General features: G+C 74.6%; 39 protein-coding genes (1 of these 39 running past the window's edge). 15 read left to right on the top strand and 24 right to left on the bottom strand.

All coding sequences use genetic code 11. From position 1 onward, the window contains the following. Positions 1 to 127: 127 nt before the first annotated feature. The gene (locus AB0E67_RS21420) at positions 128 to 3,577 is read right to left on the bottom strand and encodes a phosphodiester glycosidase family protein (RefSeq protein WP_362029060.1); all 3,450 of its coding nucleotides are present in this window, start codon (positions 3,575 to 3,577) and stop codon (positions 128 to 130) included. A gap of 293 nt (positions 3,578 to 3,870) precedes the next feature. Between AB0E67_RS21420 and AB0E67_RS21415 the strand changes: the two genes are divergently transcribed. After that, positions 3,871 to 4,404, top strand: coding sequence for an NUDIX domain-containing protein (locus AB0E67_RS21415; RefSeq protein WP_362029052.1), 534 nt, complete (start codon positions 3,871 to 3,873; stop codon positions 4,402 to 4,404). Between the two features lie 112 nt (positions 4,405 to 4,516). On the opposite strand, the gene abc-f is transcribed toward AB0E67_RS21415, so the two are convergent. The 4 genes from abc-f to AB0E67_RS21395 all read right to left on the bottom strand — a co-directional run bounded on the left by abc-f (position 4,517) and on the right by AB0E67_RS21395 (position 9,393). Then, the gene (abc-f, locus tag AB0E67_RS21410) at positions 4,517 to 6,205 is read right to left on the bottom strand and encodes a ribosomal protection-like ABC-F family protein (protein WP_362029049.1); all 1,689 of its coding nucleotides are present in this window, start codon (positions 6,203 to 6,205) and stop codon (positions 4,517 to 4,519) included. A gap of 384 nt (positions 6,206 to 6,589) precedes the next feature. Further along, complete coding sequence (locus AB0E67_RS21405) at positions 6,590 to 7,804, bottom strand: cytochrome P450 (RefSeq protein WP_362029046.1); 1,215 nt, start codon at positions 7,802 to 7,804, stop codon at positions 6,590 to 6,592. Positions 7,805 to 8,122: 318 nt separating this feature from the next. Then, positions 8,123 to 9,064: a M56 family metallopeptidase gene (locus AB0E67_RS21400; protein ID WP_362029043.1), complete on the bottom strand. Its 942-nt coding sequence runs from the start codon at positions 9,062 to 9,064 to the stop codon at positions 8,123 to 8,125. Then, a complete protein-coding gene (locus AB0E67_RS21395; protein WP_351521833.1) occupies positions 9,061 to 9,393 on the bottom strand; it encodes a BlaI/MecI/CopY family transcriptional regulator in 333 nt (110 codons plus the stop codon). The genes AB0E67_RS21400 and AB0E67_RS21395 overlap by 4 nt, the downstream gene beginning before the upstream one ends. Positions 9,394 to 9,890: 497 nt before the next feature. Between AB0E67_RS21395 and AB0E67_RS21390 the strand changes: the two genes are divergently transcribed. Further along, positions 9,891 to 10,493 (top strand): phosphatase PAP2 family protein, encoded by a 603-nt coding sequence (locus tag AB0E67_RS21390; protein ID WP_362029041.1) that lies wholly within the window; start codon positions 9,891 to 9,893, stop codon positions 10,491 to 10,493. 147 nt (positions 10,494 to 10,640) lie between these two features. Here the strand turns inward: AB0E67_RS21390 and AB0E67_RS21385 are convergent, their stop codons facing one another. The 8 genes from AB0E67_RS21385 to AB0E67_RS21350 form a co-directional block, all read right to left on the bottom strand. Further along, the gene (locus tag AB0E67_RS21385; protein WP_362029038.1) at positions 10,641 to 10,961 is read right to left on the bottom strand and encodes a DUF6191 domain-containing protein; all 321 of its coding nucleotides are present in this window, start codon (positions 10,959 to 10,961) and stop codon (positions 10,641 to 10,643) included. Between the two features lie 116 nt (positions 10,962 to 11,077). Further along, entirely contained in the window at positions 11,078 to 12,118 is a 1,041-nt protein-coding gene (locus AB0E67_RS21380; RefSeq protein ID WP_362029035.1) for an NAD(P)-dependent alcohol dehydrogenase, read from the bottom strand. A gap of 69 nt (positions 12,119 to 12,187) precedes the next feature. Beyond that, entirely contained in the window at positions 12,188 to 12,961 is a 774-nt protein-coding gene (locus tag AB0E67_RS21375; protein ID WP_362029032.1) for an SDR family NAD(P)-dependent oxidoreductase, read from the bottom strand. Then, the gene (locus tag AB0E67_RS21370) at positions 12,958 to 13,614 is read right to left on the bottom strand and encodes a TetR family transcriptional regulator (protein WP_362029029.1); all 657 of its coding nucleotides are present in this window, start codon (positions 13,612 to 13,614) and stop codon (positions 12,958 to 12,960) included. Before AB0E67_RS21370 ends, AB0E67_RS21375 begins: the two co-directional genes overlap by 4 nt. Before the next feature lie 259 nt (positions 13,615 to 13,873). Then, positions 13,874 to 14,620 (bottom strand): GNAT family N-acetyltransferase, encoded by a 747-nt coding sequence (locus AB0E67_RS21365; protein ID WP_362029026.1) that lies wholly within the window; start codon positions 14,618 to 14,620, stop codon positions 13,874 to 13,876. Next, positions 14,617 to 15,534 carry an NADP-dependent oxidoreductase gene (locus AB0E67_RS21360; RefSeq protein WP_362029023.1) on the bottom strand — a complete coding sequence of 306 codons (918 nt, stop codon included), beginning with the start codon at positions 15,532 to 15,534 and terminating at the stop codon, positions 14,617 to 14,619. The genes AB0E67_RS21365 and AB0E67_RS21360 overlap by 4 nt, the downstream gene beginning before the upstream one ends. A 798-nt stretch (positions 15,535 to 16,332) precedes the next feature. After that, positions 16,333 to 16,620 carry a hypothetical protein gene (locus tag AB0E67_RS21355; RefSeq protein ID WP_362029020.1) on the bottom strand — a complete coding sequence of 96 codons (288 nt, stop codon included), beginning with the start codon at positions 16,618 to 16,620 and terminating at the stop codon, positions 16,333 to 16,335. Then, complete coding sequence (locus AB0E67_RS21350) at positions 16,617 to 17,342, bottom strand: HNH endonuclease family protein (RefSeq protein ID WP_362029018.1); 726 nt, start codon at positions 17,340 to 17,342, stop codon at positions 16,617 to 16,619. The genes AB0E67_RS21355 and AB0E67_RS21350 overlap by 4 nt, the downstream gene beginning before the upstream one ends. 491 nt (positions 17,343 to 17,833) lie before the next feature. On the opposite strand from AB0E67_RS21350, the gene AB0E67_RS21345 reads away from it, so the two are divergent. Beyond that, on the top strand, positions 17,834 to 18,742 hold the full coding sequence (locus AB0E67_RS21345) for an RNA polymerase sigma factor SigF (protein WP_362029015.1): 909 nt from the start codon (positions 17,834 to 17,836) through the stop codon (positions 18,740 to 18,742). Between the two features lie 53 nt (positions 18,743 to 18,795). On the opposite strand, the gene AB0E67_RS21340 is transcribed toward AB0E67_RS21345, so the two are convergent. Next, on the bottom strand, positions 18,796 to 19,575 hold the full coding sequence (locus tag AB0E67_RS21340; RefSeq protein WP_362029058.1) for an adenosylcobinamide amidohydrolase: 780 nt from the start codon (positions 19,573 to 19,575) through the stop codon (positions 18,796 to 18,798). Between the two features lie 363 nt (positions 19,576 to 19,938). Here AB0E67_RS21340 and AB0E67_RS21335 point away from each other — a divergent pair, with 363 nt between their 5' ends. Then, complete coding sequence (locus AB0E67_RS21335; protein WP_362029013.1) at positions 19,939 to 20,931, top strand: PRC and DUF2382 domain-containing protein; 993 nt, start codon at positions 19,939 to 19,941, stop codon at positions 20,929 to 20,931. 253 nt (positions 20,932 to 21,184) lie between these two features. Here AB0E67_RS21335 and AB0E67_RS21330 read toward each other — a convergent pair whose 3' ends face one another. The 7 genes from AB0E67_RS21330 to AB0E67_RS21300 form a co-directional block, all read right to left on the bottom strand. Beyond that, positions 21,185 to 22,408: a beta-ketoacyl-[acyl-carrier-protein] synthase family protein gene (locus AB0E67_RS21330; protein WP_362029010.1), complete on the bottom strand. Its 1,224-nt coding sequence runs from the start codon at positions 22,406 to 22,408 to the stop codon at positions 21,185 to 21,187. Then, positions 22,405 to 22,683 (bottom strand): acyl carrier protein, encoded by a 279-nt coding sequence (locus AB0E67_RS21325; protein ID WP_362029007.1) that lies wholly within the window; start codon positions 22,681 to 22,683, stop codon positions 22,405 to 22,407. The genes AB0E67_RS21330 and AB0E67_RS21325 overlap by 4 nt, the downstream gene beginning before the upstream one ends. Before the next feature lie 252 nt (positions 22,684 to 22,935). After that, a complete protein-coding gene (locus AB0E67_RS21320) occupies positions 22,936 to 24,873 on the bottom strand; it encodes an acyl-CoA dehydrogenase (protein WP_362029004.1) in 1,938 nt (645 codons plus the stop codon). Between the two features lie 35 nt (positions 24,874 to 24,908). Beyond that, on the bottom strand, positions 24,909 to 26,219 hold the full coding sequence (locus AB0E67_RS21315; protein ID WP_362029001.1) for a beta-ketoacyl-[acyl-carrier-protein] synthase family protein: 1,311 nt from the start codon (positions 26,217 to 26,219) through the stop codon (positions 24,909 to 24,911). 334 nt (positions 26,220 to 26,553) lie between these two features. After that, entirely contained in the window at positions 26,554 to 27,507 is a 954-nt protein-coding gene (locus tag AB0E67_RS21310) for a carbohydrate kinase (RefSeq protein ID WP_362028998.1), read from the bottom strand. 91 nt (positions 27,508 to 27,598) lie between these two features. Beyond that, positions 27,599 to 28,483: an ABC transporter substrate-binding protein gene (locus tag AB0E67_RS21305; protein ID WP_362028995.1), complete on the bottom strand. Its 885-nt coding sequence runs from the start codon at positions 28,481 to 28,483 to the stop codon at positions 27,599 to 27,601. Between the two features lie 162 nt (positions 28,484 to 28,645). After that, positions 28,646 to 29,569, bottom strand: a complete 924-nt coding sequence (locus tag AB0E67_RS21300; protein WP_362028993.1) for a LysR family transcriptional regulator — start codon at positions 29,567 to 29,569, stop codon at positions 28,646 to 28,648. Positions 29,570 to 29,648: 79 nt separating this feature from the next. Here AB0E67_RS21300 and AB0E67_RS21295 point away from each other — a divergent pair, with 79 nt between their 5' ends. Beyond that, positions 29,649 to 30,923, top strand: a complete 1,275-nt coding sequence (locus AB0E67_RS21295; RefSeq protein ID WP_362028991.1) for an MFS transporter — start codon at positions 29,649 to 29,651, stop codon at positions 30,921 to 30,923. Here AB0E67_RS21295 and AB0E67_RS21290 read toward each other — a convergent pair. Next, positions 30,913 to 31,230, bottom strand: coding sequence for a cupin (locus AB0E67_RS21290; protein WP_362028988.1), 318 nt, complete (start codon positions 31,228 to 31,230; stop codon positions 30,913 to 30,915). The genes AB0E67_RS21295 and AB0E67_RS21290 overlap by 11 nt on opposite strands. A 182-nt stretch (positions 31,231 to 31,412) precedes the next feature. Here AB0E67_RS21290 and pgm point away from each other — a divergent pair, with 182 nt between their 5' ends. From pgm to AB0E67_RS21265, 5 genes are all read left to right on the top strand, one after another. Continuing rightward, positions 31,413 to 33,053 (top strand): phosphoglucomutase (alpha-D-glucose-1,6-bisphosphate-dependent), encoded by a 1,641-nt coding sequence (gene pgm / locus AB0E67_RS21285; RefSeq protein WP_362028985.1) that lies wholly within the window; start codon positions 31,413 to 31,415, stop codon positions 33,051 to 33,053. 202 nt (positions 33,054 to 33,255) lie between these two features. Next, positions 33,256 to 35,322 carry a SpoIIE family protein phosphatase gene (locus AB0E67_RS21280; protein ID WP_362028982.1) on the top strand — a complete coding sequence of 689 codons (2,067 nt, stop codon included), beginning with the start codon at positions 33,256 to 33,258 and terminating at the stop codon, positions 35,320 to 35,322. Positions 35,323 to 35,359: 37 nt separating this feature from the next. After that, the gene (locus tag AB0E67_RS21275; RefSeq protein WP_362028979.1) at positions 35,360 to 35,986 is read left to right on the top strand and encodes a TetR/AcrR family transcriptional regulator; all 627 of its coding nucleotides are present in this window, start codon (positions 35,360 to 35,362) and stop codon (positions 35,984 to 35,986) included. 184 nt (positions 35,987 to 36,170) lie between these two features. Continuing rightward, the gene (locus AB0E67_RS21270; protein WP_362028976.1) at positions 36,171 to 37,874 is read left to right on the top strand and encodes an acyl-CoA dehydrogenase family protein; all 1,704 of its coding nucleotides are present in this window, start codon (positions 36,171 to 36,173) and stop codon (positions 37,872 to 37,874) included. A 287-nt stretch (positions 37,875 to 38,161) separates the two neighbouring features. Continuing rightward, positions 38,162 to 38,749 (top strand): hypothetical protein, encoded by a 588-nt coding sequence (locus AB0E67_RS21265; protein WP_362028974.1) that lies wholly within the window; start codon positions 38,162 to 38,164, stop codon positions 38,747 to 38,749. A 116-nt stretch (positions 38,750 to 38,865) separates the two neighbouring features. Here AB0E67_RS21265 and AB0E67_RS21260 read toward each other — a convergent pair whose 3' ends face one another. Further along, complete coding sequence (locus AB0E67_RS21260) at positions 38,866 to 39,165, bottom strand: DUF1876 domain-containing protein (RefSeq protein ID WP_351522312.1); 300 nt, start codon at positions 39,163 to 39,165, stop codon at positions 38,866 to 38,868. A gap of 232 nt (positions 39,166 to 39,397) precedes the next feature. Here AB0E67_RS21260 and AB0E67_RS21255 point away from each other — a divergent pair, with 232 nt between their 5' ends. From AB0E67_RS21255 to AB0E67_RS21245, 3 genes are all read left to right on the top strand, one after another. Beyond that, positions 39,398 to 40,246, top strand: coding sequence for a PP2C family protein-serine/threonine phosphatase (locus tag AB0E67_RS21255; RefSeq protein WP_362028970.1), 849 nt, complete (start codon positions 39,398 to 39,400; stop codon positions 40,244 to 40,246). 47 nt (positions 40,247 to 40,293) lie between these two features. After that, positions 40,294 to 41,289: an MASE1 domain-containing protein gene (locus AB0E67_RS21250; protein WP_362028967.1), complete on the top strand. Its 996-nt coding sequence runs from the start codon at positions 40,294 to 40,296 to the stop codon at positions 41,287 to 41,289. A 553-nt stretch (positions 41,290 to 41,842) separates the two neighbouring features. Continuing rightward, positions 41,843 to 43,222 (top strand): exopolysaccharide biosynthesis polyprenyl glycosylphosphotransferase, encoded by a 1,380-nt coding sequence (locus tag AB0E67_RS21245; RefSeq protein WP_362028964.1) that lies wholly within the window; start codon positions 41,843 to 41,845, stop codon positions 43,220 to 43,222. A 21-nt stretch (positions 43,223 to 43,243) separates the two neighbouring features. Here the strand turns inward: AB0E67_RS21245 and AB0E67_RS21240 are convergent, their stop codons facing one another. Next, positions 43,244 to 44,236 (bottom strand): GDP-L-fucose synthase, encoded by a 993-nt coding sequence (locus AB0E67_RS21240; protein ID WP_362028961.1) that lies wholly within the window; start codon positions 44,234 to 44,236, stop codon positions 43,244 to 43,246. A 149-nt stretch (positions 44,237 to 44,385) separates the two neighbouring features. On the opposite strand from AB0E67_RS21240, the gene gmd reads away from it, so the two are divergent. Together gmd and AB0E67_RS21230 are read left to right on the top strand one after the other, a co-directional pair. Further along, entirely contained in the window at positions 44,386 to 45,399 is a 1,014-nt protein-coding gene (gmd, locus tag AB0E67_RS21235) for a GDP-mannose 4,6-dehydratase (protein ID WP_362028959.1), read from the top strand. Positions 45,400 to 45,568: 169 nt separating this feature from the next. Further along, positions 45,569 to 46,404, top strand: partial view of a LamG domain-containing protein gene (locus AB0E67_RS21230; RefSeq protein WP_362028956.1) — the start only. 1,426 nt of this gene lie beyond the right edge of the window; 836 of the gene's 2,262 nt are visible here — the first part of the coding sequence; its start codon is at positions 45,569 to 45,571; its stop codon lies beyond the right edge, outside the window.

Here is a 46,404-nt window from a genome sequence, read left to right as displayed (position 1 = left end):
GCGTCTCTCGCTTCTCCCCCCCCCGGCGGGGCGGGGCCGCGCGGCGGGGGGGGGGGGGGCGGGCGGGCCGCCCGCCCGCGCGCGCGCCCCCCCCCCCCCGGCCCCGGGCCGGACGGTACCCGGCCGGTCAGGCAGCCGGGGCGGTTCGGGCCGCCGCGATCCTGATCACGGCCTCGCATGTGGTGCCGTTGACGGCCACGGCGAGCGTGACGGTGCCGGGGCGGAGCGCGGTGAGGGTGCCGGTCGAGGGGTCGAGGACCGCGGTGTGGCGGTGCCGGGCGCCGTCCGCGCGGCCGATGTGGACGTTCGGGGATCCGGTCCAGTCGGCGGACAGCGGGAAGCCGACGGGCACCTCGCGGGAGCCCTGGGTGACGGTCGCGGTGACCTTGGTACGGCTCCCGGCCCCGACGACCGCGGGCGCGTCGAGCGACAGCCCGTCGACATGGGCCCGGGTCTGGACGGAGACCCAGTCCGGGCCGCCGCGCCACGGCCGCTGCCGGGCGGCGGCCTGTTCACCGGGGATGACGCGGTCCACGCCGATCAGCGACCAGCCGGTGAATCCGCCCTCGCCCGCGGGACCGGCCGGTGCCTTGCCGGAGTTGCCGTTGATCAGATACGGCACTCCGTCGACGTGCGAGGCGTGGAAGACCCCGACGTGACCGCCGACGAACGCCGCGCCCTTGCCCGTCGTGCGGCGGAAGTCGGCGAGCCACTGCTCGACGAGGGCCGCCTCCTTGCGGTCGCCGAGCCGGCTGCCCTTCTGCACGGTCGGGTCGCGCGGCGGCACGTGCTCGATCAGCACGACCGAGCCGACGTTCCGGTCCTTCGCCGCCGCGTCCAGCTGGGCGCGGAACTCCTTGATCTGGTCGAAGCCGCCGCCGCGCAGACTCAGGCTGGACGTGTCGAGGGTGATGACCCGGGTGCCCTTGTGGTCGAACGTCCGCCGGGCGGGCCCGAACTCGTCGACGAAGTCGTCGATCCGCCCGCCCATCACCTCGTGGTTGCCCGGAACGTAGTACCAGGGCAGTGCGTCGCCGAGTTCCTCGGTGAGGACGCGGCGGGCGAACGCCAGGTCCGCGGGCGAGCCCTCGTCGACGAGGTCGCCGTCGATGACCAGGAAGTCGGGGCGGGCCGCCTTGATCTCGCGCAGGGTGCGCCGTGCCTGGGCGACGATGTCGCTGTCCGGGGCCCGCGCGACGAACTGGGCGTCGGACATCACCGCGAACCGCCAGTCGCGCCGCCCGGTCACGGCCGCCGGATCGATCAGCGGATCGGCCGGTGCGGCCTGTTCGGGGAGGTCGACGGCGGGCGGGACCTGGGCGGTGAGGTCGTCGACGACGATCTCGCCCGTGTACTGCTTGGTGGCGGCCGTCTCGGCGAGGTAGAAGCGGGACACGGTGAGCGGCGTGGCGGCCCCTTGCGGTACGGCGAAGGTGACCTGCCGCCAGCCCGTCCAGGTGACGTACGGCCCGCGCAGCAACTGGTCGGAGCCGGCGGCGTCCTTGAGGTGCAGGGTCGGCCAGGCGCCGTGGCCGTCGCCCTTGATCCACAGCGTGAACGACTGGGGCTGCCCGGGTACGGCGACCGGCCGGGGCGGGGCGGCGTAGGCGGCGCGGGTGGCGGTGGACTGCGTGAAGTCGTAGGCGATTCTCAGCCCGGTGCCGGTGCGGCCGTCGGGGGTGGCGGAGAGGGAACCGCTCGCCCGGGCCTGGCTGAAGGTCCAGGAGTCCGCGTCGTCGAAGGAGGAGACGGCCTGCTCGGCGAGGCCGACGGTGACGGCGAGGACGGTGGTGGTGCCGGCGACGGTGGCCCTGATCTGCCCGGCGCCGCTCCCGGCGCGAGAGGTGACGGTGAAGGAGCCCCGGCCGTCGTCCCGGACGTCGAAGAGCGTGCGGTCGTAGTCGAGGGAGACGTCGCGCGGTTCGACGGGGGCGGAGGTGCCGTGGGCGTCGAGCCCGACGATCCCGAACGTGCCGGTGGCGTTCGCGTCGGCGAGGCCGATGCGCCGGGCGGTCGGCTCGATGCGGGCCAGTTCGTCGAGGACGGTGAGAGTGGTGCCGCCGCGCGCGGCGCCCTTCTCGGCGCGTATCTCGGTGGTGCCGCCGCGGTGCGCGGTGAACAGGCCGCCCCGGTCCACGGTGCCGACCGAGCCGCGTACGGACCGCCACCGCGGGGTGCCGTCGGCGGGGCCGTACGTCTCGTCGTATCCGCTCGCGGTGAGGCGACGGGTCAGCCCGGGGAAGACCCGGTCGGGGTGACCGCCCCCGACCGGGTCGACACCCGGCGCGGAGGCGGCGGCGGTACGGGGCCGGACCCAGAAGCCCTTGAGCCGGCCGCTGCCGTCGGGGGCGGTGAGGGCGAGGCCGTTGGGGACGGTGCGTTCGCTGCCGTCGGACGGGCTGTTCTCGACGCGGAGCGCGTCGCTCCCGGGTTCCCGTGCGACGAGGGTCGAGGAGCCGCCGCCGTCGAGGTTGAGCGCGCTGTACGAGCCGGCGCGGCGCATCATCAGCCCGAGTTCGGTGAGGGTGACGCCGCCGCTGTCGGCCTGCCGGCCGTCGACGGTGATGATCTGCATGGTCCGGCCGTCCCTGGAGAACCCGACGGCGGTGCGGGGCGCGGCGGTGTTGTTGCCCTCGCCCTCGTGGTTCTGGGCGACCCCGTCGACGACGAGGAGTTCCCGGCCGCCGACGGCGGTGCGCGGCACGGATCCGCCGTCGCTGCGGGCCCGGTAGGTCAGGGACACCGGATCACCGGGCTTCAGGGCGCGCAGTGCGGCGGCCCCGGCCTCACGGCCGGTCAGCACGGTGGTATCGCCCGGGATGTCCCCCGATCCGGGGGTGTCCGACACGGAGACCACCGTGCCGTCCCGTACGACGGCCTCCGCGACGGGGGCGGCGTCGTCCACGGTCAGCGCGCGGTCGGCGCTTCCCCAGGCGGAGGTGTAGGCGCCCACTCCCCCGGCGGGCACATCGGCGGCGTTGTACGCCGTGAGCGGGCGCTTGCCCGAGGGCAGGGTGAGCGTCCCCTCGAAGTAGAGGTTGAGGATGCGGCCCGCGCCGCCGGGGCCGATGCCGACGGCCCGGTCGACGCCCGGGGCCGGTGACTGAACGACGGCTCCGTCCTTGATGCCGATGCCCTGCGGGGCCCCGGTCTGGTTGATGTCGAAGAAGTCCGCGTTGATCGCGGCGACGGTGCGGCGGCCCCGGCCCGGGTCGTGCCCGGCGGCGAGCTCGGAGACCGTGCGCCGCTGCGAGACCTTGCCGGAGGAGAGGTAGTCGGCGCGCACGCCGCCGCCGTCGAGGTCGACGGAGAGCGAGTCGACCCGCAGCCACTTGTCGGATTCGAGCCGGTCGTACGAGTCCAGGCGGACGCCCGGGGCGATCGGGCGCGAGGTGCGCGCGGTCTCGATGCCGTCGCCGTCCACGGCCGAGCGGGGCCTTCCCGCCGGGACGCTCGCGGGCGGCGGGGCGACGGGTCTGAGAATCTCGGCCGGGGTACGGGGGCGGGGGTCGGGGGTCGTGTCGGCGAGGGCGGGCGTGATCGCGCCGGCCGTCAGCGCGGACACCGTCGCGAGCAGCACGAGCGAACGCGTCGCCCTCCCGCGCCGCCGCGCCGCTCCCCCGGGCGATGCGGTGCTCCTGCCGGCTGTGCCAAGGGCCACAAGTCCTCCTGCGGTTCCGTCGGTTGCCCGGCCCGGGCCGCGGGCGGGGCACTGTCGGCCGCCAGCCTGGCCCGCGCCGGGGGCCGCGCACCAGAGGGACTCGGGAACCACGGGGAGAACACGTCGGGTCGGCTCCGTGACGGGAACGATCACCTGGACGGCGGCACTGTTCGCGACGGCCCGCCGCAGGGTGGCCCAGACTTGACGGCATGCCACCTCCGAAACGCGCCCGGCGCAGTGCGGGCCTTCTCCTGTTCCGCCGTCCCGCCGGGGTCGCGGACGACCGGGCCGAGGGCGTGCGGGCCACGGACGACGGCACCGGCTTCGAGGTGCTCCTCGCGCACATGGGCGGCCCGTTCTGGGCGGGACGCGAGGACGCCGCGTGGTCGGTCCCCAAGGGCGAGTACGGCCCGGAGGAGGAGCCGCGGGACGCCGCCCGCCGGGAGTTCGAGGAGGAGTTCGGTCACGCGGTGCCGGACGGCACGTGGGTGGCGCTCGGCGAGGCCCGGCAGTCCGGCGGCAAGACCGTGGTGGTGTGGGCGGTGGAGGCGGACGTGGATCCCGCGGCGGCCGTGCCGGGGACGTTCACCATGGAGTGGCCGAGGGGCTCCGGTGTGCTGCGGGCGTTTCCGGAGGTGGACCGGTTCGCCTGGTGCGCTCCCCGGGAGGCGGAGCGGCGGCTCGTGGCGGGGCAGCGGGTGTTCCTCGACCGGCTGCGCGAGCACCTGCGCGGGTGCGGGTGACGCCCGCCCGGGACGATCCCCGGGCGGGCGTCGGCCCTCGTCGGGCCGGCCTCCTTCGCGATGCCGCCGACCGGGGGCGTCGCGTTCCCGCCGGTGCCGCGGTGGCGTCGGTTCAGCCGCCGTGCTCCCGGCCTCCGACGCTTCGGTACGCGCCGGCGCCCGCCACGACCGGGCGGCCGTCGCGCAGTTCCATCCGGTCGCCGGTGAACCTGCCGCGGAAGGCACGGTCGTGCGAGACGACCACCACCGCTCCCCGGTATCGCGCGAGCGCCGCCTCCACCTCCTCCACCAGACCGAGGGCGATGTGGTTCGTCGGCTCGTCCAGCACCAGCAGATCGGCCGGGCGGGTGACCAGGCGGGCCAGCGCGAGCCTGCGTTGCTGCCCGGCCGAGAGCGCGGCGACCGGCACCGCCAGGTCCTCGGGGCGGAACAGGCCCAGGGCGAGGAGGTTCTCGGCGTGCTCGTCGGGGTGGCCGGGCCGTCCCTGCGCGAACGCCTCCAGCAGGGTGCGGCGGGTCGGCCGGGCCGGGAGTTCCTGGGGCAGGTACCCGAGGCGGCCACGGCGGCGCACCGTGCCCGCGTCGGGGGCGAGTTCGCCCGCCAGGACCCGCAACAGGGTCGACTTCCCGGCGCCGTTGGGACCGGTGACCAGGAGGCGCTGCCCGGGGTCCACGCGCAGCGCGGGCAGGTGGAGCCGGTCGCCGACGACGACGGAGTCGAGTTCGGCGAGCGGACCGGGGGTCGCCGTCTCCTGCCCGGCGGCGACGGCGATGTCGGCGTGGAAGCGCAGTGGTTCGGGCGGGGCAGGCACAGGATTCCCGCGCAGTTCCTCCAGCCGTCTCGCGGCGGCCCCGACCCGGCCCGACAGCTTGGCCTCGTGCGACCGCCGGTGCTTGCCGAAGCCCTGCCGCGGGTCCTTCCCCGTCCTGGCGAGGCGCTGCCCCGTCGCGTTCACGAGTTCTTCCGCACGGGCCAGCTCGTCCAGCCATTCCTGGTGGTCCTGGACCCGGCGACGGCGGGCGGCGGTCTTCGCGGTGCGGTAGCCGTCCCAGCCGCCGCCGTACCGGACGACCCGGCGCAGGTCGCGGTCGACCTCCAGGACGACGCGGGTGGTCCGCTCCAGGAAGGCCCGGTCGTGGGTGATGACGACGACGGTGCCGCGGTGGGCCCGCAGGTGGTCCTCAAGCCAGGTGGTGGCGCGGAGGTCGAGGTGGTTGGTGGGTTCGTCGAGCAGCAGGAGCTCGGGGGCGGATGCCAGCACGCAGCCGAGCGCGAGCCGGGACTGTTCACCGCCGGACAGGGTGCCGAGGAGTCGCCCGCGGGTGAGGTGGCCGATCCCGAGGCCGTGCAACGCGGCGTCCACGCGGCTGTCGGCGCGGTAGCCGTCGCGTTCCTCGTACGCCGTCAGCAGTTCGCCGTAGGCGGCGAGCCGGGACGGGTCGGGGGTTCCCGGGGCGCCGAGCGCTTCCTCGGCGGCGCGGATCTCGCGCTCCAGGGTACGCAGTTCGGCCAGGGCGAGGTCGACGACGTCCTGGACGGTGCGGTCGGGGTCGAGGGCGAGGGTCTGGGGCAGATGGCCGGTGCCGCCGGGGAAGCGGACGGTGATCTCTCCGCCGTCCGGTGCCTCCGTTCCGGAGATCAGGCGGAGGAGGGTGGACTTCCCGGAGCCGTTCTCGCCGATCACCGCGACCTTGTCGCCGGGGCGGACGGTGAACGTCACCTGGTCGAGGACGGAGCGGTCGCCGTAGCGCTTGGAGACGTCCTTGAGGGCGAGTTGGGCACGGAGGTGTTCGTGGTTCATGGGCGCATTCCCTGAGATGACATGCCGCGGCGGCGCACGTGCACACGTGCGCGGCGGGGCGGGGTTGTCGGACGGGCGGAACGGCGCGTCGCACGCGAGAGGGGCAGCCCTCGGGTCACCCGGTGTCGCGTGGCGCGTCCGTGCCCGGCCTCAGCGGAAGTAGTAGTGACGCGAACCCATGGGACGCAGTCTAGAGGCGGCGGCTCGGGCGGGCCTCCGGTTTTCCCGCCCGTTCGCCCTCCGGCCCCGTCCTGGGCGGTGTCCTCGCAGTGCCGTCGTCCGGCCGGAGGCCGGGCCGTGCGGCGTCCGACAACGCGGAGAGCGCGTGTGCCGGACCCCGCACGGCGGGCGGCAGTTCGACGACAGGGCCCGGCCGCCGCGGGTTCAGCGAAGACGCACCGGGAAGGTGGCGAAGCCGTTCGCGATGAACGAGTCGAGGCGGTCGGCCGGTGCCGCCTCCTCGTCCGCACGCAGACCGGGGAAGCGTGCGAACAGCGCGGGCAGGGCGATCGAGGCCTCCAGCCGGGCCAGCGGGGCGCCGACGCAGAAATGTACGCCGTGGCCGAAGGCGAGGTGTTCCTTGTCGGGGCGGGTGATGTCGAAGCTGTCCGCGTCCGGGCCGTGCCGCAGCGGGTCCCGGCCGGCCGCGGCGTACGTGGCGAGGACCGCGTCGCCGCGTGCGACGGTGGCGCCGTCGGGGAGTTCGATGTCCTCGACGGCGAAGCGCAGCGGCATGCTGGCGATCGGCGGGGCCCAGCGCAGGGTCTCCTCGATGACGTCGCTCCAGGGCACGTCGCCGGCGCGCACCCGGGCGAGCTGCGCGGGGTGGGTGAGCAGGGCGTGGACGGCGTTGCCGATGAGGTTGACGGTGGTCTCGTGGCCCGCGCCGACGACGAGCAGCAGGGTGCCGACGAGTTCGGTCTCGGTGAGGCCGGAGCCCTCCTCGTCACGGGTGGCGATCAGCACGCTGGTGAGGTCGTCGTCGGGGTGCTCGCGCTTGGCGGCGACCAGCCTCACGAGAAGGTCCTGGACCTCCAGCAGGGTGGCGACGGCCTGCTCGCCCGTCGCGGTGGTGTCGAAGATCTCGCTGACGAGGCGCGCGGTGTCGGCCCTCCGGTCCTCGGGCACGCCGAAGAGTTCGCAGATGACCCCCATCGGCAGCGGATGGGCGAAGTCGGTGCGCAACTCGGCCCGGCCGTCGGGGGCGGCGGCCATCCGGTCCAGCAGCGTCGTGGTGATCTCCTCGATGCGCGGACGCAGGGCGTCGACCCGCCGTCGGGTGAAGGCGGGCGAGATGAGCCTGCGCAGCCGGCGGTGGTCGGCGCCGAAGGCGGTGAGCATGTTCGACACTCCCACCCAGGTGTTGATCCAGCTCTCCCGGAACTCCCCGTTCCGCCAGAGCGGCCAGTGCTGGTTCGGATCCTTGGACACCCGGTCGTCGGCGAGCAGGCGGCGGAGCACCTGGTAGCCGGTGGGTGCCCAGGCCCTGATGCCGTCCGGGAGCTCGACCGGGGCGACGCAACCGTGCCGACGGAGCGAGCGCGCCTCGCCGTGGATGTCGCGTCCCGCCGGATCGATGACGAACGGCCGCTGCCTCATGGAGGTCTCCTCACTGCGCGTGGCACGGCCGGGACGCGCGTCGCGCGACGCGGCCGGACGGAACGGCCGTCGCCCGGCACGGCCGGAACGGATGTCGGGGGTGCGGCAGTTCATCGTCGAGGTGGCGCGACGGAGCGCGAAAGGGCGCACACCGGCGCGAAAGAGTGAAAGCGGGTGGTACACACCCGTCGCACCCGGCCGGGGAGCGACCGGCGTCCGTACGCGCGTCGCGAGACGGCCGGCCCCTGCCCCGGCCGGCAGACGGCAGGGGCATCGGAAGGGCCGGGACGTGCGAACAGCCGGGGCGGTGGCGCCAGGTCAGTAGGGCGGGGCCTCGCCCTGGGCCGCTTCGATGCTGCTGTGGAGATCGCTCGTGGCGTCGAGGGCCGCGGCTCCGGAGACGACGAGGCAGGCCAGCAGCGCCGCGGCGGCCGCCCGGCCGACGCGGGGGCGCGGGGTGCCGCGGCCGAGCAACGCGGCGACGCGGCGCGGTACGGGCCCGACGGCGGCGCCGAGCGCCACCCGGGGCCGGGGGCGCTCCTCGCCCTCGGCGGCGCGTGCGGCGAGGGCGGCGCGGCCGATGGCCCGGGCGGCGATCCGCCGGTCGCCGACGGCCGCTGCGGCGGCCTCGTCGGCGCAGCGCTCCAGTGCGTAGCCCATGGGGGCGCGCAGGGACCGCAGCGCGGGGTGGCAGAGTGCCGCCAGCTCGACGGCGGCGAGGTAGAGGTGGTGACGGCCCGCGAGGTGGGCGCGTTCATGAGCCAGCAGCGCATCGCGCTCGTCCGGGTCCAGGGCGCGCAGCATGCCCGTGGTGACGACGATCCGGCCGGAGGTTCCGGGACGTCCGGGCAGGGCGTAGGCGTCGGGACGGCTGTCGCGCACCACGGCGAGTTCGCCCTCGGTCCGTCCGGGCCGCGCGGGCCGGTGCAGCTGCGCCCAGTGGTGGCGGGCGGCGCGGGCGACGGCGAGGGCGCACCCCACGAGCAGGGCCAGCGCCGCGGCGGCGAGGGGCACGCCCGCCGCGGGAGCGATCGCGGACAGCGGCCTGACGAGTTCGCCGAAGGAGGAGACGGCGGGGAACCGGGTCGCGCCGGGCACCACGAGCAGGACGAGCGCGAGCAGGCCGCACAGGGCGAGGCCGACTCCCGTCGCGGCGAGCAGCCGCACGGCCCGTACCGGCGACAGGGCGTCCGCCAGACGGCGGGCGGCGGGCACCGCGACGAAGGGCGTCAGCAGCGGCACCCATACGGCGTAGATCAACGCGGGTCCCCGTCGAGGAGGTCCCTCAGCAGACGCTCGTCCTCGTCGCTGAGCTGGGACACGAAGCGGGCGAGCACGGTGCCGCGGTCCGGTTCCTTGCGCAGTTCGCTGTGCATCCGGCGGGCCGTCAGCCCGGGGGCGTCCTCGGTGGGGGTGTACGCGAAGCCGCGCCCGGCACGGGTGCGGGTGACCGCGCCCTTCTCGTGGAGTCGCGACAGGATCGTGGTGACGGTGGTGCGGGCGAGCTCCGGCCCGATCGCGGCCTGCACCTGGCCGGGCGTCAGCGCGGTACCGGCCGCCCACAGAGCCGCCAGGATCGTGGACTCCAGCTCACCGGACGGGCGCCGCTCCGAACCGGCGCGGGACCGCGAGGGGCGCTCCGGGGCGGCCCCGGGCGACGGCTCCCCGTCGGCTCCGCCGTCGGGCCGACGGCCGGGCTCTTCGCCGGATATCCCCTTCACCTGGGTCATGGGAACTCTCCTCCCGCTCCGGGCGTCTACAGTGAAGCAGACCGTCTACATCACTGTAGTCAGTCCGGGCGCGCCGCGAGGTCGCCCGCTCACCATTATGGGAGGCCCTCCGTCGTGTCCGATTCCTCACCGGCGTCCGCGCCCCCGCCCCTCCCCGGGAACGGACCGGGGCACCCGGCGCCCCGCGCGGACCGCGGCCCGTGGCCGGCCGCCCGCCCGCTGCCGGTCGCCCACAGGTCCCGGGCCGTCCACAGGCCGCCGGTCGTCGCGGTGACGGTCGCGGTCCCCCTCTTCCCGCCCGGCACCGAACCGCCCCGCCCGCGCGGCCGGCACACCGCGGAAGGAGACACCCGCTGATGCCGCTCGCCTCCACCGTCGCCTCGCTCGACGGCGGCCTGTACGTCCGGGTCACCGAGCTGGCCCGGAGCTCCCCCGACGCCCTCGACTCGGCCGTCCGCCTCTGGTCGGACTACGGGTCGGCACTGTTCGCCCTGCTGATGCTCGCGTCCTGGTGGCGCTCGCGCGCCGCGGCGCCCGCCCGTACCGCCGCGGCGCTCTGCGCCCCGCTCGCGGTGGTGGCCGCGTTCGTCGTCAACGACCTGGTGAAGTCGCTCTTCCACGAGCAGCGGCCGTGCCGGACCCTGCACGTCGTGACGGTGGAGGCGTGTCCCCCGCTCGGGGACTGGTCCTTCCCCAGCAACCACGCGGCGATCGCGGCGGCAGCGGCGACGGCGATCTGGCTGACGGACCGCAGACTCGGCGCGATCGCCGTTCCCGCCGCGCTGCTGATGGCGGCGTCCCGGGTGTGGATCGGCGTCCACTACCCGCACGACGTGCTGATCGGGCTGGCCACCGGCTGCCTGGTGGCCTGGGTGCTGACGGTGGCGGCACGACGCTGCGGGCCGGTGGTGGTCCGGCTGCGGGATTCACCGCTGCGTCCGCTGGTGGCGGCCCGTTGAGGACGCGGGCACCCGCGCTCACCCGGCGCCCGGCCCGAAGCGGCCGTGCGCGCCCGGTCGTTCCCCCTGGGCCGCAGGGCCCCGGGGAGCTCTGACGAGCGGGCCGGCCCGTTCGCCGGAGGGCGGGCCGGGACTCCGTAGCGGCGGTCAGTCCCCGTGCCGGGGCAGCCGGATGACGGCGACACCGCCGTCGAGGTCGACGGTGGAGCGGTGCAGCGGGGCACCGTCCTCCTCGTCGTCGCGCTGCAGAAGGGCGCTCCGACGCTCCTTCAGCTCGCTCTGCTTCCCGGGCGAGAAGGTCGCGTGCAACTGCTCGAACCCGGTCGCCGAGATCTGGCCCCGACATGCGCCGTTGCGCCAGGGCAGCAGTCCGGCCCGCCCCGCGCGCAGCATCGGCTGGTCGAGCAGGGCGACGGCGGTCAGCCCGATCACGAGTGCGGGCAGCGTCATCATCGCGGCGAATTCCACCCGCCCAGTCTGGCCGCTGTCCGGTGCGGCCGCATCGGCCCGGAGGAGGACCGCCGACGGGGAGGTCCGCCGCGCCGGGCGACGGACCGCCCCCTCCAGGGCCCCGCCCCGGCCGGTCAGCCGTTGGGGAGGATCACCGCGCGGCCGTTGATCTTCCCGGCGTGCAGCCGTTCGTACGCCAGCGGCGCCTCGTCCAGCGTGTACGTCTCGACATGGACCTCGACGGATCCGGCGCGGGCGAGATCGAGCACCTCGGCGAGTTCGGAGCGCGATCCCCAGTACGGGGAGGTCACCGTCGTGTTGTACGGCAGGGAACCGAAGCCGACCGGCAGTGCGCCGCCCCCGAGACCCACGATCGTGATGTCGGAGTCGACGGCGGCCGAGGCCCCGGCCGTGACGACGGTCGGGGGCGCACCGACGAAGTCGAGGACGACCTGCGCGCCGACGCCCCCGGTCAGTTCCCGGACCTCGGCCGCGGCGCGCTCGTCGGACAGCACGGTCTCGTGGGCGCCGACTGCACGGGCCAGAGCGAGCTTGTCCTGCGAGACGTCCAGGGCGATGACGCGGACGGCCGTCATGGCGCGCAGCAGCTGGATCGCGACGTGGCCGAGGCCGCCGGTGCCGATGACGACGGCGGTGGCTCCGGGCACCAGCTTGGGCAGGGACCGCTTGATCGCGTGGTAAGGGGTCAGGCCAGCGTCGGTCAGCGGCACGGCCCGCACCGGGTCGAGGCCGTCGAGCGGCACGAGGTGACGGGGGTCGTCGACGATCATGTACTCGGCCATGGCACCGGGCGCGCCGAGTCCGGGCGGAGCGATGCCCAGCCGCCTGGCGCGCAGGCAGTAGTTCTCCTTGCCCTCGGCGCACTTGACGCACGTTCCGCAGCCCCAGGGGCCGTAGACCGCGACGGACTCGCCCGTCGTGAGGCCGGTCACTCCGTCGCCGAGGGCGGCGACGGTGCCGACGCCCTCGTGGCCGAGGGTGAGGGGCAGCGGGAACGGTATCTGCTCGGCCGGCATGCTCATCACGGCTATGTCGGAGTGGCAGACGCCCGCCGCGGTGACCTTCAGCAGCACCTGCCCGGGTCCGGGCTCCGGGTCGGGCACGGTGACGACCTCGGGTGCCGCGCCGATCGCCCGGTACTGGACGGCCTTCATGGAATTCTCCTCGCTCTCGGTGTTCCTTGTTCGTCCCCGTCTTCCCCCTGCGTCGCCCGCCGGCGCCGGTCAGGGGGCGGAGTAGCCGCCGTCCACCAGGTGGTAGCTGCCGTGGACGAAGGAGGCGCGGTCGGAGAGGAGGAACGCGGCGAGTTCGGCGACCTCCTCCGCCGTGCCGAGGCGTCCGGCCGGGTGCAGCGAGATGAGGTGCTCGCGGGCCGCCGCGTCCGCGTCGCGCAGCAGGGGGGTGTCGATGAAGCCGGGGCCGACGGCGTTGATCCGGACGTTCCGCGCCGCGTATTCGAGGGCGGCGGTCTTGGTGAGGCCGACGACGCCGTGCTTGGCGGCCACATAGGCCGGGGAACCGGCGAAGCCGTTGGTGCCGAGGATCGACGACATGTTGACGACGGCGCCGCCGCCCGCCTCGACGATGGCGGGGAGTTCATGACGCAGGCAGTAGAAGACGCCGCTGAGGTTGGCGGCGACGACCCGGTTCCAGTCCTCGACCGCGTACTGGCCCGTGGGGCCGCTCGGGCCGGCTATCCCCGCGTTGTTGACGGCGAGGTGCAGGGCGCCGAACGTGTCGACGGCGAAGCGGACACCGGCTTCGACGGACGCGGGGTCGGTGACGTCGACGGCGACGGCGGCGGCCTCGGCCCCGGCGTTCGCCAGGTCGGCGGCCGCCTCGCGGGCGCCCGCCTCGTCGTGGTCGGCGACGACGACGGACGCGCCGCCCGCGGCCAGTCGGCGGGCGAGGGCCAGTCCGATGCCGGAGGCACCGCCGGTGACGAAGGCGGTCCGGCCCGCGAACTCCTGGTCGGCGGGGGCGAGAGGGGTGCTCATGGAGTGGTTCCTTCCGTGGTGCGGTGCGGTGCCGGACCGGTGAACAGCTCGCCGGAGAGGGCGTCGAATGCCTGTCCCACCAGTCGGGGCAGGTCGTCCGGGTGTCCGCCGCGTACCCAGGCGGCCTGGGCCGCGAGGAGCGCACCGGCACCGGCGGCGACCGTGACGGCCGGGCGGATGTCCAGCCGCGGGTCGACGCCGAGCCGGTCGGCGACGATGACGATCGAGTCCTCCTGCGCGTCCACCCGGATGTGGTGGAACGCCGCGTAGAGGGTGGGCTCCCGCTCGGCGAGCACCAGCAGGGCGAAGATCCGCTCCCGGCGGTGGGACGCCCACGCCCGGAGGTCGTCGAGCCAGTCGAGGACGGCGCGGCGGTAGGCGACGAGCGGGGGCTCGTCGGCGGGCCGCGCGCGCAGGGCGGCGTTGATCCGGTCGCCGTCGTCCCGGAGCGAGTCCAGGACCGCGGCTTCCTTGCCCGTGAAGTAGCGGCTGAAAGTGCGCCGGTCGACGTCCGCGCGTTCCGCGATCTCCTCGACCGTCACCTCCTTCAGCCCCCGGTCGAGCACGAGCTCGACCGCGGCCTGCGCCAGTGCGTCCCGGGTCCTGCGCGCCTTGCGGCTCCGCCGTTCCGGAGGCTTCCGTTCCGGATCCATGACTGCACCGTACACCCGAGAATGTCCCGACGCGACAGAAGTCCCGTCGGGACATCGGATCACCGATTCCGCCTCTTCACCGACACTCCCCTCCAGTCCATCCGGACGGGCGCGCGCGGCGCACGGGGCTCAGGGCCTCGGTGCCATGCCGAAGGTCCCGGAGCCGGGGGGACCGGTGGGCCCCTCCAGCTCGTGCCCGAAGGTCCGGGAGGGCCCTCCGGTCCCGTGGACGGGGTGGCGGAGGACCCTTGCCGCAGGGTCAGCCCACGGGGGTCGCGCGGGCGCCGTCGGGGTCCGGCAGGCGCGTCGGCGGGTGCCCCGGCACGAGCGCCGCCAGGAACGACGTGCGGCGGCGCAGCACGAATCCCAGCGACTCGTACAGGCGGACGGCCCCGGTGTTGGAGGCGGAGGCGTGCAGGAACGGCGTCTCGCCGCGTCGTCCGATCTCGTGGGCGACGGCCCGGACGAGCCTGCCACCGAGCCCCCGGCCCCGTACGGACTCGTCCGTGCACACGCCGCTGATCTCGCTCCAGCCGGGCGGGCGCAGGCGTTCTCCCGCCATGGCGACGAGCACCCCGTCGCGCCGCACCCCGAGGTAGGTGCCGAGCTCCACCGTGCGGGGCAGGAAGGGTCCGGGGCGGGTCCGGGCGACCAGGTCGAGCATCTCGGGTACGTCGGCGGGCCCGAGCCGTACGGCCTCGGGGAACGGCGCGGCCTCCACGCCCGCGTCGACGAGCTGGACGCCCTCGGCGTGGAAGGTGACCTCCCAGTCCTCGGGCGGCGGCTCGCGGAAGGCCGTGAGGGACACGAGCCCACCGGGTCCGGCGAGGGCCGCGGCGTCCGCCCAGTCCTCCGCCTCCGGCGCGTCCGGCAGCGCGCACCAGGCGGCGACGTCCGCCGGGTAGCGCAGAACACGGCCGCGTCGTTCGGCGAAGGGGGCGTGCGGACCCGTCAGCGCTGCATGCACCGGACGGTCCAGCGGGTGCGTGGCATCGGGGACGGTCACCCGGCCACCTCGATCACGATCTTGCCGCGGGTGTGCCCGCTCTCCACCGCACGCAGGGCCGCCCCGGCATCGGCGAGCGGGAACGTCCGGGTCACGTGGGTGCGCAGCACTCCGCGCACGACGAGGTCCCCCACCGCCTCGAGGACCACCGAGTCACGGGCCCGGGCGACGGCCGCCCCGCCCAGTTCCACCGCCAGCGGCTTGCCCCCGGCGCTGATCAGCCGGGCCGGGTCGACCAGCGGCGCCACGGCCCGCAGGGTGTCGCCGCCGACCAGGTCGAAGATCGCGTCGATGCCGTCCGGGGCCGCGGCCCGTACCCGGTCGGCGATCCCGTCGCCGGACTCGACGTGCACCGCGCCCAGCGATTCGACGAAGTCCTTCTTGTCCGCGCTCGCGGTGCCGACCACCCGGGCGCCCGCGTGCCGGGCGAGCTGTACGGCGGCCGATCCGACGCCGCCCCCGGCCCCGGTGACCAGCAGCGTCGAGCCGGGGGCCGGACCGATCTGGCGCACGCCGTCGTAGGCGGTGGCCGCCGCGACGGGCAGCACGGCCGCGTCGGCGAACGACAGCCCGGCCGGCTTGTGCGCGGTCACGGCGACGGGCAGGAGGGTGTACTCGGCGTACCCGCCGGTCACCGGGTTGCCGAAGACCTCGTCACCGACCGCGAACCCCTCCACGCCCGGCCCCACGCCCTCCACGACCCCGGCCGCCTCGCTGCCGAGCACGGTGGGGAACGGCTGCCGCTCGCTGCCGGGCCTCACATAGCCCGTGCGCAGCTTCCAGTCGACCGGGTTGACCCCGGCCGCCCGGACGGCGACGAGCAGCTCACCGGGGCCGGGTACGGGCACGTCCCGGTCGACCAGTGCCTCCACCTCCGGACCGCCGTTGCGGGTGAACACGTAAGCCTTGGGCATGGGTTCCCTCTCCTCTGCTCCTGGTGGTCATGGGTCCGCGGTGCTCCCGGCCGGTCCGGCCACCGCTCGCCCCAGCAGCGGGAAGGCCGTTCCCGGCGCCCGTATTCCCGGGCCGGGCGAATGTTCACGAGGGCGCAGCGATCGGGACGGCCCTGTCCGGAGCACGGCGTTCCGGCATCGGTCGGCGTCCGGCGGGGCGGGCGGCGAGCAGTGCGAGTTCGTCGCCGGAGCCGACGAGCGGGCCGCCGTCGTCGACCGGGGCCGGGGTGTGCACCCGGTGCGGAAGTGCGTCGGCGCGCCGATCCGACGGAGCGTTCGCGGATCCCGTGCGCGGACGGTCGCTTCGCCGCTGACGGCGACGGCACGGCCGTGCGGCGCGGCGATCAACGGGCCGGCGATCCGATGCCGGTGTCCGGCAGCAGGTGCGCCGTCGAGCGGTGCACGACCGCCGCCCGCCGCTCCTCCTCCCCCGCCGTCGGCGCGCCGGTCACCGCCTCGTGCGCGCGGCCGCGCCCGCCGGACCACGCGGCGGAGCACTCCGGGTCCGCCGCGCCCTGGGATTCCTCGGCCCGGCAGCGGCGCCGAATTCCGCGCCCGCGCGGTCGGTCGGGCCGGGACGCGTGTCGTCGGCCAGTCCTCTCCCCCTGGTCACCCCGCGCCTCGTGGCGCGTCGGGGCACGGCGGCCGTCCCGACGGGCCGCGGCCGATCGCACGGGCGAGCCGTCCCCCCGCCGCCCGGCGGACGAGCCGGAGGATCGGCGGGAGCCGTGGGCCGACGTCGGCCGGCGGACGGCCGGTTCAGGGCGTGGCCCGCGCGGCGCCCCCGTGGCGGATCCGGGCGAGGACGTCCCGGTGCAGGGCCTCCGGCCCCTCGGGCGGCAGCGGCACGGGACTGCCGGCGAGGGTGTACCACTCGTCGGCTTCGGTGTACTGGACGGCGATGTCGGCGCGCCCGTCGGGCCGCGGGACGGTCGCGACGGTCAGCTCCCCGGTGATGACACCGACCTCGTCGGTCATCGCCCCGCCGGGGCCCGCCACGACGTCGTCCACGAGCCGCCCCGGGCCTGCCGGTTCGGGCGCGTTCATGAGCCGCAGGTGTCCAGCATCTCGCCCAGCGTGTCCTTCTCCGCCGCGGTCACCGACAGCTCGTACGTCGCCTTCACCGAGACCCAGGAGCGGGCGTAGGTGCACCAGTACGTCCTGGTCGGCGGCTGCCACTCGTCCGGCCCCTGGTCGCCCTTGGAGCGGTTGGAGGCCGCCGAGACGGCCAGCAGCTGCGGGTGGGTCAGGTCGTTCGCGAACGCCTTGCGCCGGTCCTGCGTCCAGGCGCGGGCCCCGGAACGCCAGGCGTTGGCCAGCGGCACCGTGTGGTCGATGTCCAGGTCCGAGGCGTTGGTGAACGTCTCGTCGTCGTAGACGCTGACCCACTTCCCGGACACCGCCCGGCACTTGTCGTCCCGTTCGACGCCGGTCCCGTCGCGCCCCAGCACCGTCTCCCGGGTGTCGCAGGACTCGCCCTGCGAGGCCCAGTGGGGGAACTTGGAGCGGCTGTAGCCGGACATCGAGCCGTGTGCGGCCACCTTCAGCCCCACCAGGTCCTGCCGCGCCTGCTCGGCGGTCGGCACGCCCGGCAGGGTCGAGGCGGGCCCGTCGGCCCGGCCGCCGCCCGAACCGGCCGAGGCCGTGGCGGTCGGCTTGCCGTCCGTCGTGGCGGGTGACGCCGCCTCGTCGACCACCGAACACCCGGCCACCGCGAGAACGGCCACGGTCGCCAAGCCCCGCCCCCACCAACGCCGCTGACCCACCATGACCTGGACGCACCCCTCGAAGACTCACAGTCAAGAAACGTTCCTGCACACCCTATCGGCTCCGGTCCTCCGGTCGGCTCGCGCAACTCCCAGCCACTCGAACGGACTATTCCGGTTCTCCGGGGGCACCCTCGCGACGGCCGTCCGCGCGACCGGGCCCCGGACCGGCGGTGCGTGGTTCGGCCACCGTCGATTTCGACTCAACTACCAGCGGATGTACGGAGGTCGGCCCCGGCGGGCCGTCGGCTGTGGCAGTCTGGAGACGGCCGCCCCACCGGGCTCCCCCGTACCGGTGGGGCGGTTCCGGTGCCCGGCGCGGCCGACGGCCCCGCGCGTGGCACGGTCCGCCCCCCGTGCTCCTGACCGGCCATCACGACGGTTCCCGGCCATTGACCGCCGCTCCCGCCGTCCGGCCACCGCTCCTCCGCATGAGCGCCCGCTTTCGGGGGCAGGCGCTCACACCTCACCTACGACCAGGGGAGTGTGACGAGATGACGGCGCACACCGCGCGGACCGGCCGTACGGACGGTGCGGGAGCCGGGAGGATCGAGAGCGGCCCGCAGAGCGCCGCCGACGACGGCGAGCTGCCGTGGATCGAGAACGCGGGCAGGCTCGCCCCGCCGGACGCGCGGGAACTGTCCCGGCTGTTCTTCGACCGCCTCCGGGCCCTGGAGGAGGGCACCCCGGCCCATCAGTACGCGCGCAACACCCTCATCGAGATGAACCTCTCCCTCGTCCGGTTCGCCGCGGGACGGTTCCGGAGCCGGGGCGGCGGCGACATGGAGGACGTCGTCCAGGTCGGCACGATCGGGCTCATCAAGGCCATCGACCGCTTCGACCTCTCCCGGGAGGTCGAGTTCACCTCCTTCGCGGTCCCCTACATCACCGGGGAGATCAAGCGCTTCTTCCGCGACACCGGCTGGGCCGTCCATGTGCCGCGCCGGCTCCAGGAGCTGCGGGCCGACATCGCCAGGGCCACGGAGTCGCTGGCCGCGGAGCTCGACCGCGAACCCACCGTCCGCGAGCTCGCCGAACGGCTGGGGCTGGGCGAGGACGAGGTCGGCGAGGGGCTCGTGGCGGCCAACGGGTACACGGCGGGTTCGCTGGACATGCCGGCCGAACCGGTGGGCACGCGTCGGCACCGCGGTCCGGGGCGCACCTTCGCCGACGTCCTGGGCGGCCCCGACCCCGCCATCGAGACGGTGGAGAACCTGCACGCGCTCGCGCCGCTGCTGGGGGGCCTCGACGACCGCGAGCGCCGCATCGTCGACATGCGTTTCGGCCAGGAGATGACGCAGTCCCAGATCGGGGCGGAGCTCGGCGTCTCGCAGATGCACGTGTCACGGCTGATCAGCCGGATCCTGCGGAAGCTGCGCAGCGGGATGTGCGTGGAGGAGTGACCCGGCGACCCGGCGACGCGGCGGCGCCGGCCCCGGGGCCGGTGGCGCCGGGGTCAGCGGGGGTGTTCGGGAGCATGAGGAGAGCACTCCCTTTCGTCTGCCGCGTCCGGAGCGGGTTCGCCCGCCTCGCTCCGGTCGGCCCGCGCCACGGTGGACTCCCGGGATTGCCGGAGCGCGCCTTCGCGGACGGCCGCGTGCACGGCCCTGGCGAGTCGCGCGCCCCAGCGGGAACGCGGTCCCGCGAAGGGTTCGCCCGGGGTGCCTCCCGGGCAGGGCGCGGCGACGCAGACGGCGTCGGTGGGGGTGCCCGAGCAGTCGAGTCCCGCGTCCAGGAGCGCCTGCACCTTGGCCTCGGTGGCCGTGGCGACCGCGTTGACGAGTGCCGCGTCGGAGAGCGCCACCGGCAGGGTGACCACGATGTTGACCGTGCCCGGCCGCGGCGGCCGCCCGGCGTCCCCGTCGGCGGCACCGGTCTCCCGGGCGGGGGCGGCGGCCCAGCCGCGCACGCCGAGGCCGCAGGTGGCGGTGGCCGTCACCCCCTCGTCGGTGGCGAGGGCGTACGCGGTGACGTCGGCCGCCGTCATCAGGCCGGCGCCGGGCCCGGTGAGGCGCTCCGCGGCGGCGATCTCGGCGAGGTGGCGGTCCGGATCCGTGCGCGGGTAGCCACCGGGGACCTGGGCGTTGAGGATCCACCCGCGCGGGCCGATGCCTCCGCCGAGCACGGCACTGCTGCACACCCGCCACCCCGGTCCCAGCCGCCACACCAGATGGTGGAGGTCCAGACCGTCCTCGCGTCGGGCGAGCAGCTCACCGCGCTGCTGGGGCAGCCGGATGCGTACGGAACTGATGGGACACCCCCGGGTGGTACGGCGGGACGGGACCGGCGGACGGCCGGACGATCATACGGGCCGGGCCCATGGCGTCCCCGGGCCCGGCCCGTGCCGCCCCGCCGCGGCGCGCCGGTGCGCCACGTCGGGGTACCCGCCGGAAGCCGCCCTCACTCGATTGGCCTAACGAAGGTGCGGCCCGCCCACCGCCGTGCCACGCCGCAACCGCCGACGCCGCACGCGTGCGGCGGCCGGCCTCCGGGGGCGGGGCGGTTGCAGCGTCCATCCGGGTGAGGCGCGATGGGAATCGGACGCGCCTCCCCTGATGGACCCAGCCACAGGACGCGCCCGGGTGAGGAGGAATCGGTCATGGGAGCCGCTGACGGATTCACGGATTCCGGAGAACTCGACGGTCTGACGGTGTACGACACCGCGGGCGAGAAGGTCGGCAGTGTGGGACGGGTGTACGTCGACGACAACACGGGCCGCCCGGACTGGATCACGGTGAAGACCGGCCTGTTCGGCATGAAGGAGAGTTTCGTGCCCCTTGCCGGAGCCCGCCGCGTGGGCTCCGACCTGCACATTTCGCATCCGAAGGACCGCGTCAAGGAAGCCCCGCGGGTGGACGCGGACGCGCATCTGTCCGTGGCGGAGGAGGAGGAGCTCTACCGTCACTACGGCCTCGCCAGGAACACCAAGGGCAGGCTCGGCGGCCCGGCGGGCACCGGAACCACGACCGGGACCGGGGCCATGGGCGCGGCCGGAACCGGGCGCGGGACATCGGCCACGACCGGCACCTCCGCCCCGGGCGCGGACACCTCCCGCACCACGCCGCGCACGTCCGGCATGGCCGGAGCCGGATCGGGCACGGGCAGGCACCGTGACGCCGGAACGGCCGACCGGCCGCTGGTCGGCGCCGGGGCGGGCACCGAACGGTCCGCCGAACTCCGCGGCAAGGAGGAGTTGATCCGCTCCGAGGAGCAGTTGCGCGTCAACACCGAGGAGTACGAGAGCGGCAGGGCCCGCCTGCACAAGTACGTCGTCACGGAGAACGTCACCAGGACGGTGCCGCTGACGCACGAAGAGGTACGGGTGGTCCGCGAGCCGCTGCAGCCCGGCGAGAGGGCGACGGGGCCCACGAACATCCGCGAGCAGGACGTCGAGGTCACCCTGCACGCCGAGCGCGCCACCACGCGCAAGGAGACCGTGCCCGTCGAGCGGGTGCGCCTGGAGACCGAGCGGGTGACCGAGCAGAAGGAGATCTCCGCCGAACTCCGCAAGGAACAGATCGACTACACGGACGACAGGAACATCGGCCGCGAGGGCCCCGGCGGTGAGTCCGGCCGGGGACGCCACCGCTGAGCCGGTCCGACGCACCCGGCCGCCGTGCCGGGAGACGGAGGGCGAGGGGTGCGGACCCGGGCGTGTCGCGGGTCCGCCCTTTCCGCGCCCGCGGGCTGCCGCCCCGCGGGACCGGGGCGTGAGGTGACCGGCACGGGCGGATCGCGCCGGTGCCGGGCACCGGGATGGTGGCCGGGTGGTCGTGCCCGGGTCCGGCACGACCCGGCCGGCGTGCGCCGCCGCGCGGTCGGCCGTGCGGGTTGCCGTCCCCGGTCTACGGCCGTTGGAGGGCGAGCACGGCGTTGTGCCCGCCGAAACCGAAGGAGTGGCTCACGGCCCGCCGGACGGGCCGCCGCAGCGGCTGCCCGACGACGCAGTTGATGTCGAACTCGGGCGCCGGGGCGTCCAGGTTGGCGATCGGGGGCACGACGCCGCGCTGGAGCGTCAGGACGGTCAGTCCGGCCTCGATCGCCCCCGCCGCCCCCATGCAGTGGCCGAGTACCCCCTTCGGCGCGGTGACCGGCGGCCGGTGCGGGTAGACCCGGCCGATGAGGGCGGCCTCGGTGGCGTCGTTGCTCGGTGTCGCCGTGCCGTGCGCGTTGACGTGGTCGACGTCGTCGGGCGTCCAGCCCGCGTCCCGCAGCGCTGCCTCGACGGCGGCCTGGGCCACCGCGCCGGACGGATGCGGGCTGGTGGGGTGGTGGGCGTCGGTGGTGGCGCCGGTGCCGGCGAGCAGGGCCCTCGGCGCGGCGCCCCGGGCCGCCGCGTCGTCCGCGCGTTCCAGCACCATGACGGCGGCGCCCTCGCCCATGACCAGTCCGGCCCGGTCGGCCGCGAAGGGACGGCACAGCCGGGCCGGGTCGCCGACCGCCCGGGCCGCGGCACCGGACCGGGCGAATCCGGTCATGGCGACCGGGTAGACGATCGACTCGGTGGCCCCGGCGATCGCGACGTCGCACTGCCCGGTGGCCAGCAGGTCGCGGGCGACGGACAGGGCGGTGGCCCCGGACGAGCAGGCGGTGCACGGCGCCAGGCTGGGACCGGTGGCCCGGAACTGGATCGCGATCTCGGCCGCGGGCATGTTCGGGATGGTGAGCAGGATCCCCGAGGGCGACGTGGCGTCGGGCCCGTGCCGGTCGAGCACCACGGCCTGCTCGGTCAGTGCCGCGGAACCCCCGCTGCTGGTGCCGACGACGACCGCGACCCGGCCGCCCTCCCACCGCTGCGGGTCCAGTCCGGAGTCGGCGACGGCCTCCCGGGCCGCGACGACGGCGAGCTTGACGTACTTCCCCATCCGGAAGGACGTACGGCCCCCGATCGCGGCGTCGAGATCGATCCCGTCGACCGTGCAGGCGAAGTCGATCGCGCAGCCGTCGAGTTCCGGGACGGTGCGCACCGGCGAGACCCCGGCACACACACCCTTCCAGGTGGATTCCGTGTCGTTGCCGACCGGGGTGATCATTCCCAGGCCCGTGACGGCGATGTCCGGCTTGTTCATCGGGCGTTGCTCAGGTGCGCCTCGGGGCGGGCCGGCGTCACGCAGCCGCGCGGCGGGTCGATGAAGCGCGAGATCTCGGCCAGCGTGGCGTCCTTGGGGATCCTGTCCAGGTCCGTTTCGCCCCCCGTCGTCTCCCTGAGCAGCACGGCGAACTCGGCGACGGCGAGGGAGTCCATCTCCAGGCTGTCCATCGTGGAATCCGGGTGGATCTCGGATGGCGGCACCTTGAAGGTATGGGTCAGGACCTCGGTGATCCGCGGATGAATCGTACTCATGAGCTGCCTCTCCATCATTCGGTACGACTGTCGGCGCAGTGGGACGACATCGTCCCGACGCCGGATCAACTGAGTGACGTCGATCCAGTTACGCCTTATGGCGAACCGATTCCGCACGGCCGGCCGGCGGCGACACGTGCCAGCGGACCAGAACGGCCGGCGTCCCCCAGAAGACCAGCAGCACGACACGGACCACGAGGACACCGGCCGCCTCCCTGACCCGATGGCCACGGCCGGTGCTCCCCGTGTCGTTCACCGCTCCCGCCGCTCGGCCGCGACCGCGGCCGGGTCCCCTCCTCCGTTCCGGTGCCAGGCGGCCTCCGGGTCGTCGTAGGCGTCGACGTAGCCGTCCCCGGCGATGGGCCAGTCCGCGAGGAGTTCGGCGGGCAGGGCGAAGGAGTCGGCGAGTTCGGGGAGCCGGTCGACGAGGGCGGCGATCAACCGGTCCGCCGCGTCCGGAAGTTCGACGACCTGATGCCGAGTCATATAGCCGGCGGCCAGCAGGTCGCCACTGCCGAGGGCGATCCGGTCCAGCGCGAACAGCCGTTGCAGCCAAGTGAGTTGTTCGCGGGCGCGGCCCTGCGGCAGCCGCTGCGCCGCGTCCGTGAACGCCTCGGCCGCCTGCCGGTGGGCGTGGGCCTCGACGCCTCGCAGGGCGGGCCCGGAGGCGGCGTTCCACCGCGCCAGCGGATCGCCGTGCGGAGCGCTTCCCATGCGCCGCCCGGCGCGGTCGAACCAGATCCGCTCCAGGGCCGCCAGCAGCCCGACGAGGAACCGCGGGTCGGAGAGTTCGCCCGGTTCGCCACCGGAAGGGACGGCGTGCCCGGCCGGTTCGGCGGCCAGGAGCATCTCCGCGGCCGCCTTGGCGTGGATCGCCAGATTGTCGCCCTCCGCGGTGATGGCGCCCTCCACCCCCGTGAGCAGCGCGCTCATGCCGTTGCTCTCCAGGAGCGCCTGCGCGCCGCAGCGTTCGCGGCATTCCACGATCACCGACCTGGCCTGCCAGGTGATCCACCCCTTGGCGACGGCGACCAGCCGCTCCGCGTCCTCCCGGCAGGTCTCCGCCACGTCCCCCCGTGCCGCCTCCCAGTGGTCCAGGGCCCTGCGGTGCAGCAGACTCATCGCGAAGACGGTGGCCATGGCGCGGACGAGCGGCCCGTGGTGGCTGCGGTGGGCCATCACCGGCACCTGTCCCGTGCCACGGGGTCCCGAGACGTGGCGGTGGCCGCCGTAGCGGACGGCGACGGCGAGCGTGGCCCGCGCGGAGCCGACCGCGCAGGCGCTCATCGAGATCTTCCCGGCGGTCACCCTCCCGATCGACGCGAGGAGGCGCCGCCTGCGGTTGCCGATCGCGCTGCTGAACACACCGTCGTCGCCGATCCGCCCGTGGTCCCCGGCCAGCAGCGCGTCACGCCCCACGAGGACCCGGTCGAAGGAGGTCAGGCAGTGGTCCACCGGGCTCCCCATGCGCGCGGGAAGCCTGCGCACCCGTACACCGGGCAGGGGGCGTTCGGCGTCGGTGAGCGGTACGAGGAAGAGGAAGACCCCGTGATCGGCGCCGTCGACGAGCAGCCGGGCGGCCACGAGCCCCGCCTTGGGGCCACCCGCCGGACTGGTGTTGGGCATGAACTTCTGGGCACCGGCGTGCGGAGTGTGCAGCACGAACCCGTCGCGGGCGCGGTCGTAGCGGGCGATGGTCTCGATGGCCGCCGCGTCGTTGCCGTGCGCCACCTCCGTGCACAGGAAGGTGCCGGTGCTGCGCAGCCGGAGGAAGTCCGACAGGTCGCGGCGGCCGGGGCCGTCGTGGTCGAGGAGGCTGCCGAGGAAGAGGTTGTAGTGGATCCCGGCCACGGTCGTGAGCGCCGGGTCGACCGGGCCGAGCCATTCGTGCAGGGCCGCGAGGGCGCGCGGGGCGGCGGCGAGCCGCGCGCCGCCGTCGGGGCCGGTGGCGAGGCCGTCGTCGACGTCGCCGTCGAGGCCGTGGACGAGGCCGTCGTTGAGCGCGCGCAGGCGGTCGTACGCGAGGCGCAGACGCTGCCCGGTGGTGGGGCGGTCCGGTCGCCGGAACGGTTCTGTGGCGATCAGCCGCCGCCAGAAACCGTGTTCGCGGTGGTGGTCCTCTCCGAGGAGCACCGCGGTGAGGAGTTCCGTGGACCGTTCGGTGAACGGGCTGTCGATCGTTGCGGTCATGAGACATCAACGATTCAGTCAACGGCTAGTGCCGGTCACGGCACTAGGACACCGGGGCCGGTACGCCGGTCGCGCCCCGCGTCGGGACGCCGTCGCCGGGGCAGCGGACGGTCCTCGTCGACGCGCCGGAAGGCGAGCACGACGTTGTGCCCGCCGAAGCCGAAGGAATGGCTGAGCGCGCGCTCGACGTCCTGCGCCCGGGGCTCCTCGACCACGCAGTCGAGGTCGGAGCCGTCCGGCAGCGGGTCCAGGTTGGCGACCGGGGGCACCAGGCCGTGCTCCAGGGTCAGTACGGTGGCCACCGCCTCGATCGCGCCTCCCGCCGCGAGGGTGTGTCCGAGCACGCCCTTCGGCGCGGTCACGGACGGCCGGTGCGGGAACATGCCGGAGATCAGGCCGCCCTCCATCGCGTCGTTGAGACGGGTGGACGTGCCGTGGGCGTTGATGTGGTCGACCTCGTGGGCGGCCCATCCGGCCTCGCGCAGCGCCGCCTCCACCGCCCGGCGCGCACCGGCCCCGTCCGGGGAGGGGGCCGTGGGGTGGTGCGCGTCGGTGCCGGATCCCGTGCCGGTCAGCAGGGCGCGCGGACGCCGGCCGCGGGCGTACGCGTCGCGCGTGCGCTCCAGCACCAGTACGGCGGCCCCCTCACCGATCACGAATCCGTCCCGGTCGGCGGCGAACGGACGCGACGCCCCCGCCGGGTCGGCGGTCCGCAGCGAGAGCGCGCCCATGCCCGCGAAAGCGCTCACCACCAGCGGGGTCACGACCGACTCCGCGCCGCCCGCCACCACCACGTCGCACCGACCGCTCGTCAGCAGGTCGCGGGCCAGGGAGATCGCGGTCGCCCCGGACGCGCACGCGGTGGCCGGGGCGAGGCTGGGGCCGTGCGCCCGCAGCGCGATGGCGACCTCCCCCGCGGCTGCGTTGGGCATCATCATCGGGACGAGGAGCGGCGACACCGCCTCCGGTCCGTCGTGCTCCAGCCTGCGCGCGTTGTCGGTGAGCACGGCCACCCCGCCGACGCCGACCCCGAGCACCACGCCCACCCGGCCGCCGTCCCACCGCTGCGGTGACAGCCCGGCGTCGGCCACCGCCGCGCGGGCGGCGACCAGCGCCATCTTCACGAACCGCGCCATCCGCCACACCGAACGCCCGCCGACGGCCTCGTCCAGGTCGATCCCGTCCACCGGACAGGCGAAGTCGACCGGCAGCCCGGCCAGTTGCTCACAGCGCCGGGCCAGTGACACCCCGGCGCACAGCCCCTTCCAGAAGGTCCGTTCGTCCGCTCCCGCAGGAGTCACCATCCCCACGCCGGTCACCGCGACACCCGTGTCGGCCCGCCCCATGTTCCGCCCCCTCCTCCGTAATCGATCACGCCTACCGGTTGTCGAACGGCCGTAGCCCCGGGGAGGATGCGCTCTATGAGCCGAACGGGTCACGGTTCGGCCGTCCGGGCCGTGCGCGGGTGACGCGTTCCCCCGTCCGCCGCACCTCACGGGTGCCGTACGGCCGGCCCCGAAGGGCTGTCCCGTAATCCCTGGCGGATCGGCGCGCGGCGTCGGATGCGGTGCATCGCAAGGCGGAGGGACGTCCGCATGCTGGATGTATGCGGGCGTTCCGACAACGCGGCGAGGTGCCGTAGCTGTCGTCGTGCGCCCGCCAGGGATTACGGGACAGCCCTTAGGTGTCGCGGCGCCGCGACCGGTCGCGGGCGAGCGCCGCCCGCAGTTCGGCCGCGTCCGGCGGGTTGGCCCCGGCCCGTGCCACGGTGACGGCGGCGCAGGCGGCGGCGTGGCGCAGGACGTCGGCGACAGTGGACCGGTCCGCCGCGCGCAGCCGCTCCCTGCCGTCCGGGCCGAGCAGCCCGTGCGCGGCGAGGGCGTGCAGGGTGCCGGACATGAAGGCGTCGCCCGCCCCAACCGTGTCGACGACGTCGGCGGCGAACGCGTCGACCGTGACCCGCCCGCCGGGCAGGACGGCCAGGGCGCCGTCGCCGCCGCGGGTGACGAGGACGACGGCCGGCCCCCGGCCCAGCCACCGCCGCGCGACCGTCTCCGGCTCCTCGCCGGGGTACAGCCACTCCAGGTCCTCGTCGCTGGCCCTGACCACGTCGCTCAGCGCGACGCAGTGCTCGACCCTGCGGACGGCGGCTTCGTGGTCGCCCATCAGCGCGGGCCGCACGTTGGGGTCGTAGCTGACGGTCGCGGAGGCGCGCAGCGACTCGACGGCGGCGAGGACGGTGGCCGCGCCGGGGTCGGTCACGGCGGCGATCGAACCGGTGTGGACGTGGTGGGGCGGCCGTTCCGGCGCGACCGGGGCGAGCGTCCAGGCGATCTCGAAGGCGTACGCGGCCCGGCCCTCGCGGTCCAGGGTCACGACGGCCGACGGGGTGGGGGCCGCGCTGCCGTCCGTGCGCACCTCGACCCCGGCCTCGGCCAGATGACTCCTGATCAGGCGTCCGTGGTCGTCCGGGCCCAGTTGTGTGAGCAGGGTGACGGCGTGCCCGAGCCGCGCCAGGCCGTGGGCCACGTTGGCGGGGCTGCCGCCCGGGTGGACGTGGACGGTCCCGTCCGGCAGCCGGACGATGTCGGCGACGCATTCACCGATGACGAGCGGGTCGAGGCGGTCGGGCATGGGGCGGGGTCTCCTGGCGTGCGGGGCCGCGGCGCCCCGGCGGACGGCGCGGCGTGCGGTCGCGGTGGGCTCCATCCTGCCCCGGCCGCGGTCACCGGCCGGTGGTGCCCTCCACCGCGTCCGCCACGAGGTCCAGGAAGCGCGCGTGGGCCCGCGGGCCGCAGACCGGCTCCGGGTTCCACGGGACCACCCGGGCGGCCCGTTCGATCGCCGCCCACTCCTCGTTCGTCCGCAGGTCGTCGAGCGGCGTGGCGTTGACCCGGATGTCGGCGAGGACGATGTCGGGGCGCAGCGCCGCCGCTTCGGCCCAGCCGACCGTCGACCAGCTCGCGCCCGGCCCGTCGGCCGGTTCCACCAGGTCCACGCCGAGTTCGGCGAGCACGCGCAGCTCCGGCCACATGCGGGGGCGTGCCAGATGGGTCTGCTCCTGTCCGGCCGGGGAGAGCGCGACGACACGGGGCCGGCCCGCCCCGGCGCAGAGCGTGCGCAGCCGGTCCCGGGCGGTCTCCAGGTCCCGCGTCCCCGTGGTGGGTGCCTCTGCCCCGAGCGACCGGGCGAGTGCCGCGAACCGTTCGGTGACCTGCGCGAAGGAGCGCGCCCGTCCCACGTCGAGGACGACGACCGGAACGTGCTCCTCCAGGTGCTTGGCGGTCTCCGGGGCAAGGGCGTAGACCTGTCCGCCGCCGTAGCTGACGGCCACGACGAGGTCCGGCTCACCGCCCAGCAGGGTGTCCCCGTCCAGGGAGCTGCCCACCCCGACGTAGGCGACCGTGTCCACCGGGAGCGATCCGGTCTTCGCCGCGTCCGGCACGGCGGGGTCGTCGTGGTCGGAGCCGAACATCGCGGCCGGGCGTGTCCCGTGGTCCCACAGGGTCGCTCCGGCCTGCACATAGGCGAGCACCCGTGCCGGGCGCCGCGCCGCGGTCGCCACCTGTCCACGGTCGTCGGTGAACTCCCACACAGTCCGCTCCCTCACCTCGCACGCCCTGCGGCACCGTTCGCCGGGGCGTCTTCGCCCGTTCGTCCGTGCGTCGTACACCAGCACCTGCCCAGCAAATGCGTGCGGCATCCTCCGCCGTCGGCCGGTTCGGCAGGGTTGGCGCGAAGTCGCCACCGTCTGAACGTATATGACATACCGTCAGTTATCGTCCCGGCCGTCGGGGGCGGCACCCGCCTCCCCGGTCCCGGCCGTCGGGTCCACACCGAGTCCGGTCAGGAACGCCGCGGCCGCGGGGGTGGGGCGGAAGCGGCTCCAGACGAGCCGTTCCGTGCGGGCGGGCGCCTCGCGGACGCGCAGCACGTGCACGCCGGTCAGTTGCTCGGCGAAGGCGGCCGGCTGCAGGGCGACGCCGAGGCCGCTGCGGACCAGCCGGACGATGAAGTCGGTGCCGCCGACCTCGAACGCCACCTCCCGGGTGAGGCCCATCGCCGCGAAGGCCTCGTCCGACTGCGCCCGGGCGGCGGTGCCGGCGGGGTGGTCGACGAACGTCTCGCGCGCCAGTCGGTCCAGGCCCACCTCGGTCTCCCCCGCCAGGGGGTGGGCCGGGGCGACGACCGCGACCAGTTCGCCGGTGGCGAGTTCCCGGTCGTTCACTCCCGTGGGCCGGTAGCTCGGCAGCACCCCCAGGAACGCCACGTCGAGCGCGCCGTCCCGCACCTCCTGGACCAGGTCCTTGCTGGCCCCCTCGCGCAGGACGACGCGCACCTTCGGATGGCGGAGGCGGAACGCCCCCAGCGCGGCCGGCAGGTCGACCGAGCCGATGGTGGGGATGGCACCCACCGCGAGACGGCCGCGGACCTCCCCCACCGCGGCGGCGACCTCGCTCCGGGCCCGTTCCGCCGCTTCCAGCGCCTGTCCGGCGTGCGTCAGGAACGCCTCGCCCGCCGGGGTGAGCCGCACCCGGCGGCTGGTGCGGTCGAAGAGCCGGGCACCGAGTTCCTTCTCCAGGCGGGCGATCTGGTGGCTGAGCGCGGACTGGACGACCAGGCACTGTTGGGCGGCGCGGGTGAAGCTCCCCAGTTCCGCCACCGCGAGGACGTACCGCATCTGCTGAAGTTCCATCCATCCATCGTGAATCATGATCGATGGAATGAAAAACATGTGTTGGACTCATGGATGGGGGAACCCCGACGCTGGGCGCATGGCTCATTCCACCGCGGGGACCCGAAACCGGGCCGTCCCCCGCCCACTCCCCGGCCCTGCCGGTCTTCCCGCCCTCGCCCGCGGCTCGGTGCCGCTGATGGCCCTGGCCGCCGGGCTCTCCGCCTCCGGGAACTACTTCGCGCAACCGCTGCTCGACGTCATCCAGCGGGATCTGCACATCGGCGCCACCGCCGCGGGCCTGATCGTGACGGCGGCCCAGGCCGGGTACGCGCTGGGCCTGATCCTGCTCGTGCCGCTCGGGGACGTGCTGGAACGCCGGCGGCTCGCCGTGTCCCTGTTCGCGCTCACCGCCCTGTTCCTGCTGCTGACGGCAGCCGCCCCGGGCGGCCCGCTGCTGATCGCCGGGACGCTGCTCGTCGCGCTGACCTCCGTGGGGGCACAGGTCGTGGTTCCCTTCGCGGCGACCCTCGCGGCTCCGGCGGAACGCGGCAGGGTCGTCGGTGTCGTCATGTCCGGGGTGCTGCTGGGCGGACTGTTCGGCCGACTGGCCTCCGGAGCCCTGTCCGAGCTGGGTGGCTGGCGCACCGCGTACTGGGTGAACGCCCTGCTCATGGCCGTGATGGCGGTGCTGCTGCAGCTGCGCCTGCCCCGGCTGCCGCGCTCGCGCGAGGCCGGCTCGATGTCGTACACCGGTCTCCTGCGGTCCACTCTGGCGCTGCTGCGGCAGGAGCCGCTGCTGCGCTGGAGGGCGGCCATCGGCGCGTTCTCGATGGCTTCGTACAGCGTGCAGCTGACGGCGCTGACGTTCCTGCTGACCCGGCCGCCGTTCGACTGGAACGCCGCCGCCATCGGGCTGTTCGGACTGCTGGGCGTGATCGGGGTCCTGGGCATGAACGTCGCCGCCCGGCTGGGCGACCGCGGCCGGGTGCAGGCGGTGTCGGGGACGGCGGGCGCCCTGCTCACCCTCTCGTGGCTGCCGCTGCTGGCCGGGGAGTCGTCCCTGCCGTGGCTGGCGGTCGGGGTGATCTCGCTCAACATCGCCCAGCAGGCGGGGCTCAACAGCTGCCAGAACGTGATCTACGCGCTCCGTCCGGAGGCCCGCAACCGGATCAACGCCGGGTTCATGACGCTGTTCTTCCTGGGCGGCGCGCTCGGCTCCGCGCTCGCCTCGGTGGTCTGGTCGCGGGCGGGCTGGGGCGGTGTCTGCCTGCTCGGCGGTCTGCTGGCCGCGACGAGCCTGGTGCTGTGGGTGCTGGAGCGGGTCAGGACGGTTGGTGCCGCGCGTCCCGTCCCCGGCGCCGTCACTCGTTGACGGTGGTCAGCAGCACCACGGCGTCCTCCAGCGCCGCCAGCCCGTGCCGCTCCCTCGGGACGGGCTGGAGCCCCCCGGCTCCCACCTCCACGTCCCCCGAGGCCGCGGTCAGACGCACCCGGCCGCGGAGCACCTGGAGGGAGGCCGCCGCGGGCGCGTTGTGCTCGTCCAGGGCGGTGCCGGCGGTGAGGGCGATGACGGTCTGGCGCAGGGGCTCCTGATGCAGCAGTCGGTGGGCGCTGCGGCCGTGCGCGGAGGCGCGGGCCGCGGCCAGGTGCTCGTCGGCGAGGGCAGTCAGGTCGTCCATGTGCCCACTGTGCCGCAGGTCCTGGGCCCGCGCGATCCTGCGGGCCCCCTCCTGCCCGCCGTACACGCGGTGCCGCGTCCCACCCCGCCGTTGCGGCGGGGTGCCCACGGCCCGGCGCGCACGACCCGGGAAGATGGCACGGGGGAAGACCGCGACGACCGACCGATACGGAGGACTGACGGATGCCGCACGAACGAGCGGGACAGCCGGCCCGGCCGGAGGATCTCACCGATGTGGCACGGCTGGTGACGGCGTACTACACGCTGCACCCGGATCCGGCCGTGCCGGACCAGCGGGTGGCGTTCGGCACCTCCGGACACCGGGGGTCGTCCCTGGCCACCGCGTTCAACGAGGACCACATCGCCGCCACCAGCCAGGCCATCGTCGAGTACCGGGCGCGCCGGGGCACGGACGGACCGCTCTTCCTCGGCGCGGACACCCACGCCCTGTCGGAACCGGCCCGGATCACCGCCGTCGAGGTGTTCGCCGCCAACGACGTGACCGTGCTCGTCGACCCGGCCGACGGCTGGACCCCGACCCCGGCGGTGTCGCACGCCGTCCTCACCCACAACCGGGGCCGGACCTCGCACCTCGCCGACGGCGTGGTGGTCACCCCGTCCCACAACCCGCCCGGCGACGGCGGCTTCAAGTACAACCCGCCGAACGGCGGACCGGCCGGTTCCGAGGCCACCGGCTGGATCCAGGAGCGGGCCAACGAGATCATCGCCGCGGGCATGAAGGACGTGCGCCGGCTGCCGTACGCCCGCGCACGTGCGGCGTCGACCACCGGGACGTACGACTTCCTCGGCGCCTACGTCGGCGACCTTCCGTCCGTGCTCGACCTGGACGCGGTCCGCGCCGCCGGGGTGCGCATCGGCGCCGACCCGCTGGGCGGCGCCTCGGTCGCGTACTGGGGCCGCATCGCCGAGGAGCACCGGCTCGACCTGACCGTGGTCAACCCGCTGACCGACCCCACCTGGCGGTTCATGACGCTGGACTGGGACGGGAAGATCCGGATGGACTGCTCGTCGCCCTTCGCGATGGCCTCGCTGATCGCCCGGCGCGACCAGTACCAGATCGCCACCGGGAACGACGCCGACGCCGACCGGCACGGCATCGTCACCCCCGACGGCGGGCTGATGAACCCGAACCACTACCTGGCCGTCGCCATCGACTACCTGTACGCGCACCGCGAGGGCTGGCCGGCCGCCGCGGGCATCGGGAAGACGCTGGTCTCGTCGGGGATGATCGACCGGGTAGCCGCCGGTCTGGGACGGCGGCTGGTCGAGGTGCCGGTCGGCTTCAAGTGGTTCGTCGACGGGCTGGCCGACGGGTCGCTCGGGTTCGGCGGCGAGGAGTCCGCGGGGGCCTCGTTCCTGCGCCGCGACGGTTCGGTGTGGACGACGGACAAGGACGGCATCCTGCTGGCGCTGCTCGCCTCGGAGATCCTCGCGGTGACGGGGAGGTCTCCCTCGGAGCACTACGCGGCGCTGACCTCCCGGTTCGGTGAGCCGGCGTACGCGCGGACGGACGCCCCGGCCACCCGCGAGCAGAAGGCCGTGCTCGCCCGGCTCTCCGCCGGGCAGGTCGGCACCGGCGCCCTGGCCGGCGAGCCGGTGACGGCCGTGCTCACCGAGGCGCCCGGAAACGGCGCGCCGATCGGCGGCATCAAGGTGACCACGGAGAACGCCTGGTTCGCCGCACGTCCCTCGGGCACCGAGGACGTCTACAAGATCTACGCCGAGTCGTTCCTGGGCCCCGACCACCTGGGCCGGGTGCAGGAGGAGGCCAGGGCCGTGGTCTCCGCGGCCCTGGACGCCTGAGCCCCCGCCCCCGGCCGGGTCGGGGGCGGGGGCGGGGCACGCCCGCGGCGGTTCACCCGTACACCGCCCGCCGGTGGCGGCGCGCGCGAAGCGGACCGACGCTGGTGACCGGCCTCCGGTCCGCGCGGAGGCGGAGCCTCGTGGGGGTGAACCCGTGTCGGATGCCGGTGCACCGGACCCAGCGTCGGCACGGCCCGACGCCATGGGAGCGGCGCTCCTGCGCGCCTTGTTCGCCCAGTCGGCGGTGGGGCTGCACGTGCTGGACACCCGGCTGCGTCTGGTGCGGGCGGCCAGTCTGTCGGGCGCCGGGGCCGCCGAGCACCTGGTGGGGCGTCACTTCACGGACGTGTACCGGTGCGAGCGGCCGGACAGGGAGGAGCGGATGCTGCGCGAGGTGCTGGACACCGGCGCCTCCGTGTACGACCACGTCATCCGGGGCAGGCTCGCGGACACCCCCGGCCCGGACCGCAGCCTCATGGTGTCGGTCCACCGGCTGGAGGAGGCGGACGGCCGTGTCCTCGGGCTGCTGGCCACCGTCGTCGACGTCGACGAGCGGGAGAAGGAACGCGTCCGGGCGGCGTGCCTGGCGGCCGTGCGGACGAAGGTCGGTACGTCGCTCGATATCGCGACGACCTGCGAGGCGCTCGCGGAAGCCGTCGTTCCGATGTTCGCCGACCTCGCGGTGGTGGAGGTGGTGGACGATGTGGTGCGCGGCTCGGATACGCCGCCCGGCCCCCTGGGGGCCGCGGTCCCGCTGCGCCGCGCGGCCGTGCGCGGCCCGGACGCGGAGGGCCGCCTGGACGACCTCGTCGCGGAGATGCGCCGGCTGCCCGCCCGTACGCCGCACTCCCTGGCGGCGTCGGACCTGCGGGCCCGCCTCGTACCGATCGACGACCGGACGCCATGGCTCGACGCCGCCCCCGACACCGCCCGGCTGGTCCGGGCGACCGGGGCCCGCTCCCTGATCGTCGTCCCGCTGACGCTGCGCGGGGCGGTGCTCGGCCTGGTGAGCCTCTACCGGTGCCGGGACACGGCCCCGTACGAGGAGAGCGATCTTCCTCTCGCCCTGACGGCGGCCGCGCACGCCGCCCTGAGTGTCGACAACGCGCGGCGCTACGTGCGCGACCACGTGATCGCGTCGGCGGTGCAGCGCAGGCTCCTGCCCCAGCGCGAGGGCGGCGGGGTGGCCGTCGAGACGGCGCACGTACTGCTGCCCGGCCGCGGCAGCGGGGGCTGGTTCGACACCATCAATCTCTCCGGCGCGCGCACCGCTCTGGTCGTCGGCGACGTCGAGGGCTCCGGTCTGCGGGCTGCGGTCGTCATGGGCCAACTGCGGACCGTGATCCACGCCCTGGCCGGTCTCGACCTGGAGCCCGACGAGGTCCTGGCCAGGCTCGCCGAGACCGCCGTCCGGCTGGCCGCCGAGCAGGCGGAGCCGCCGCCCGTCGGCCGGGGGCACGCCCAGCCGCTGACCGCGACGTGCGTCTACGCCGTCTACGACCCCCTGGCCCGCACCTGCACCGTGGCCCGGGCGGGACACCCGGCGCCGGTCCTCGTCACGCCCGACGGCACCGCGACCGCCCTGGACGTCCCGGAGGGGCCCGCGCTGTTCGACACCGACGGCTCGCCGTTCGCCATGGCCGTTCTGCGGCTCGCCGAGGGCAGCGTCCTGGCCTTCTTCACCGGGCCCCTCCTGTCCGGCGAGGAGACCGCGGACCGGGTGCGGGAGGCGCTCGCGCGGCCCGGACGGAGCGTCCAGGACCTGTGCGACGACGTGGTCTACGGCCTGCCGGGCGAGACGCACGCGGAGGGTGCCGTCCTCCTGGTCGCCCGCACCGGAGCGGTACCGGACGACCGGGTCGCGGCGTGGGACCTGGCCCACGACCGGACGACCCCCGGCATCGCGCGCACGCTCGTGCGCGACCGGCTCGACGGCTGGAACCTCGACGAGGAGACGGCGGAGGCGACCGAACTCATCGTCAGCGAACTGATCACCAACGCGATCCGCTACGGCGTCCCGCCGCTGCGCCTGCGGCTGATCCTGGACCGCACGCTCACCTGCGAGGTGCACGACAGCAGCCGGGTGTCACCCCATCTGCGCCACGCGCGCACCGTCGACGAGGGCGGGCGCGGGCTGTTCATCGTCTCCCGGCTCGCCGCGCACTGGGGCGTGCGGTACGGCGCCGAAGGCAAGACGCTGTGGACCGAGCAGGAGATCCCGGACGCGTCCGCCGCAGGGCCATTGCCCCCTGCGCACAAGCATGGTTGAGTGCCACACAAAGATATGAATCGAGGTTCAGAACATCGTGGCCTACCGACCCACCGCCCGTACGGAGGCGACCCGGCTCGCCCACCGCGAACGGCTGCTGGACGCCGCCCGTGAACTCCTGGCCGAGGGCGGGTACGCGGCGGCGAGCGTCTCCGCGCTCGCCGACCGGGCCGGGGTCGCCACCGGGAGCGTCTACAACCACTTCGCCTCCAAGCAGGAACTGCTGGCCGCCGTCTTCCGCCATGTCGCCGGTCACGAGCTGAGCGCGGTGCGGGAGGCGGTGGGGGCCGGGACCGGGGCCGCCGGACAGCTGCGCGCCCTGGTCGAGGTCTTCTCCCACCGTGCGCTGCGCACCCCGCGCACGGCGTGGGCGCTGCTCGCCGAACCGGTCGATCCCCTCGTCGAACAGGAGCGCCTGGCCTACCGGCGCGACTACCACGCCCTCGCCGAGTCGGTCGTCGCCGCCGGGGTGGCCGCGGGTGAACTTCCCGAACAGAACGCGCGGTTGTCGGCCGCGGCCGTGATCGGGGCGGTCGGCGAGGCCCTGCTCGGTCCGCTGTCGCCGGTCGGCGAGCGGACCGACCCGGAGCCGGTCGTGGCGGGGATCACCGCGCTGTGCCTGCGCGCGGTCGGGGCCGACACCGCCCCACCACGCCCCCGGTGACCGTTCGGCACCGCCCCCGACCGCGCACCCCACGACGTACCGCCGCACCGACCACCCGCAGTCCCGCAGTCCCGCAGTCCCGCAGTCCCGCAGTCGATCGTCCGGTCCCGTTCCACCGCACCTGTTCCACCCGCCGGACCGTCGCCCTCGTCGCCCGCCCACCGACCCAGGACAGGAATCCGCGATGACCCTCACCCCGCAGGCAGCCGGCCCCCGGCCCGAGGCGCCCGCCCCGTACCGCACCCACGAGGTCACCAACCAGGCACCGCCCCGTGCCGGCATCGACGAGTACGCCGCCAACCCGCCGCTCGTCCAGGCCGTGCAGGCCTTCGGCGCGGCCTGGCGCGAACCGGAACTGCACGAGATCGGCGCCCTGGTCGGGTCCGAGCGGTTCCGGGCGAACGCCGAACTCGCCCATGCCTCCCCGCCCGTGCTGCGCACCCACGACCGCTACGGCAACCGCGTGGACGAGATCGACTTCCACCCCGCGTACCACGAGGTCATCGGCGCGGCGGTGGGCCACGGCACGCACACGGCGGGCTGGGCCGACCCCAGGCCCGGGGCGGCGGTGGCGCGGGCTGCGGCGTTCATGCTGTTCGCCCAGATCGAGCCCGGTCACGCCTGCCCGATCTCCATGTCCCATGCCGTGGTCCCGGTGCTGCGGCGCGATCCGGAGGTGGGGCGGGACTGGCTGCCGGGGCTGCTGAGTCGCTCGTACGATCCCCGGCCGATCGCCCCCGCCGACAAGTCCGGGCTGACGTTCGGCATGGGGATGACGGAGAAGCAGGGCGGTTCCGACGTCCGCGCCAACACCACCCGGGCCGTGCCGATCGCCTCCGACCCCGAGGGCCGGGCCCATCTGCTCACCGGTCACAAGTGGTTCTTCTCCGCCCCGCAGTCGGACGCGTTCCTCGTGCTGGCCCAGGCCGGGGCCGGGCTCACCTGCTTCCTCGTGCCGCGCGTGCTGGCCGACGGCACCCGCAACACCATCCGGGTCCAGCGGCTGAAGAACAAGCTGGGCAACAAGTCGAACGCTTCCTCCGAGGTCGAGTTCGACGGCACCTGGGCGGTACGGATCGGTGAACCCGGGCACGGGGTCCGCACCATCATCGAGATGGTCAACCACACCCGTCTCGACTGCGTGCTGGGCACCACCGCGGGGATGCGCGAGTCGGTGTCCGAGGCGATCTGGCACGCCCGGCACCGCAGCGCGTTCGGCGCCCGGCTGGCCGACCAGCCCGCCATGACCTCGGTCCTGGCGGACCTGGCGCTGGAGACGGAGGCCGCGACCTGGACCTCGCTGCGCCTGGCCCACGCGTACGAGGCCGACAGCGGCGAGGACGAGGAGATGTTCCGGCGGCTGGCCACCGCGGTGTCCAAGTACTGGATCTGCAAGCGCGGCCCGCACCACGCCTATGAGGCGCTGGAGTGCCTGGGCGGCAACGGATACACGGAGGACTGGCCGCTGGCCCGGCGCTACCGCGAGCAGCCGGTGATGGCCGTGTGGGAGGGTTCGGGCAATGTCGTCGCCCTCGACGTGCTGCGCGGCATCGGCCGCACCCCGCGGTCGCTGGACGCCTTCTGGGCCGAGCTGGGGACCACGTCCGGCGCCCATCCCGTGCTGGACGCGCACATCCACCGGCTGCGCCGGGAACTGGCGGACGACCTGCGCGACCCGCTCGCCGCGCAGACCCGCGCCAGGGCGACGGTCGAGGGCATGGCCCTGGCACTGCAGTCCTCGCTGATGCTGCGTCACGCGCCCGCGGCGAGCGCCGAGGCGTTCGTCGCCGCCCGGCTCGGGGAGGAGCGCGGCCACCAGTACGGGGTGCTGCCGCGCGGTACCGACGCCGCGGCGATCGTCGAGCGGCACGCCGGCGCCGCCGCGTGAGGGGCCCGCGCGCGTCCGGGCGGGCCGGGCGCGTGTCCGGCGGGGGGTGTGCCGGCGGCCATGGAATCGAGAGCGCGCACGCTGTGGCGCCGCACCGAACCGTTGCATGCGGTGATCTACTTCGACGAGGAGTGCCGGGGCATCGGCAGGTCCGTCGGCCTCAAGGGCTTCTGAACGGGGTACTTCGCCACCCGCACGGCCCCGATGGGGCCGGTCCGCCCGGAGACCGCGACCTCGGTCCTGGCCGTCTTCGCCCCCGGCATGGTGGCACGGGCACTGCCCGCCTCGTGGGAGAGCGTGGCCCCGGGGCGCTCGTCGACCTGCGCGCACGGCCGGCCGCGCGGGCGCTGCGCGAGCTGGTGCCCGGTGTCGACGCCCTGGCCGGTCAGCTCGCCCCGTCGCTCATGGCGATGGTGGAGGCCGCCTCGGACCTCGGCCGCCCCCCTGTTCGCCGCGAACCGCCCGCTGTGCGACCGCGCCGACCCGGGGAACGGCTGTGGCAACTGACCACCGTGCTACGGGAGTTCCGGGGCGACGCGCACGCCGCCGCGCTGGCCGACCATGGTCTGGACGCCCCGGAGGCGCTCGTGCTCGCCGCCGCCACGGGCCGGGTCCCGCGCGAGGGCATCCAGCTCGACAGCGGGTGGAGCGACCCGGAGTGGGCGGACGCCGAGGAACGCCTGCGCTCGCGCGGCCTGATCGACGCGCGCTCGGCCGTCACGGCGCGCCGCGCCGAACGCGATCTGGCCGAGGACACCACCGACCGGCTGGCCGGCCGACTGCTGGGCCCACTGGCCGAGAGCACGGCGGACGCGCTGCTGCCGTTCCCGAACCCGATCGGTCTGCCCGCCTCCGACCAGGACGCGTCCGGCTGAGCCGGACGGGCGTTCACCGACGGCGGTCCCACCGGGCGCCGGCACATGCCGACCCGAGCCCGGCGCGCCCCGGCCGGGCTTCCGGGGGCGCATCGCCGCGCCCCGGAGGCCCGGACTCAGGCCGTGGTGTCGGACCAGGCGTAGGGGGGCGCCACGGGTCCGCTCGCGGGTCCGGCGCCGACCGACTCCAGTTCCTCGTCGGCCGCCTTCATGAGCTGGGCGGCGACATCCTTCATGGCGCGGCTCGCCGCGAGTTCGTCGCCGATGGCGGGGATGTCCACGTCCTGCGGATTGCAGCGGGCGACCCCGTGCCCGACGAGTCTCTCCGAGCCGGTGTCCAGCACCGCCTCGGCCCTGGTGGTGCCGTCCTCCTCGGTCAGGCCGACGTGGACGTTCCATTCCAGCGTGCGGGTCATCGCGCACCTCCTGCCGCCGTGCCCGGCCCCGGGTCGCCGGGCACGGCACCGTCCTGCCGCCCCTCTCCTCAGCATCCACCCGTCCGGCTCCGTCCGCGCGTTCCGGTCCGTCCCGGCGCGTTCCGTCCCGCCCCGCGCATACGGGTGCGTTCCGCTCCTCCGGCCCGCCCTGCGGGAAGCACACCGCCGAAATAGGATGCGTGAGTCACTTCCACCGAGTGCGGAGCGCCTCATGAACCGGCGTCGTCCTCCCCGTTCGGCGAGCGCCGGCGAACTGCTCACCACTCTGCAACAGCTCACCTCGCGGGCGCGCCGTGAGGTGGAGCTGCACCGGGCACGGGTGGAACTGGCCGAGGCGCTGCAACGCGGCATGCTGCCCACGTCGCTGCCGGACCTTCCCGGACTGCGGACCGCCGCCCGCTACGCACCGGCCCGCAGCGGGCTGGACATCGGGGGCGACTGGTACGACGGTTTCGTGCTCCCCGACGGGGCACTGGCCTTCGCCGTCGGGGACGTCCAGGGACATGACGTCGAGGCGGCGGCGTTCATGGGCCAGGTTCGCGTCGCGATGCGGGCGATGGCCGCCACGGCCTCGGACCCCGGGGAGGTCGTGGGCCGGACCAACGACCTGCTGCTGTCCGTGGGCTCCGAGCTCTTCGCGACCTGTACGTTCGTCCGCCTCGACCCGGTCACCCGGGAGCTGTGCAGCGCCCGCGCCGGGCACGTGTCCGCCGTGTGGGCCACGGCGGACGGCCGTGCCGGGGTCACCTCCGACGAGGGCGGTCTGCCGCTGGGCATACGGCCGGGGGAACGGTATCCGGTCACACGGCGGCGGCTGACCGCGCCCGGGGCGTTCGTCCTGCTCACGGACGGCGTGGTCGAGGGGCCCTCGATCCCCGTGGACGAGGGTCTGGCGGCCGTGGCGCGCCTGGTGTCCGCCCGGGTCGCCGCCGATGCCGGTGAGCTGGCCGACGCGGTCCTGCGCGCGGCGGAGCGGACGGGGCACCGGGACGACGCGGCCGTCCTCGTCCTGCGCCACGGGGCCGCACCCGGCCAGAACCGACGACCGGGCCAGGCCTAGCGTGTCATGTTGCCGTCACGCGTCCGGGTCGGTGTCTGATGAGGTGCGTGATCCGCAGCGAGAGAACCAGACGTACCGCCCGGGCCGTCCTGCAGGTCCTGGCGGTGGCCGCCGCCTACTACGCCGCCGGCGGGCTCGGACTGATCCCCGGGGTGTCCGTCCACGGCGCGGCCGTCACCCCGCTCTGGCCTCCGACGGGCATCGCGCTGAGCGCCCTGATCCAGCTGGGACCGCGGGTCTGGCCCGGCATCGCGCTGGGTTCCCTCTGCGTCGTCTCCACGCTGGAGGACTCGGTCTCACTCCTCACCTGCGTCCTCGTGGCGGGCAACACCCTGGCTCCCCTCTGCTCGTACCTCATGCTGCGCAGAGCCGGTTTCCGCAGGGAGCTGGACCGGCTGCGGGACGGGCTGGCGCTGGTCCTCCCCGGCGCGCTGCTGGGCATGACCGTCAGCGCGACGGTGGGCGCCTCCGTGCTCGTGCTGGACGGCGACCTGCCGGCGCACGGGTTCTGGCCGGTCTGGACGGCCTGGTGGTCGGGGGACGCGATGGGGGTGCTGGTCGTCACCCCGCTGCTGCTGGTGCTGCGCAGGGCGCGGATGCCCCGGCTCACCGACCGGTGGATCGAGGCGGTTGCGCTGGCGGTGGCGACCGTGGCGGTCTCGTGGGTGGCCACCAGGAGTTCGCTGGAGATGATCTACCTCGTCTTCCCGCTGCTCGTCTGGGCGGCCCTGAGGTTCCGGCTGGCGGGCAGCGCGCCGTGCGCGTTCCTCGTGTCGATGATGGCCGCGATCGCGGGGACGCAGGGCGTGGGCCCGTTCGAGGGTCACAGCGTCCTCCATGTGATGGTCAATCTGGCCCTGCTCAATGGTTCCGTGGCCCTGACCGCGCTGCTGCTCGCCGCCGTGGTCACCGAGCAGAGCAACATCCGCCGGAGGATCGAGCACGCCTGCGAGGAGCTGGCCGAGGTGGTGGACCGGCTGGCGCCGGGGAGAACGGCGGCGGCCTGGCCGTCCCGGGCCGAGGACGAAGCCGGGGGACGCTGAACCGGACCTCCCGCCCGGACGGCGGCGGAGGCCTTCCGCCCGGACCGTGTCCCACCTGGCCGCCCGGCCCCGTGAGACACCGGGAGAAGGCCGCGGCCCGCCGGGGCGGTCTCCCGGGACGCGCCGGTTGATGGGACCATGCGACAGATCATGGACAGATCCGCACACCGACGGGCCCGATATCCCCCACACACGAGCAGATGACCACAGAGCCAGAGATCCGGCACGGAACGGGACGAGTCCCGAGTCGGTGCGGATGTCTGAACTTCACCGGAACTCCAGCGAAATGGCACGTGTGTGGATATCGTGCACCGAGGGCGCATCCGTCAGTCCACAGGATCGGCGGATGCGCCCCGTTCATGACGATGCGACTGTGACTGGGGGGTTCATGGGGCATGTCGAGTTATCCGATTCGGACCGGCCGGAATCCGCGCGGGCGTGGGGCACGCCTCGCCCGCGGACTACCGCGTCCCGGCCGCACGGCACGGAATTCGACGCCCCGCGGCAGGCGTCGGCCGTTCCTCGTGAGCGTCCTTCCCCGGCCGCGGCGAGGATGCGTCGGACCGGCCGCCGCGTGCCCGCTCTCATCGGGGCCGAGCTTCTCGGGCTCGGGGTCCCGGCGTGGTCGGTGCTGCGCGCCGGCGGACAGCCGGGGGCCGTGGTGGCGGCGGGCGTGGCCGCGCTCGCGTGGGCCTGTGTGCGGGCCGCGCGCGGCCGGTACGCGGAGGACCGTTCCGGGGGGAGCTCTCCGCGTCCGCTGAGCACGGTCGGCGACTGGCTGCTTCTGGTCGGCGTGCTCGCCGTGCTGCAGACCGTGGCCGGCGACCCCGTCGATCCGGTGGACGGTCTCGTGGCGCTGCTGCCCGGGCTGCCGGTGGGCGCGGCGCTGCGGTGGCTGCCCAGCGCGGGGCGGCGTCGGCGGTCCGTGCGCAGAGTGCTCGTGGTCGGCGAGAACCCGGGGGTGGAGCGTGCGGTGCGCCTGCTCGGTTCCCGTCCCGGCCACCCCTACGCGGTCGTGGCCGCCGTGCCGGTGGGGGCCGCGCCGCTGGAATGCGGGGTCCGGGTGGCCGGGCGGCTCGCCCCGGAACCCGCCGGGGACGACGCGTCGACGGTCCTGGGCGCGGCCTTCGCCCATGACGCGGACCTCGCCCTGGTCGCCCCCGGTCCGCATCTCTCCGAGGAGCGGCTGTGCCGCCTCTTCTGGGGACTGCACGACGGCGGGCTCCCGCTGTCCGTGCTGTCGGAGCTGTCGGGCGTCGCGGCCGAACGGGTACGGCCCGCAGCCGCGGCCGGACTGACCCTGCTGCACATCGCCCCGCCGCTGCGCCGGGGCCCGCAGATGCTCCTGAAGACCGCCCTGGACCGTGCGGGCGCGGCGCTCGGGCTGCTGCTCCTCGCGCCCGTGCTGCTCCTGATCGGAGCGGCGGTGCGCCTGGGCTCGGACGGTCCGGCGTTCCACCGGCAGATCCGCCAGGGGCTCCACAACCGCCCGTTCACGATGTGGAAGTTCCGCACGATGGTGGTGGACGCCGAACGCCACAAGCGTCTGCTGACGGCGGCGAACGACAGCGACGGCCCGATGTTCAAGATGCGGCGGGACCCGCGGGTGACCGGAATCGGCCGTCTGCTGCGCCGCACGTCGCTCGACGAGCTGCCGCAGCTGGTCAATGTGCTGCGGGGCGACATGTCGCTGGTGGGTCCGCGCCCCCCGTTGCCGGACGAGGTGTCCCGGTACGACGACCGCGAGCTGAGACGGCTCGCGGTCCGGCCGGGACTGACCGGGCTGTGGCAGGTCAGCGGGCGCTCGGACCTGTCCTGGCAGGAGACCGTCTCGCTGGACCTGTGGTACGTCGACAACTGGTCGCCTGCCACCGATCTGGGGCTCATGGCCCGTACGCTGCGCGCCGTCGCCGACGGGCGCGGCGCCTACTGAGGACGGGCGACCATGCGCGGATCACGGGGCCACCGGCGGCGCGGCCGACCGCTCCAGCCACCAGGCGTAGGTGCCGGAGATGCCGTCGCGCAGCGGGATCCGGGGAGTGAATCCCAGGGCGGCGAGCCGGGTGACGTCGAGCAGCTTGCGCGGGGTCCCGTCGGGCTTCGAGGTGTCCCATTCGATCGCTCCCCGATATCCCGTCACCTCCCTGACGACGTCGGCCAGTTCACCGATGGACAGGTCCTCGCCGCACCCGATGTTCACCGGCTCCTCGCCGTCGTAGCGTTCCAGCAGCAGAAGGCAGGCGGCGGCCAGGTCGTCGACGTGCAGGAACTCACGGCGGGGCCGGCCCGATCCCCAGAGCTTGACCGCGGGCGCGTCGCCCCGTCGCGCCTCGTGGAACCGGCGGATCAGCGCGGGCAGGACGTGCGAGGTCTCCAGGTCGAAGTTGTCGCCGGGCCCGTAGAGGTTGGTGGGCATGGCGCTGATGTACGAGGCGCCGTACTGCCTGCGGTAGGAGCGGACCTGCACGACACCGGCGATCTTGGCCAGTGCGTACGCCTCGTTCGTCGGCTCCAACGGGCCGGTGAGCAGGGCGCTCTCGGGAATGGGCTGCGGAGCGAGCCGGGGGTAGATGCAGGACGAGCCGAGCAGGAGCAGCCGCTCGACCCCGGCGGCGTGCGCCCCGGAGACGACGCTCAGCTGGATGCGCAGGTTGTCCTCGAGGAACTGCACCGGGTAGGTGTCGTTGGCCATGATCCCCCCGACCCGGGCGGCGGCCAGCACCACGGCGTCCGGGCGCTGCTCGCGGAGGAACGCAGCGGTCCGTTCGGCGTCGCGCAGGTCGAGGAGGCCGCGGTCGCGGGTGATCACCTCGTGTCCGGCGGCGGTGAGGCGGCGCAGCACGGCCGAGCCGACCAGACCCCGGTGGCCCGCGACGAACACACGGGCGCCGGGGCGCAGCAGGGGGCGGACGGGTTCCTGGGGAGGGCCGGGTAAATCAGTCGTCATGTCTCGGATTGTGCCAGCGGCCACGGGACAGGGTCACGTCGTACGCGGATCTCCCGTCGCGGAGCGCCGGCGCGGGACGGGCGTGAGACGGGTCGGGAGGCATCGGTGAGGACCAACAGCCCATCGGGCGGAAGACATTGGGGGGATTCATGGCGAAGACCGCGCTCATCACGGGTGTGACGGGACAGGACGGTTCCTATCTGTCCGAGTTACTGCTCGACAAGGGGTACACGGTCCATGGGCTGATACGCCGGTCGTCGAGCTTCAACACGGAGCGGATCGATCACATCTACCAGGGCCCGCAGGAGCCGGACCGCTCGTTCGTGCTGCACCACGCAGACCTGGCCGACGGGGTGGCGCTGGTGAACCTGCTGCGGGACATCCGCCCGGACGAGGTCTACAACCTGGGTGCGCAGTCGCACGTGCGGGTCTCGTTCGACGCCCCGCTGTACACGGGGGACATCACCGCTCTGGGCACCATGCGGCTGCTGGAGGCCGTGCGCGCCAGCGGGATCGACACCCGGATCTATCAGGCGTCGTCGTCCGAGATGTTCGGCGCCAGCCCGCCGCCGCAGAACGAGCGGACGCCGTTCCATCCGCGCAGCCCGTACGGCGTGGCGAAGGTCTACTCGTACTGGGCGACCGTCAACTACCGTGAGGCGTATGGCATGTTCGCGGTCAACGGGATCCTCTTCAACCACGAGTCCCCACGCCGCGGCGAGACCTTCGTGACCCGGAAGATCACACGAGCGGTGGCGCGGATCAAGGCGGGCCTGCAGACCCGGCTGCATCTCGGCAATCTCGACGCGGTGCGCGACTGGGGCTACGCCCCCGAGTACGTGGACGCGATGTGGCGGATGCTCCAGCGCGACACCCCGGACGACTACGTCGTGGCGACCGGGGAGGGCGTCAGCGTCCGGCTGTTCCTGGAGCACGCCTTCGCGCACGCGGGTCTGGACTGGCGCGAGCACGTCCGCCACGACGCCAAGTACGAGCGGCCGAGCGAGGTCGACGCGCTGATCGGCGACGCCGCGAAGGCCGAGGAGCTGCTGGGCTGGAAACCGGCCGTGCGGGCGCGGGAACTCGCCGCGATCATGGTCGACGCCGACATCCGCCTGCTCTCCGACCAGCTCGCCGGGACGACCGTGCGGGTGGACCGATGAGCCGCCCGGTCCCCTCCCCGCACCCCGCCCCCGGCCCTCCGCCGGGGACCGGCACCACCCCCACCCACTCCCCCGCACCCGCGACGGGGCGGCCCGTCCCCGTCACGCCGCCGGGCGGGACAGGAGCCTCGGCCCCCGGGCCGCGGACCGTTCTCACTCTCGGAGCTGAATGATGAACCCAACCACGGGGCGCGGACCCACCGGATGCCGCCGCCGGGCGCGCGCCGCGGCCGGTGCGCTGTGCCTGCTCGCCGGGGCGCTGACCGCCACCGCGTCCGGCACCTCCCCGGTCTCGGCCCTGACGCCACCGGTCGCCCTGACGGCGGACGATCTCACCACCTGGCAGACCAACGGCATCGTCTGGTCGATGGCGGCCTCGGACGCCGGTGTCGTCTACGCCGGCGGGACATTCTCCAGTGTCCGGCCGCCTGGCGCGGCCGCGGGCACCTCCGAGCAACCGGCGCTGAACTTCGCCGCGTTCGACGCGGCGACCGGTGAACCGACCGGCTGCGCACTGTCGTTCACCCTCTCGTCGGGGACGGCGACCGTACGGGCGCTCGCGCTCTCCCCGGACCAGAAGACCCTGTACGCCGGCGGGCAGTTCGGGGCGGTGAACGGGGTCGGGGTGAGCAACATCGCGGCGATCGACACGGCGACGTGCACCCCGCGCCAGGACTTCAAGGTGTCCGTCACCGCGACGGTACGGGCCCTGGCCGTCACCTCGGACACGGTCTACCTGGGCGGCGACTTCAACAAGGTCGCGGGGCAGACCCGGAACAAGTTCGCCGCGGTCACCACGGGTGCCGCCCTCAAGCCGTGGAAGGCGGACGCGGACGACGTGGGACGGGCCGTGGAACTCACCCCCGACGGCAGGCGCGTCCTGCTCGGCGGCAACTTCTTCAAGGTCAACGGCACCACCTCGCACGCCCTGGTGGTGGTGGACGCCACCACCGGGGCCGTCGTCAAGGGCTACCCGGCCGGGTTCATCCCCGACACCTCCACGGT

Source organism: Streptomyces sp. NPDC032161 (genome assembly GCF_040636995.1).
Taxonomy (GTDB): domain Bacteria; phylum Actinomycetota; class Actinomycetes; order Streptomycetales; family Streptomycetaceae; genus Streptomyces.
The sequence above is the reverse complement of the archived record's forward strand: the minus strand, read 5'-3'. Positions and strand labels throughout refer to the sequence as shown.

Bases quoted from the DNA above. Each gene is read 5' to 3' on its own strand.
- AB0E67_RS21415 (WP_362029052.1), top strand. From the start codon at position 3,871: ATGCCACCTCCGAAACGCGCCCGGCGCAGTGCGGGCCTTCTCCTGTTC.
- abc-f (WP_362029049.1), bottom strand. From the start codon at position 6,205: ATGAACCACGAACACCTCCGTGCCCAACTCGCCCTCAAGGACGTCTCC.
- AB0E67_RS21405 (WP_362029046.1), bottom strand. From the start codon at position 7,804: ATGAGGCAGCGGCCGTTCGTCATCGATCCGGCGGGACGCGACATCCAC.
- AB0E67_RS21390 (WP_362029041.1), top strand. From the start codon at position 9,891: ATGCCGCTCGCCTCCACCGTCGCCTCGCTCGACGGCGGCCTGTACGTC.
- AB0E67_RS21380 (WP_362029035.1), bottom strand. From the start codon at position 12,118: ATGAAGGCCGTCCAGTACCGGGCGATCGGCGCGGCACCCGAGGTCGTC.
- AB0E67_RS21375 (WP_362029032.1), bottom strand. From the start codon at position 12,961: ATGAGCACCCCTCTCGCCCCCGCCGACCAGGAGTTCGCGGGCCGGACC.
- AB0E67_RS21370 (WP_362029029.1), bottom strand. From the start codon at position 13,614: ATGGATCCGGAACGGAAGCCTCCGGAACGGCGGAGCCGCAAGGCGCGC.
- AB0E67_RS21360 (WP_362029023.1), bottom strand. From the start codon at position 15,534: ATGCCCAAGGCTTACGTGTTCACCCGCAACGGCGGTCCGGAGGTGGAG.
- AB0E67_RS21355 (WP_362029020.1), bottom strand. From the start codon at position 16,620: ATGAACGCGCCCGAACCGGCAGGCCCGGGGCGGCTCGTGGACGACGTC.
- AB0E67_RS21350 (WP_362029018.1), bottom strand. From the start codon at position 17,342: ATGGTGGGTCAGCGGCGTTGGTGGGGGCGGGGCTTGGCGACCGTGGCC.
- AB0E67_RS21345 (WP_362029015.1), top strand. From the start codon at position 17,834: ATGACGGCGCACACCGCGCGGACCGGCCGTACGGACGGTGCGGGAGCC.
- AB0E67_RS21335 (WP_362029013.1), top strand. From the start codon at position 19,939: ATGGGAGCCGCTGACGGATTCACGGATTCCGGAGAACTCGACGGTCTG.
- AB0E67_RS21330 (WP_362029010.1), bottom strand. From the start codon at position 22,408: ATGAACAAGCCGGACATCGCCGTCACGGGCCTGGGAATGATCACCCCG.
- AB0E67_RS21325 (WP_362029007.1), bottom strand. From the start codon at position 22,683: ATGAGTACGATTCATCCGCGGATCACCGAGGTCCTGACCCATACCTTC.
- AB0E67_RS21320 (WP_362029004.1), bottom strand. From the start codon at position 24,873: ATGACCGCAACGATCGACAGCCCGTTCACCGAACGGTCCACGGAACTC.
- AB0E67_RS21315 (WP_362029001.1), bottom strand. From the start codon at position 26,219: ATGGGGCGGGCCGACACGGGTGTCGCGGTGACCGGCGTGGGGATGGTG.
- AB0E67_RS21310 (WP_362028998.1), bottom strand. From the start codon at position 27,507: ATGCCCGACCGCCTCGACCCGCTCGTCATCGGTGAATGCGTCGCCGAC.
- AB0E67_RS21300 (WP_362028993.1), bottom strand. From the start codon at position 29,569: ATGGAACTTCAGCAGATGCGGTACGTCCTCGCGGTGGCGGAACTGGGG.
- AB0E67_RS21295 (WP_362028991.1), top strand. From the start codon at position 29,649: ATGGCTCATTCCACCGCGGGGACCCGAAACCGGGCCGTCCCCCGCCCA.
- AB0E67_RS21290 (WP_362028988.1), bottom strand. From the start codon at position 31,230: ATGGACGACCTGACTGCCCTCGCCGACGAGCACCTGGCCGCGGCCCGC.
- pgm (WP_362028985.1), top strand. From the start codon at position 31,413: ATGCCGCACGAACGAGCGGGACAGCCGGCCCGGCCGGAGGATCTCACC.
- AB0E67_RS21280 (WP_362028982.1), top strand. From the start codon at position 33,256: ATGGGAGCGGCGCTCCTGCGCGCCTTGTTCGCCCAGTCGGCGGTGGGG.
- AB0E67_RS21270 (WP_362028976.1), top strand. From the start codon at position 36,171: ATGACCCTCACCCCGCAGGCAGCCGGCCCCCGGCCCGAGGCGCCCGCC.
- AB0E67_RS21260 (WP_351522312.1), bottom strand. From the start codon at position 39,165: ATGACCCGCACGCTGGAATGGAACGTCCACGTCGGCCTGACCGAGGAG.
- AB0E67_RS21255 (WP_362028970.1), top strand. From the start codon at position 39,398: ATGAACCGGCGTCGTCCTCCCCGTTCGGCGAGCGCCGGCGAACTGCTC.
- AB0E67_RS21245 (WP_362028964.1), top strand. From the start codon at position 41,843: ATGCGTCGGACCGGCCGCCGCGTGCCCGCTCTCATCGGGGCCGAGCTT.
- AB0E67_RS21240 (WP_362028961.1), bottom strand. From the start codon at position 44,236: ATGACGACTGATTTACCCGGCCCTCCCCAGGAACCCGTCCGCCCCCTG.
- gmd (WP_362028959.1), top strand. From the start codon at position 44,386: ATGGCGAAGACCGCGCTCATCACGGGTGTGACGGGACAGGACGGTTCC.